This is a genomic window from Tessaracoccus rhinocerotis, from assembly GCF_007197885.1.
Lineage (GTDB): Bacteria > Actinomycetota > Actinomycetes > Propionibacteriales > Propionibacteriaceae > Arachnia > Arachnia rhinocerotis.
Genome location: NZ_VKKG01000004.1, coordinates 1 through 57,008 on the forward strand (window position 1 = coordinate 1; position 57,008 = coordinate 57,008).

The 57,008-nt window shown below is 68.6% G+C and carries 48 protein-coding genes; 15 read left to right on the forward strand and 33 right to left on the reverse strand.

What is annotated here, in order from left to right; all coding sequences use genetic code 11:
• On the reverse strand, window positions 1-1,490 hold a 1,490-nt coding region (locus tag FOJ82_RS10100; protein ID WP_143938374.1), incomplete at its 3' end, for a hypothetical protein.
• Window positions 1,491-2,009: 519 nt separating this feature from the next.
• Window positions 2,010-2,240: a hypothetical protein gene (locus tag FOJ82_RS16490; protein WP_221933112.1), complete on the reverse strand. Its 231-nt coding sequence runs from the start codon at window positions 2,238-2,240 to the stop codon at window positions 2,010-2,012.
• Window positions 2,241-2,457: 217 nt separating this feature from the next.
• Between FOJ82_RS16490 and FOJ82_RS10110 the strand changes: the two genes are divergently transcribed.
• The 3 genes from FOJ82_RS10110 to FOJ82_RS10115 all read left to right on the forward strand — a co-directional run bounded on the left by FOJ82_RS10110 (window position 2,458) and on the right by FOJ82_RS10115 (window position 4,834).
• Entirely contained in the window at window positions 2,458-3,876 is a 1,419-nt protein-coding gene (locus tag FOJ82_RS10110) for a serine hydrolase domain-containing protein (protein WP_143938375.1), read from the forward strand.
• Window positions 3,877-3,972: 96 nt separating this feature from the next.
• On the forward strand, window positions 3,973-4,110 hold the full coding sequence (locus FOJ82_RS16230) for a hypothetical protein (RefSeq protein ID WP_185975726.1): 138 nt from the start codon (window positions 3,973-3,975) through the stop codon (window positions 4,108-4,110).
• A gap of 91 nt (window positions 4,111-4,201) precedes the next feature.
• Complete coding sequence (locus FOJ82_RS10115; protein ID WP_143938376.1) at window positions 4,202-4,834, forward strand: cysteine hydrolase family protein; 633 nt, start codon at window positions 4,202-4,204, stop codon at window positions 4,832-4,834.
• Window positions 4,835-4,884: 50 nt separating this feature from the next.
• Here the strand turns inward: FOJ82_RS10115 and FOJ82_RS10120 are convergent, their stop codons facing one another.
• The 3 genes from FOJ82_RS10120 to FOJ82_RS10130 all read right to left on the reverse strand — a co-directional run bounded on the left by FOJ82_RS10120 (window position 4,885) and on the right by FOJ82_RS10130 (window position 8,356).
• Window positions 4,885-5,814 (reverse strand): carbohydrate ABC transporter permease, encoded by a 930-nt coding sequence (locus tag FOJ82_RS10120; protein WP_143938377.1) that lies wholly within the window; start codon window positions 5,812-5,814, stop codon window positions 4,885-4,887.
• Window positions 5,811-6,923, reverse strand: coding sequence for a carbohydrate ABC transporter permease (locus tag FOJ82_RS10125; protein WP_143938378.1), 1,113 nt, complete (start codon window positions 6,921-6,923; stop codon window positions 5,811-5,813). Before FOJ82_RS10125 ends, FOJ82_RS10120 begins: the two co-directional genes overlap by 4 nt.
• Window positions 6,924-7,039: 116 nt before the next feature.
• Window positions 7,040-8,356 (reverse strand): ABC transporter substrate-binding protein, encoded by a 1,317-nt coding sequence (locus tag FOJ82_RS10130; RefSeq protein WP_143938379.1) that lies wholly within the window; start codon window positions 8,354-8,356, stop codon window positions 7,040-7,042.
• 316 nt (window positions 8,357-8,672) lie between these two features.
• Here FOJ82_RS10130 and FOJ82_RS10135 point away from each other — a divergent pair, with 316 nt between their 5' ends.
• Window positions 8,673-9,680: a LacI family DNA-binding transcriptional regulator gene (locus FOJ82_RS10135; RefSeq protein WP_221933113.1), complete on the forward strand. Its 1,008-nt coding sequence runs from the start codon at window positions 8,673-8,675 to the stop codon at window positions 9,678-9,680.
• Between the two features lie 176 nt (window positions 9,681-9,856).
• Window positions 9,857-11,875 carry a right-handed parallel beta-helix repeat-containing protein gene (locus tag FOJ82_RS10140; RefSeq protein WP_143938381.1) on the forward strand — a complete coding sequence of 673 codons (2,019 nt, stop codon included), beginning with the start codon at window positions 9,857-9,859 and terminating at the stop codon, window positions 11,873-11,875.
• A gap of 45 nt (window positions 11,876-11,920) precedes the next feature.
• Here FOJ82_RS10140 and FOJ82_RS10145 read toward each other — a convergent pair whose 3' ends face one another.
• The 9 genes from FOJ82_RS10145 to FOJ82_RS10185 all read right to left on the reverse strand — a co-directional run bounded on the left by FOJ82_RS10145 (window position 11,921) and on the right by FOJ82_RS10185 (window position 26,065).
• Window positions 11,921-12,700 carry an HAD-IA family hydrolase gene (locus FOJ82_RS10145; protein ID WP_143938382.1) on the reverse strand — a complete coding sequence of 260 codons (780 nt, stop codon included), beginning with the start codon at window positions 12,698-12,700 and terminating at the stop codon, window positions 11,921-11,923.
• A 273-nt stretch (window positions 12,701-12,973) separates the two neighbouring features.
• The gene (locus tag FOJ82_RS10150; protein WP_221933114.1) at window positions 12,974-15,241 is read right to left on the reverse strand and encodes a glycoside hydrolase family 3 N-terminal domain-containing protein; all 2,268 of its coding nucleotides are present in this window, start codon (window positions 15,239-15,241) and stop codon (window positions 12,974-12,976) included.
• A 55-nt stretch (window positions 15,242-15,296) separates the two neighbouring features.
• The gene (locus FOJ82_RS10155; protein ID WP_221933115.1) at window positions 15,297-16,289 is read right to left on the reverse strand and encodes a LacI family DNA-binding transcriptional regulator; all 993 of its coding nucleotides are present in this window, start codon (window positions 16,287-16,289) and stop codon (window positions 15,297-15,299) included.
• Between the two features lie 27 nt (window positions 16,290-16,316).
• Window positions 16,317-17,723: an MFS transporter gene (locus FOJ82_RS10160; RefSeq protein ID WP_143938384.1), complete on the reverse strand. Its 1,407-nt coding sequence runs from the start codon at window positions 17,721-17,723 to the stop codon at window positions 16,317-16,319.
• Between the two features lie 35 nt (window positions 17,724-17,758).
• Entirely contained in the window at window positions 17,759-20,257 is a 2,499-nt protein-coding gene (locus FOJ82_RS10165; RefSeq protein WP_143938385.1) for an alpha-L-rhamnosidase, read from the reverse strand.
• A gap of 231 nt (window positions 20,258-20,488) precedes the next feature.
• Complete coding sequence (locus FOJ82_RS10170; RefSeq protein WP_143938386.1) at window positions 20,489-22,417, reverse strand: ABC transporter ATP-binding protein; 1,929 nt, start codon at window positions 22,415-22,417, stop codon at window positions 20,489-20,491.
• On the reverse strand, window positions 22,410-24,263 hold the full coding sequence (locus tag FOJ82_RS10175) for an ABC transporter transmembrane domain-containing protein (RefSeq protein WP_143938387.1): 1,854 nt from the start codon (window positions 24,261-24,263) through the stop codon (window positions 22,410-22,412). Before FOJ82_RS10175 ends, FOJ82_RS10170 begins: the two co-directional genes overlap by 8 nt.
• A gap of 697 nt (window positions 24,264-24,960) precedes the next feature.
• A complete protein-coding gene (locus FOJ82_RS10180) occupies window positions 24,961-25,569 on the reverse strand; it encodes a CueP family metal-binding protein (protein WP_143938388.1) in 609 nt (202 codons plus the stop codon).
• An 82-nt stretch (window positions 25,570-25,651) separates the two neighbouring features.
• Window positions 25,652-26,065, reverse strand: coding sequence for a hypothetical protein (locus tag FOJ82_RS10185; RefSeq protein WP_143938389.1), 414 nt, complete (start codon window positions 26,063-26,065; stop codon window positions 25,652-25,654).
• Window positions 26,066-26,125: 60 nt separating this feature from the next.
• Between FOJ82_RS10185 and FOJ82_RS10190 the strand changes: the two genes are divergently transcribed.
• On the forward strand, window positions 26,126-28,285 hold the full coding sequence (locus FOJ82_RS10190; RefSeq protein ID WP_246099841.1) for a heavy metal translocating P-type ATPase: 2,160 nt from the start codon (window positions 26,126-26,128) through the stop codon (window positions 28,283-28,285).
• 9 nt (window positions 28,286-28,294) lie between these two features.
• Window positions 28,295-28,918: a VOC family protein gene (locus FOJ82_RS10195; RefSeq protein WP_143938390.1), complete on the forward strand. Its 624-nt coding sequence runs from the start codon at window positions 28,295-28,297 to the stop codon at window positions 28,916-28,918.
• A 58-nt stretch (window positions 28,919-28,976) separates the two neighbouring features.
• Here FOJ82_RS10195 and FOJ82_RS10200 read toward each other — a convergent pair whose 3' ends face one another.
• The 14 genes from FOJ82_RS10200 to FOJ82_RS10265 all read right to left on the reverse strand — a co-directional run bounded on the left by FOJ82_RS10200 (window position 28,977) and on the right by FOJ82_RS10265 (window position 43,928).
• Entirely contained in the window at window positions 28,977-29,612 is a 636-nt protein-coding gene (locus FOJ82_RS10200; protein ID WP_143938391.1) for a class I SAM-dependent methyltransferase, read from the reverse strand.
• Window positions 29,613-30,072: 460 nt separating this feature from the next.
• Window positions 30,073-31,068 carry a dihydroxyacetone kinase subunit DhaK gene (gene dhaK / locus FOJ82_RS10205; protein WP_143938392.1) on the reverse strand — a complete coding sequence of 332 codons (996 nt, stop codon included), beginning with the start codon at window positions 31,066-31,068 and terminating at the stop codon, window positions 30,073-30,075.
• A gap of 43 nt (window positions 31,069-31,111) precedes the next feature.
• Window positions 31,112-31,747 (reverse strand): dihydroxyacetone kinase subunit DhaL, encoded by a 636-nt coding sequence (dhaL, locus tag FOJ82_RS10210; RefSeq protein ID WP_143938393.1) that lies wholly within the window; start codon window positions 31,745-31,747, stop codon window positions 31,112-31,114.
• 3 nt (window positions 31,748-31,750) lie between these two features.
• Window positions 31,751-32,521 (reverse strand): HAD-IA family hydrolase, encoded by a 771-nt coding sequence (locus FOJ82_RS10215; RefSeq protein ID WP_143938394.1) that lies wholly within the window; start codon window positions 32,519-32,521, stop codon window positions 31,751-31,753.
• A 2-nt stretch (window positions 32,522-32,523) separates the two neighbouring features.
• A complete protein-coding gene (locus FOJ82_RS10220; protein WP_143938395.1) occupies window positions 32,524-33,381 on the reverse strand; it encodes a class II fructose-bisphosphate aldolase in 858 nt (285 codons plus the stop codon).
• 110 nt (window positions 33,382-33,491) lie between these two features.
• Window positions 33,492-35,249, reverse strand: coding sequence for a LuxR C-terminal-related transcriptional regulator (locus FOJ82_RS10225; protein WP_143938396.1), 1,758 nt, complete (start codon window positions 35,247-35,249; stop codon window positions 33,492-33,494).
• Window positions 35,250-35,323: 74 nt separating this feature from the next.
• A complete protein-coding gene (locus tag FOJ82_RS10230) occupies window positions 35,324-36,241 on the reverse strand; it encodes a sugar phosphate isomerase family (protein WP_143938397.1) in 918 nt (305 codons plus the stop codon).
• Window positions 36,242-36,337: 96 nt separating this feature from the next.
• A complete protein-coding gene (locus FOJ82_RS10235) occupies window positions 36,338-37,519 on the reverse strand; it encodes an ROK family transcriptional regulator (protein ID WP_185975727.1) in 1,182 nt (393 codons plus the stop codon).
• Between the two features lie 28 nt (window positions 37,520-37,547).
• Window positions 37,548-38,585, reverse strand: a complete 1,038-nt coding sequence (locus tag FOJ82_RS10240; RefSeq protein ID WP_143938399.1) for a Gfo/Idh/MocA family protein — start codon at window positions 38,583-38,585, stop codon at window positions 37,548-37,550.
• A complete protein-coding gene (locus tag FOJ82_RS10245) occupies window positions 38,582-39,454 on the reverse strand; it encodes a sugar phosphate isomerase/epimerase family protein (protein ID WP_143938400.1) in 873 nt (290 codons plus the stop codon). Before FOJ82_RS10245 ends, FOJ82_RS10240 begins: the two co-directional genes overlap by 4 nt.
• Entirely contained in the window at window positions 39,451-40,428 is a 978-nt protein-coding gene (locus FOJ82_RS10250) for an ABC transporter permease (protein ID WP_143938401.1), read from the reverse strand. Before FOJ82_RS10250 ends, FOJ82_RS10245 begins: the two co-directional genes overlap by 4 nt.
• The gene (locus FOJ82_RS10255; RefSeq protein WP_143938402.1) at window positions 40,425-41,942 is read right to left on the reverse strand and encodes a sugar ABC transporter ATP-binding protein; all 1,518 of its coding nucleotides are present in this window, start codon (window positions 41,940-41,942) and stop codon (window positions 40,425-40,427) included. Before FOJ82_RS10255 ends, FOJ82_RS10250 begins: the two co-directional genes overlap by 4 nt.
• Before the next feature lie 89 nt (window positions 41,943-42,031).
• The gene (locus FOJ82_RS10260; RefSeq protein WP_143938403.1) at window positions 42,032-43,081 is read right to left on the reverse strand and encodes a sugar ABC transporter substrate-binding protein; all 1,050 of its coding nucleotides are present in this window, start codon (window positions 43,079-43,081) and stop codon (window positions 42,032-42,034) included.
• A 31-nt stretch (window positions 43,082-43,112) separates the two neighbouring features.
• On the reverse strand, window positions 43,113-43,928 hold the full coding sequence (locus FOJ82_RS10265; protein ID WP_143938404.1) for a sugar phosphate isomerase/epimerase family protein: 816 nt from the start codon (window positions 43,926-43,928) through the stop codon (window positions 43,113-43,115).
• A gap of 152 nt (window positions 43,929-44,080) precedes the next feature.
• Here FOJ82_RS10265 and FOJ82_RS10270 point away from each other — a divergent pair, with 152 nt between their 5' ends.
• Window positions 44,081-44,785: a PIG-L deacetylase family protein gene (locus tag FOJ82_RS10270; RefSeq protein WP_143938405.1), complete on the forward strand. Its 705-nt coding sequence runs from the start codon at window positions 44,081-44,083 to the stop codon at window positions 44,783-44,785.
• A gap of 14 nt (window positions 44,786-44,799) precedes the next feature.
• Here the strand turns inward: FOJ82_RS10270 and mshB are convergent, their stop codons facing one another.
• The 4 genes from mshB to FOJ82_RS10290 form a co-directional block, all read right to left on the reverse strand.
• On the reverse strand, window positions 44,800-45,711 hold the full coding sequence (mshB, locus tag FOJ82_RS10275; RefSeq protein WP_185975728.1) for an N-acetyl-1-D-myo-inositol-2-amino-2-deoxy-alpha-D-glucopyranoside deacetylase: 912 nt from the start codon (window positions 45,709-45,711) through the stop codon (window positions 44,800-44,802).
• A gap of 37 nt (window positions 45,712-45,748) precedes the next feature.
• Entirely contained in the window at window positions 45,749-46,537 is a 789-nt protein-coding gene (locus FOJ82_RS10280; protein ID WP_143938407.1) for a hypothetical protein, read from the reverse strand.
• Window positions 46,538-46,677: 140 nt separating this feature from the next.
• On the reverse strand, window positions 46,678-47,745 hold the full coding sequence (locus FOJ82_RS10285; RefSeq protein WP_185975729.1) for a hemolysin family protein: 1,068 nt from the start codon (window positions 47,743-47,745) through the stop codon (window positions 46,678-46,680).
• Entirely contained in the window at window positions 47,742-49,103 is a 1,362-nt protein-coding gene (locus FOJ82_RS10290; protein ID WP_143938408.1) for a hemolysin family protein, read from the reverse strand. The genes FOJ82_RS10285 and FOJ82_RS10290 overlap by 4 nt, the downstream gene beginning before the upstream one ends.
• 248 nt (window positions 49,104-49,351) lie before the next feature.
• On the opposite strand from FOJ82_RS10290, the gene FOJ82_RS10295 reads away from it, so the two are divergent.
• Window positions 49,352-50,254 carry a response regulator transcription factor gene (locus FOJ82_RS10295; RefSeq protein WP_143938409.1) on the forward strand — a complete coding sequence of 301 codons (903 nt, stop codon included), beginning with the start codon at window positions 49,352-49,354 and terminating at the stop codon, window positions 50,252-50,254.
• Here the strand turns inward: FOJ82_RS10295 and FOJ82_RS10300 are convergent.
• Window positions 50,230-50,652 carry a hypothetical protein gene (locus tag FOJ82_RS10300; RefSeq protein WP_143938410.1) on the reverse strand — a complete coding sequence of 141 codons (423 nt, stop codon included), beginning with the start codon at window positions 50,650-50,652 and terminating at the stop codon, window positions 50,230-50,232. The two genes, FOJ82_RS10295 and FOJ82_RS10300, sit on opposite strands and share 25 nt — an antisense overlap.
• 650 nt (window positions 50,653-51,302) lie before the next feature.
• Here FOJ82_RS10300 and FOJ82_RS10305 point away from each other — a divergent pair.
• From FOJ82_RS10305 to FOJ82_RS10330, 6 genes are all read left to right on the forward strand, one after another.
• A complete protein-coding gene (locus tag FOJ82_RS10305) occupies window positions 51,303-51,839 on the forward strand; it encodes an alternate-type signal peptide domain-containing protein (RefSeq protein WP_185975730.1) in 537 nt (178 codons plus the stop codon).
• Window positions 51,840-51,883: 44 nt separating this feature from the next.
• On the forward strand, window positions 51,884-52,435 hold the full coding sequence (locus FOJ82_RS10310; RefSeq protein ID WP_143938412.1) for a Rossmann-fold NAD(P)-binding domain-containing protein: 552 nt from the start codon (window positions 51,884-51,886) through the stop codon (window positions 52,433-52,435).
• Between the two features lie 87 nt (window positions 52,436-52,522).
• Window positions 52,523-53,116, forward strand: a complete 594-nt coding sequence (locus tag FOJ82_RS10315; protein ID WP_221933116.1) for a signal peptidase I — start codon at window positions 52,523-52,525, stop codon at window positions 53,114-53,116.
• Window positions 53,113-53,871, forward strand: coding sequence for a hypothetical protein (locus FOJ82_RS10320; RefSeq protein ID WP_143938413.1), 759 nt, complete (start codon window positions 53,113-53,115; stop codon window positions 53,869-53,871). The genes FOJ82_RS10315 and FOJ82_RS10320 overlap by 4 nt, the downstream gene beginning before the upstream one ends.
• Before the next feature lie 86 nt (window positions 53,872-53,957).
• Entirely contained in the window at window positions 53,958-56,324 is a 2,367-nt protein-coding gene (locus tag FOJ82_RS10325) for an alpha-amylase family glycosyl hydrolase (protein WP_143938414.1), read from the forward strand.
• A 61-nt stretch (window positions 56,325-56,385) separates the two neighbouring features.
• Window positions 56,386-56,829: a hypothetical protein gene (locus FOJ82_RS10330; protein ID WP_143938415.1), complete on the forward strand. Its 444-nt coding sequence runs from the start codon at window positions 56,386-56,388 to the stop codon at window positions 56,827-56,829.
• Window positions 56,830-57,008: the final 179 nt, after the last annotated feature.

Sequence of the window (57,008 nt, forward strand, 5' to 3'; positions counted from 1 at the left end):
GTGACGGTGCCCTGGTAGATGCCGTCTTGGGCGGTACCCGAGATGCGGGTCATCTCACCAAAGCCAAGCGTTTGGGTGGTGTCGTCAGAAGACAGGATCAGGGTGGGTGCCGCGGCGCCGGTGGCGTCGGTTACTCGGGCAGTGACGACTACTTCTTGGGGGCCGTCCGCGACGTCGATGGCGGTGGGTGTGTAGTCGAACTCTTGCAGCACCGGTGCCGCGGTATCGGTGGGAGGGCTTACGAACGTGCCTACGGTGAAGTCGAGGCTGTCTGGTGCAAGTCTGGGATCGTGGATTTGGCCTGGGCCTGCGAAGTAGGTAGTGCGGCCCGTCGTGTCGGTCACGGATAGGGCCTCTAGTGAGTACTGTCCGGAGGGCCAGCTATCCGGTTCCGATAACGTCCATTTGATTGAGCCGGAATAGTGGTCTCCCGATTTAGTCCAGGAGTAGATGCCTCCGGAGTGCCTTCCGCCGGTGGGTGTGGTCCACGAGATGTACATGCTTGAGATCGGGACATCACTTTGGAAAGTCACTGATACGGAAAGGGTCTCGTCGAGTTCGAGTTGTCCATCGGTGGGAGACAACACCGCCTCAACCAACGACGGAGGTGCCGGGGGTGCGATGCTGTTGGTTACGGTGAAGTCGAGGCTGTCTGGTGCAAGTCTGGGATCGTGGATTTGGCCTGGGCCTGCGAAGTAGGTAGTGCGGCCCGTCGTGTCGGTCACGGATAGGGCCTCTAGTGAGTACTGTCCGGAGGGCCAGCTATCCGGTTCCGATAACGTCCATTTGATTGAGCCGGAATAGTGGTCTCCCGATTTAGTCCAGGAGTAGATGCCTCCGGAGTGCCTTCCGCCGGTGGGTGTGGTCCACGAGATGTACATGCTTGAGATCGGGACATCACTTTGGAAAGTCACTGATGCGGAAAGGGTCTCGTCGAGTTCGAGTTGTCCATCGGTGGGGGACAACACCGCCTCAACCAACGACGGAGGTGCCGGGGGTGCGATGCTGTTGGTTACGGTGAAGTCGAGGCTGTCTGGTGCAAGTCTGGGATCGTGGATTTGGCCTGGGCCTGCGAAGTAGGTAGTGCGGCCCGTCGTGTCGGTCACGGATAGGGCCTCTAGTGAGTACTGTCCGGAGGGCCAGCTATCCGGTTCCGATAACGTCCATTTGATTGAGCCGGAATAGTGGTCTCCCGATTTAGTCCAGGAGTAGATGCCTCCGGAGTGCCTTCCGCCGGTGGGTGTGGTCCACGAGATGTACATGCTTGAGATCGGGACATCACTTTGGAAAGTCACTGATACGGAAAGGGTCTCGTCGAGTTCGAGTTGTCCATCGGTGGGAGACAACACCGCCTCAACCAACGACGGGGCGGGAAGGCCCTCGGCCGCGACGTTAGAGGCGCCGAGAGGGAGCATAATTGCTGCGAATAGCGTGATGGCGACAACGAATCTCTCGCGAATCCGAACCTTCGATACCAGATCGGATACCATCTCAGTTTCCTCCCTCAGGCAACTTCACCATTTGTGGGGGAATCTGTCCCCGCGGGAGAAGACTAGCGTCTTCCACGGCGCCGCGGTCTCATGCTCAGATTTGCGGGTCGGGACTTGGGTGACCTGACTCATGAGCATCTTGCGCGCATGCCATCGGGCGTCGATAGAGTCGGGGAGGTCAGCGGGTACGGGTTGGAGGCGTAGGCGGGTGACCTGTGCCTTGACGCGCCGGGTCTGCGGGCGCACGGTGCAGGATATGAACCATACGGCGTCAATCAAGGTGGCCGATGTCGCCGTCGAGTGGGCCGACGCGACCGTGGTGCCCGAGGGGTGTTCGGACCGTTCGTCTATCCTCGACTGCCGCTTGTCCGCCGACGGGCGTTGGCCATTGCTCAGCGTCGTTGTCCTTAGCTGCGCAACTGAGCCGGGGAAGTGACGTCCATCGGGGCCAAAGGCCAGGGCGCGGGCGCCAACCGCGCTTTGGTGTCGCAGTGTTGAGAGGTCAGCCCTGGTGCCCGATCAGCCAGCGGACCCCGAACCGGTCAACGAGGGTGCCGTCGTGGTCTCGCCATGGGCGCTTCTGCACGGGTCGATGACCTCGCCGCCGTCGGCGAGCGCGTCGAACCAGCGTCGTAGTGTCTCGTGCTCGGCCGTACCGAGCAGCGAGAAGAACATGCCCGCCATGTGCACGGTGTCGTCGCCGGCGCCGGCATCCGCCCCCGCGATCTCGACAGGTCCATCCAGGAGCATGCCGTGCGTGATGGCGTCGGCCGGGCCGTCGGTGCGCCCCGCCTGCTCGTAAGTGACCAGCCTCGCCCTTCCGCCAAAGACGGATGCATAGAACTCGAACGCCTCGGCAGCTTGTCCTGGGAGCAGTAGGTAAGGGATCAGTCCATCCCTGTGAGTTTAGGCCGAGGGCTCGACGAACAGCTGCCTGTGAAGGTCGATCGCGGGCTAGTGTGACCGCATGGCAATGTCACCCAGTTCGCCTTCCGCCGAAGGAGTCGACGCACGAGGGCTGCTGCGTCTGTTGGACGCCCTCGAGACTCCCGGGCACGGCTTGCACTCCCTGATGGTTGCGCGCCACGGAAAAGTGATCGCGGAGGGCTGGTGGTCCCCCTACGAGCGTGGACGGGTGCATCTGGGGTACTCGTTGAGCAAGAGTTTCACCTCGACGGTGCTGGGTCACCTTGTGGGTGAGGGTGTCATCTCGCTGGATGCGCCGGTGTGGTCCTACCTGAGGGACCTCGGCTCGGTCCCGGAGCGGTGGCGCCGAGTGACGGTGCGTCACTGCATCTCGATGACAGTGGGACACAGCGAGGACGCGTGGGTCTGGCGCGGGGACGACGAGCCGCCGCGGTCGGATGACGACGGTGACGACGAGCTCCTCTCCTTGATCCTTGAGCGCGAACCCGACGGCGAACCGGGCGAGGTCTGGGCCTACAACCAGGTGGGAACCTACCTGGTTGCGCAGGCTATTGCCGCGGCCACGGGGGAGCCGGTCTCGGCGCACGTGCGCCGGCTGTTGTTGGACCCGTTCGGTGGCGCCCCGGCCAAGGCCCAACGCACCCACCAGGGACGCGACCTGGGGTTCAGCGGACTGCACGTCACCACGCCGTCGATCCTGGCGCTGGCCCAGACCTGGCTGGATGGCGGCGTCTGGGAGGGCAGGCGGATCGTGCCCGCCGACTATGCTGCGGAAGCACCCCTCCCCACAACGGTTTCCAAGGTTGGTGACGCCGGGGACTGGGAACGAGGGTACGGCTACTCCTTCTGGAACCAGCGCCACGGCTACCGTGGCGACGGCGCCTTCGGCCAGTTCGCCGTCGTACTGCCGGAGCACGACGCGGTGGTGGCCATCACATCCGAGACCGTTGACATGGCATCCGTGCTGGACCTGCTCTGGGAGCACCTCATCCCAGCGATGGATGGCACCACGTCCGACCCCGGTGCCGACGCCGAACTCGCCGACCGGCTGGCCAAGCTCCAGCATGTTCCCCTTGGTGGGTCGGAACGCAGGTCCTCACTCACGCTCCCGCTGACCGCGTCGTCGCAGCTTCCCCCGGCATTCGCTGAGGTGACGCTTGAGCCCTCCGATGACGGCCATGTCATGACGCTGGCGCACCCGGATGGCGGTCTGGTCACGCGGATCGGTGACGGGCGATGGGTCGAGTCGAACTGGCTCGCGCCGGGTGGGTTGGAGGTTGTCGTCGCCGCCAGTGGGGCCTGGCGGGACGGCTGCTTCGACGCCGAACTCCGCCTGGCCGAGACCCCACACACGATTCTGGTGCACCTTGACCCGGGTACTGGTTCGGCACGGCTCGTATGGCGTCACATTCCGCTCACCGGCCCCCACCCGTTGAAGACTGCAGCCCACCCCTTCTGACCCTCCGGGTTGGTTTCGGCTGGTGCCGCTGGGGTCGACGATGCGTCTGCTCGTCGGCGCGATCTCGAAATTCAGATAGTCAGATAGCGTCGGTGCATGCGCAACGTCACTGCCACGGAGTCTTCCCGGCGGTTTTCCGAACTCCTGGACGCCGTCGAGCGCGGGGACGACGGCGAGGTCCGGCCCGTCGTCGAGGCGGTCATCCGTGGGCTGGTGCTGCCAACTGCTGGGTAATCGGGCTGCACGAAATCCCTTGTCGCCCACCGGGCCTTGGTGTTGACTGAGGCCATGCGCCAACGAGGGCGCGCAGAGGGAAGGGGACCCAATGGCCAACGACAAGACCGCACTGCTCCTGATCGAGTACCAGAACGATTTCACCACCAGCGGCGGCGCCCTCCACGGCGCGGTGGAGGCCAACATGGCGGAGACGAACATGCTCGCCAACTCCACGGAGGTGGTGCAGGCCGCCCGCGACGCTGGCGCGACGATCATCCACATCCCGATCAGCTTCAAGGAGGGCTACCGGGAGATCACCAACCACCCCTACGGCATCCTCTCGGGCGTGGTCGACTCCAACGCCTTCGTGGCCGGGAGCTGGGGTGCCGAGATCACTGACGAGATGAAGCCCGCCGAGGAGGACATCATCGTCGAGGGCAAGCGTGGCCTCGACGCCTTCGGCAGCACCAACCTGGACTTCATCCTGCGCAGCAAGGGGATCGACCGGATCGCGATCGGCGGCTTCCTGACCAACTGCTGCGTCGAGTCCACCATGCGCAGCGCCTACGAGCGCGGCTACGACGTCGTGACCCTCACCGACTGCGTCGGCGCCACCAGCAACGAGGAGCACGCCAACGCCATCAAGTACGACTACCCGATGTTCTCCCGCCCCATGACGGGACAGGAGTTCGTGCAGGAGCTGTCCGGCGCGGAGGTGGCTGACGCCAGCCGCGGGTACTGACGCCACCCTGCCTCCCAGCACGCAGCCGCTGTCGCCGACGCCGGGAGCCGTCAGCCCTTGACGGCTCCGGCCATGACGCCCGTGACCAGCTGCTTTCCCGCGAAGACGAACGCCACGAGCAGGGGTGCGGCCACGAGGAACACACCCGTCATCACCAGACCGGTGTCGGTGGTGAAGGCTCCCCGTAGCTGGGGGATGACCAGGGGCATGGTGAGCTTCGAGCGCATGACCACGGACGGCCAGAAGTAGCTGTTCCAGGACCCCACGAAGGTGAACAGACCGAGGGTGGCGGCGGCTGGCCGTGCGGCTGGCATCGCGATCGACCAGAAGGTGCGGAACATGGAGGCGCCGTCGACACGTGCTGCTTCGACCAGTTCGAACGGCAGCGCCTCCTCGAGGTACTGCGTCATCCAGAAGACGCCGAACGCACCGACGAGCGCCGGGATGGTCAGGGCCCGCAGGGTGTCGATCCACCCGAACTCGCTCATCATGATGAACATGGGGATGGTGCCGATCTGGGCGGGGATGGCAAGGGTGGCGATCACTGTGACGTAGAGCGCACGGCGGCCCTTGAACGTCAGTTTCGCGAAGCTGAAGCCCGCCAGCGTGGAGAAGAACACCGTCGCGGCTGTCACCACCACCGCAACGAACAGGGAGTTGAGGAACGCCTCCACGAAGCTGAACTGCGAGGCGCCGAGGACCTCGAACATGTTCTGGATGAGCGTCGGGGTCGGGAGCCAGTGCGGCAGCGTCCCGACCGCCCTCGCGACCTCCTGCGTCGTCGAGGACCCGTACATCGCCGAGGCGTACAGGGGGAAGATGGAGAGCAGGAGCACCACGCTCAGGATCCCGTAGCTGGCCCAGCCCGGAGCCTGGCCCGTGGAGTTGTGCTGCCGGATCGGGCGGCCCTTCGCGGCGCGCCTCCGGGCGTAGTTCGCCGCGCCGCGCCCTGCAGTGTTCTCGATGAACGGAGTGCTCACTGGTTGCCTCCTTGCTTGGATTCGCTGGTCGACGCCGCCACCTTCTGGGGTTTCCGAGCATGGGCGGCGGATCCTTGGGCAGCCCCTGCCCGGAGTTCGGCGAGTGCAGCCTGGTAGCGGGCCCGGGACCCCTTGGACGTCTTGGCGCCGGAGGACGAGATCGAGCGCGTGAAGAAGAAGTTGATGATCGAGACCACGCAGATGATGAGGGCGAAGATCCAGCCCACCGCTGCGGCCTGGCCCAGTCGGTCCTGCCACTCCCCGAAGCCGAGGTTGAACAGGTAGAGCACGATCGTCGTCCACTGGTTGTCGGCGCCGCCCTTACCGCCACCGGTGCCGCTGCCGTCGAACATGCGGGCCTCGTCGAAGATCTGCAGGCCGCCGATGGTCATCGTCAGGACCACGAAGATCATGGTGGGCCGGATGTTCGGGATCGTCACGGAAAAGAACTGCCGGGACCGACTCGCGCCGTCCACGGTGGCCGCCTCGTACAGTTCCCGGGGGACGGCCTGCATGGCGGCGAGGAAGATCAGCGCGTTGTAGCCGGTCCACCGGAAGACCACCATCGAGCCGATCGCGATGTGCGAAAGCAGGCGGTCCTGGAAGAACGGCGAGTCGAGATCGGTCAGCAGGCCCATCTCGTGGAGGTTGGGCACGAGGAGCCCGAACTGTCCGAAGACCTGCCCGAAGATCATCGCCGTGGCCACCGGCATCACCACGAACGGGATCAGGACTCCCATGCGCCAGAAGGTCTTGGCGCGGAGGTTCTGGTCCAGGATCGCAGCGATAAGCAGCGCCAGCACCAGCTGGGGGACACCTCCCCAGAAGAAGATCGAGAACGTGTTCTCCAGGGAGCGCCAGAACAGCGGCTGTTGCAGGACCCAGGTGAAGTTGTCGATGCCGACGAAGTCGCCCATCCCGGCGCGACGGTGCCAGTCGTGGAGCGCGACGACGATGTTGAACAGGAGCGGGAACACCCCGAAGATCGCGAAGAGGATGAAGAACGGCGAGATGTACAGATAGGGGGCGACCTTGACGTCCCACCTGGATACCCTCTGTCCCCACCCCACGCGTCGCGGTACGCGCGCTGAGTCGGTGCTTGCTGCCATGTCGCAGGCCCTCCGGAGTCTTGTTTGTTGCGTGGTTCAGGTCAGGCCAGTGACCCCGACGGGGCCACGGGCGGGCGCCCCCCTGCTCCCGGGGTCGGGGGCAGGGGGGCCAGCCATCACCTGACGGTGTCGAAGCCGAGGGCCTCGAAGTTCTTGACCACCGAGGCCCATGCCTCGTCGGCGGTTGCGGAATCGGACTCCACGAGGCGGATGCCGTCGGTCACCAGCGTCTGGATGCCGGCGAAGTTCTCACCGCGGAACCCACCGGCGGCGGAGTCGCCGGCAGCAGCTGCGAGTTCGCCGTAGATCTTGCCGACCTGCTGGTCACCGAAGAATGCGTTCTCGGTGTCGGAGATCTCGGGGCTCTCCATGGCCTCGAGCTGCGACGGGAACTGCCCGGTGGTGTTGAACCAGGACACGGCGGCCTCGGGGGTGGTGAGGTAGTCGGCCAGCTTCACGGCCCATTCGGTGTTCTCGCCCGTTGCCGGGACGGAGAAGAAGGAGCCGCCCCAGTTGCCGCCACCTTCGGGGAACGTGCCCGCGATGCGCCAGCCGGGGATGCCGTCGGCGTTGTCGGCGATGATTCCGGACATCCACGCGGGCGTGACCACAGTGGCCCACTGCTCGTTCTGGAAGCCTGCGCCCCAGTCGTTGTGTCCGATGGCGATACCTGCCGAGATGTCGTCCTCGGCGGCCTCGGCGAACATCATGAACAGGTCCTTGACCTCGGTGTTGTCCGCAAGGTTGTAGGGCTGGCCGGACTCCGGGTCCTCGAACGCGGCGGGCAGGAGGTTGATGGCGGCCTGGAAGCCGTTGGTGAGGGAGTCGATGAAGTAGTTGTCGTTGGCCGCGACGTACTCGCGCCCGGCGTCGAGGAACGTCTGCCAGGTGGCCGAGTCCCCACCGATGAACTCACCGAACGATTCCGGGTCGGTGGCCAGGCCGGAACCTGAGAGCATCTCCTCGTTGAAGGCGATGGCCAGCGGGCCGATGTCCGTGCCGTAACCGGTGATCTTGCCGTCGACGGATCCCTGCTTCACCTTCCACTCGACCCAGCGGCCGGGAACCTCGGGCAGCTCGACCCAGTCCTCGGGCACTGCCATCATCTCCGTCCACCAGTCGAGCTCGATCAGGTGCACGTCCGAGAGGCCCGCACCGTCGGCGCCGAGGCCGTTGCGCAGCACTTCCTGGGCGGCGGCGCCGTCAGCGAACGAGTTCACGACCACCTCGATGCCGTGCTCCTCCTGGAAGGCGTCCAGAACGTCCTGGGGGAAGTCCATCCAGGCCGCGACAGTGAGCTGATCCGGCTTGTTGGCATCGTTGGCCTCGCCACCACCGCCGTCGTCCGACCCTCCGCCTCCACAGGCGGTGAGCGCGAGTGCTGACACCGCAGTGAGCACGACAGCCTTCGACAACTTCGTCTTGATCCTCATGGTCCGGTTCCTTTCGTGTCCATGGATCCAATGTCTGTCCTGCACGCAGGGGTGCAGGGTCTCGGTCACTGGGGAGTGGAGCGGAGCATGTCCACCCTGGACTGCGCCTCGTTCACGGCCTCGGTGCCGAAATACTTTCCGAAAAACTTGCGGGACGGGTTTAGTTTAGAGGAGGAACCAAAAGGTGTCCAGCCCCTCATGGATTCTCTTCACCAGTGTGATTCGGGCTGCTATCTTGGAGATTCAACGAAAAGTTTTCGTCCCTAGGGGGAGTGTGTCCAGTCCGCAGCGCCAGAAGCGTCCCACCCTGGCTGACGTGTCCACCGCCACAGGCGTTTCGCAGGCGACCGTCTCGAAGGCCCTCAATGGGCGCGGCGACGTCTCGCCCGAGACCCGTGAGCGCATCCTGGGTGCCGCGGCGCAGCTGGGGTACCGCCCGACGACGGGGCCGGCGCGCGACGACTCGCGCCAGTCCGTGGTCGTCGTCTTCGACGTCCCCGCCTCGCCGTACATCCTCGGCGTCTTCCAGGGTGTCCTGGCTGCGAGCACCGAGTCCGGGGTCGACCTGGTGACTCGGTTGGCGCCCGACCGGGCAGCGCGCACCCAGCGCCCGGTGGCGAACGAGTGGATCGCCGACCAGCAGGCCGCCGGCGTCGCCGGGGTGATCGGTCTGACCCTCTCGGCGCCTGGTGAACTGATCAGCGCGGCAGCGGAGGCCAACGTGCCGTTCGTGATCGTCGACCCCGTGGACGCGCAACACCGCCCCGTGGTCAGTATCGGGTCGAGCAACTGGGCCGGTGCGCGCGCTGCCGCCGAGGACCTCATCGGGCTGGGGCACCGACGCATTGCCTGGATCGGTGGCCCGGAGACCTCCGACGCCGCCCGTGACCGCCTCTACGGCTACCAGGCAGCGATGGATGCGGCCGGCCTCTCCGTCGACCCGTCGCTGATCCGATCCGGCCAGTTCACGGTGGAGAGCGGTATGCAGCAGGCGCGTGAAGTCCTCGGCTCGACGCAGCCGCCGACGGCCATCATGGCCGCGAGCGACGAGATCGCCGTCGGGGTGCTGGCAGCTGCCCACGAGTTGCACATCCAGGTCCCGGAGCAGCTCAGCGTCACTGGTTTCGACGACACCCCACAGGCAACTTGGACCACGCCGCCGTTGACAACCGTCCACCAGCACCTCGAGGGACTCGGGCGGATGGCGGTGGAGACGATCCTGTCCATGGCGGCCGGACGCAGCCCCGCTTCGCGGCACATCGAGTTGGCCACCTCGCTGATCCGGCGGGAGAGCACGGGCCCCGCCCCTGCGAGCCAGTCCTGACCACCGCCCCGAGACGGCAACCCTGAACGTCCCCTGTTGCCACACTGGTCGGCACTGCTAGTATCCGCCTCAAGCTTTTCGTTAAGAATCACGAAAAACTTTCGAACGAGCGGACGTGCCAGCACGGGCTGACGGCGCGATTTGTCTCGACTCAACAAGGAGCAAGCAGGGATTCCATGGAGATTCACGTCGCGAAGGATGGGGACGACGCCGCCGCGGGTTCGGCCTCGGCGCCACTGCTGACCATCAACCGAGCTGCAGCGTTGGCGCTGCCCGGGGACGTCGTCGTGGTCCACGAGGGCACGTACCGCGAGTGGGTCAAACCGCCCCATGGCGGACTCGACGCCAACCGGCGGATCGTGTTCCGCGCCGCGGACGGCGAGCGAGTCGTCATCAAGGGTTCCGAGGTGGCCGACGACTGGCGCGAGGTGGCACCGGGGGTCTGGGCGACGTCGGTCCCCAACCACGTCTTCGGTGACTTCAACCCGTACCTGGAGGAACTCGGCGGCGACTGGTTCATCAGGCCCAACCAACCGGGGGAGCGCCTCCACCTCGGAGAGGTGTACCTCGACGGTGTGGCCCTTCGTGAAGTGACGTCGCTGGACGAGGTCCGGGAGCCTGCGGCCGTCGATCCTGTGGTGGACGACTGGACGGGGCTGCCCCACGAGAGTAGCTCCGACGCCCGGGACACGAGCCTGGTCTGGCACTGCGCCGTGGACTCGGCAGTGACCACGCTGCACGTGAACCTGGGCGGCAGGAACCCGGCGGAGCACCTACTGGAGTTCAACGTCCGCCGCTCCGTGTTCTACCCGGTCAACAACCACGTCGACCACATCACCGTCAGTGGATTCGAGATGGCCCATGCCGCCACCCCGTGGGCCCCGCCGACCGCGGACCAGCCGGGAATGCTCGGGCCCAACTGGTCCAGGGGCTGGATCATCGAGGACAACATCCTCCACGACAGCAAGTGCTCGGCGATCTCCCTCGGCAAGGAGATCCGCAGCGGCCACAACTACGCCGTGAAGCGCAAGGACAAGCCGGGCTACCAGTACCAACTGGAGTCAGTCTTCACCGCGACCGACCTCGGCTGGTCCAAGGAGCGAGTCGGTAGCCACGTCGTGCGCAACAACGTCATCTTCGACTGCGGCCAGACCGGCATCGTCGGCCACCTCGGCTGCGCCTTCTCCACCATCAGCGGCAACCACATCCACAACATCGCCACACGGCGGGAGTTCTACGGCCACGAGCTGGGCGGCATCAAGCTGCACGCGCCCATCGACGTCGTGATCTCGGACAACCACATCCACGACTGCGTCTCGGCCATCTGGCTCGACTGGCAGACCCAGGGCACGCGCGTGACCCGCAACGTGTTCCACTCGAATGCCCGCGACCTGTTCATCGAGGTCAGCCACGGCCCCTACGTCGTAGACCACAACGTGTTCGGCTCGAAGGCCGCGCTGGAGAACTTCAGCCAGGGCGGCGCCTACGTCAACAACCTGGTCCTCGGATCGGTCCGGCTCGAACCCGTTCCAGACCGGCCCACCCCGTACCACCTGCCGCACAGCACCAAGATGGCCGGCTACGTCGGCATCTTCGGCGGCGACGACCGGATCATCGGCAACGTGTTCGCCGGCGACTCATCCGCGCAGCCGTATTCCGCGCGGACGGTCTCGACGGCCTCGAGGGTCGGGTTCGGCACGGACGTCTACGACGACGCGCCGTCGACCTTCGACGAGTACCTCGTGGAGGTCGGGAAGGGCTGGGGTGACCAGCAGCGGTTCGTGGAGGTCATGCAGCCCGTCACGGTGGCCCAGAACCTCTATCTCCCCGGAAACACTCCTTGCCGTCGCGAGGACGGGGCGCACACCCTGGCGGAGGGGGAGATTCGCCTACTCACGGATGAGGACGGCTCCGTTGATCTCGAGTTCCGGCTACCCACATCGTTCGTTCTCCCCGCTCACGCCGTCGTGCGTGGCTCCCAGCTGGGTCGAGTGCGAGTGGCGGACACGGCGTTCGACTCTCCCGACGGGAGTGATCTCGTGCTCGACACCGACCTGCTGGGCAACCAGCTCAGCGAGGATCTCGACCACCCCGTCGGGCCCCTGGCCTCACTGGCCCCCGGGACCCAGGTCGTTCGCATCTGGCCGTTGCCGACCACGAACCTGCCCGAGCGGCGGGGGACTCGCGCCGACTGACCGCGTCCGGCGCACACAGCTCGCTGGCCGCGGACAGTCCCGCGGTCAGGTGTGGCCGTGGCCGTGGCGGTGCAGGATGTTTCGCAGATCTCTCAGTTCCACGTGGCGGCCGGCCAGGTCGCCGTACTCGTCGCCGTCGGGGATGGGGTCCTCCGGGTCGCCGAGGTGGGGCAGTACCCGCGCGCAGCCGGTGAAGTCCTGCCCGATCGTGTACGCGCTGGGGGTGGCGACGGTTGCGAGCCCGGCAGAGATGGCGGCCTGGCAGCCGCGGGCGCTGTCCTCGATGACGATGCACTGCTCCGGGTCCAGCTGTAGCTCTCCGATGACCTTCAGGTAGATGTCCGGGGCAGGCTTCTTGTGCGCGACGATGTCGCCGGCGAACACGTGGCACTTCCCGGCGAGCTCCTCTCCGGCGACGCTCTCCAGCACCGCCCGGACGGAGGACTCGGTCGCCGTCGAGGCGATCGCCACCGTCCAGCCGTCGGCGACCGCGTCCGCGATGAGGCGTCGAACACCCGGCCGGGGACGCAGTTCGCCACTCCTTACCCGCTCCTGGAACAGCAGGGACTTGCGCAGGTGCAACTGCTCGAGCAGTCGCTGCCTCGCACGCCGGCCGGGGTGCCCGTGGTCCGTGCAGATCTCGGTGGAGAGGTCACCGGCCATGCGCTCCTTGCCGCCGCCGATCTTCAGCTTCTCGGCATAGACCTCCTCCGACCAGTACACCGGCAGACCGAACTCCCGGAAGGCCTGGTTGAACGCGGGCAGGTGGCCGTGCTGCTCCGTCTCGGCGAGCACGCCGTCGCAGTCGAAGATCAGCGCATCCATGGCGCGGGTCCTCGGTGCGTGGTGGCTTCTGTCGCGTGCCGAGTGACCGCCGTGGCGGGCGCGGCTCTGCGCTCGACCTCGGCGGTGGCGGGTCGCTCCACCGGTGGCAGCATGATGCCAGTCTAGGGATGTCCAAACTCACCAGCGGGGGATGCGGATTCTCGCTCTCGAACTGATCGAGGTCGTCGGTCCGGGCCAACACTGGTTACCGGGAGCAAGGCCGAGGTCGAGGGTGATTCCTCTCACGCGAAGCCATGAAGCCAGCGGCGGTGGTCATGCTGTCACCGTGACCGTGGCGGTCAGTTCCGCGGTCGAATCACCGCCGACCCACACGTCGAGGACCGTCGCGTCTTGGATCCAGTCACGCGTGACTGCACTCCAGTAGCGCAGCTGCTCGGGGCCAAGCTCGAGCGTGACCTGTCGGGACTCCCCAGGGCCGAGGTGCAGGCGCTGGAAGCCCTTAAGCGCACGGACGGGGCGGCTCGAGGTGCCGTGGCGCTGGTGGATGTAGAGCTGGACCACTTCGTCGGATGTCGACTCGCCGGTGTTGGTGACGGTGAACCGGACCTCGCCCGTCTCCCCGACGCCGAGGTTCTCGGGAACCTCGAGGTCGCCGTACTCGAAGGAGGAGTAGCTCAGGCCGTGCCCGAACGGGTAGAGCGGTGTGCTCGGTTCGTCCCAGTAGCGCTTGTCCTGGTCCTGCGGGGCGAACGTGCGGTGGTGGGCGTAATGGATCGGGACGTGCCCGACGTGGCGGGGCCAGGTGAAGGGCAGGCGGCCGGCGGGGGAGACGTCGCCGAAGAGGACGCGGGCCACGGCCTCGCCGCCCCGGGTTCCCGGGTACCAGACCTGGACGATGGCCTCGACGTTGTGTTGCGCCCAGCGCAGGTCGACGGGACGCCCGGTCATCACCACGGCGACGGTGGGGGTGCCGGTGGCGTGGATCGCCTTGAGGAGTTCGATCTGGTCCTCGGGCAGGTCCAGCGTGGACACCGACGCGTTCTCGCCGATCATGTTCTGCGGCTGCCCCAGCACCACGACGGCGACGTCGCACGTCTTGGCGGTCTCGACGGCGCGGGCCCGTTCGGTGGCTGCGTCGAAGTCCGCCGGGGTGGCGGGCAGCGGGGTGGTTTCCTGCTGGTCGAAGATCGACGGGGACAGGCGCTGCGGCACCGCGGTTGCCGGTACGAACTCGACCTCGACGTCGCCTGCGCGGGCGCGGAGTCCCGCCAGGATGGTGACGGTCTCGTCCAGGTCGTGTGCGAAGACCCAGGGCCCAAGGGTGTCGCGCCGGGAATCGGCGAGGTGGCCGAAGACGCCGATCCGCTGGCCACCATCGGCCAGGGGCAGGACACCGGAGTTCTTCAAAAGCACGGTGGCCCGTTCCGCGGCTGTGCGGCTCGCCTCGCGGTGGTCGTCGCGTCCCAGGACGGGGGGCGCCTGCTCCTCGTCGGCCCAGGGGTTCTCGAACAGTCCCATGCGGAACTTGGCCGTCAGGACCCGATGCACCGCCTGGTCCAAGGCGTCCTTGGTGACCAGCCCCTGCTCGAGCGCGGAGGGGAGGTTTGCGTACGCGGGTTCGAACATGCACATCTCCATGTCGAGCCCGGCGCCCAAGGCGCGGGCCCCCGCGTCGGTGAGGTCCTTCGCGAAGTGCTGGGTCTCGAGCGAGCGGACGGCGTTGGCGTCGCTGACCACCCAGCCGTCGAAGCCGTACTGGTCGCGCAGCACGTCGGTCAGCAACCACCTGTTGCCGCTGGCCGGGACCCCGTTGAGGTCCATGTAGGCACTCATGACGTTCCCGGCGCCAGCATCGATGGCCGCCCTGAACGGCGGCAGGTAGACGTTATGGAGCTCGGCATCGGAGATGTCGGCGTCGTCGTAGTCGCGGCCGCCCGCGCTGGCGCCGTAGCCGGCGAAGTGCTTGGGGCCGGCGATCAGGCTCTCCCGGCCGAGGTCGCCCTGGAACCCCCGCACCTGCGCTGCCGCCATGGCGGATCCCAGGCACGGGTCCTCGCCGGCACCTTCGAAGATGCGGCCCCAGCGTCCATCGCGGGTGATGTCCACCATCGGCGCGAAAGTCCAGTGGATGCCGGCGGCGCGGGCCTCCCGCGCCGCCACGGACTGGGCGTCCTCCGCCAGCTGTGGATCCCAGCTGGCAGCGATCCCGATCGGTGCGGGGAAGATGGTTCGGAAACCGTGGATCACGTCGTAGCCGAAGATCAAGGGGATCCCCAATGGTGTCTCGTCCATCGCGATCCGCTGCATCTGATTGGCCACGGCGGCGTCCTTCACGAACAACAGGGAGCCGGCCCGGCCGTCGCGGACCGCCTGCCGCACCATCGCGGGCTGCTCGACGAAGGCGCGGTGCTCCGGGGGCAACGACTCAAGGTCGAAGTCGTCCGGGACCGCTGTGAAGCTGCCGAAGTAGAAGAACTGCGTCAGCTGGCCGGCCTTCTCCTCCGCGGACATGCGGTGCAACAGGTCATTCACCCGGTCCTCGACGGGTAGCGCAGGATCTCGGTAGGCCATCTCATGCATTGGAGGTTCTCCGGTTCGATTGGGGAAAGGGGAGGGGTGGGTTGGTTCGGTGTGACTAGCTGGACTCGCGGGGCACGAGGGTGGCCCGGAACTCGACCTCGGTGAGGTCGTGGGAGTTGCGCCCCTGGAGTTCCCCGAGCGCCAGCGAAGCGAGGTATCGACCCATGCCCTTGTAGTCCATGCGGATGCTGGTGAGGCTGGGGAAGTACAGCTGCGCGATCGGGGAGTCGTCGTGGCCGACGATCGCCAACGAGTCCGGCACTCCGACCCCCAGCCGCAGCGCTGTGCCTGCGACGAGGGCCGCGACGTCGTCGTTGTACGCGACTACGCCGTCGACACCACTGCTCACCCATTCCCGGATGATCTGCTCGGCGTTGTCGAGGTTGAGGTCGGCGCCAGCTACCAGGCCGCTGCCCAGGAGTTGGCGGTGGGTGGCGTCGGCGAGTCGTCGTCGCTCCCCGACCAGGTCGGCCAAGCGGGGATCGGGGGAGCCGGCGAACGCCAACCGCCGCCGGCCCCGCTCCACCAGGTGCTCCACCAAGTACTGCGGTCCCAGTGCGTAGCCGAGCTGCCCCATGGTGGGTGGTCCCTGGTGCACGACGCGCCGGACTCCGCAGGCGCGCATCGAGGCCAGTTGCTCGTCGGTGTAGTCGGTGAGGCTCATGACGACGTCGGGGTCGAGCGTCTCCCACAACGGTCTGGCTCTGCTGCCCGGGTGCTCGGTGAAGGTGACCAGGGAGTACCCGGCCTCCTCGAGCGCCAGGGAGGTCTCGTCCAGATGTGCCCGCATGCTGTGATCCAAGGGCCAGTCCGGCAGGAGGAGAAGGACGATCCGGCTGCTGCCGCTGGCGAGTGCCTGGGCGGCCCGGTTCGGCTGATACCCCAGGCTGCTCGCCGTCTCCAGCACCTTGCGCTTCGTGGCCTCCGAGATGCTCTGGCCGGGGGTGTCGTTGAGGACGTAGCCGACGGTGGCGCGGGAGATGCCGAGAGCGCGGGCGACGTCAGCGGCCGTCACGCGTTTGAGCGGGCTGGGCATTGTCTCCTCCATGTGGCGAACTCCTCAATCGTAGGGCGGTCAGACCTGCGCGGTTCGCTGCGCCTCGGCGGCGGTGGCACGTTCGTCGAGTTCCTTCACAATCTGCGGGTACTTGGCGTCGAGGTCGTAGAAGTGGAGCAGGACGTACATGCCGAGGAGGACGAGTCCCGGCACCCAGATGGAGACGGCGAGGATGCTCGCGATCGCTGAGTCCGGCTGGGCGGCGGCGGTGCCGTCGTAGGCCCCGAGGGCTAGGATCCAACCCACTCCGGCAGCCCCGAGACCCGTACCGACCTTGATGCCGAAGCTGTTCGCCGCGTTCGCCATGCCCACCAGTCTCCGACCCTGCTTCCACTCGCCGTAGGTGATGGTGTTGGTCACCAGCACGCCGCCGATGGCCATCATCGGGATGGTGGCGAAGGTGACCAGGGAACCGAAGATGAGCAGCGCCCACAGGTCGTAGGGGAACACGACGCGGACCAGACTGGCGGCGATGCCGATCAGGAGGCCGATGCGGACCGTTGCGGTGGCGCCGAAGCGCTTGACCATGGGGGCGATGAGGACAAAGCCGACCACCACCGGGACCAGGCCCACGGCGCCCAGGACAGCCATCAGGTTCTCGTCGCCGAGGATCCACTTCACGTAGTAGATGCTGGAGCCGGCGGCGAGTCCGTAGACGATGTTGACCAAGCTCATCACCCCCAGCATGATCACCCAGTACTTGTTGCGGAACAGCAGCCCCAGGCCCTCGAGGAAGGGAACGCGCTGCTGCGCCTCCTCGGGGGCGTCGGCGTTGCGCTCCGGATTGGCGAGGAATGCCACGACCAATCCGATCGCGCCCACTGCGCCGATGGCGACGGCAAAGATGACCCACGCCCGCTGGTCACCGCCGAGTGCGTTGGTGATGGGGATGTAGCCGATGACGATGACCATGCCAAGCAGGTAGCCGAACACGGCCCTGATGACGCCCATCTTCGACCGCTCCTCGGTGCTGCGGGTGGTGTAGAACAGCATGCTGCCGAAGGGGATCGCCACCGCGGTGTAGACGATCGCTGTAGCGAAGGTGTTGGTCGCCAAGGCATAGGCGAACTTCGAACCGTCGCTGCCTACGGCCGGGACCGTGAACATGAGGACGACGGCGAGGAAGGTGGGGCCCGCCATCCACAACAGCCACGGCCGGGCCCGTCCCCACCTCGAGCGCGTACGATCCATGACCCAGCCCATGGCGAGGTCTGTGAACGCGTCGAGGAATCGTGCAGCGAACATGACGGTGCCGGCAGCGGCTGCCGCGATCCCAACCTTGTCCGTGTAGAAGTAGACTAGGATGCCCACCATTCCGGTGAGCGCGTTGAGGCCCAGCTGCGCGGCGCCGTCGCCCAGATAATTGTGGAATCGCATCGTCTTCTGGATGCCTTGTGTGTCGAGTCCCAGTGGCTTCTTTGCCATGGCTTTTCCTTTGCTTTCGGTGTGGTGTTGTGAGTTCAGGAGGCGTGGTCGGGGAGGGCGAGGGTGGCCTCGAGATCGGACCGGAATGAGTCGGTGGCGCCCGGCACGAAGTCGAGCATCGTGTTCAGCGATATCGCGCGGGCCTGTGGATCATTACCGTCGATGGGGATGCCCGGGAGGTGGACGCTGAAGACTCTGGTCAGCGCCTGCCATGTTTTCGAGTCGGCAACGAGTTCGGACAGTGGGGTGTCCATCGTGAACTCGGGGCGGTCGCCGTGACCGGCCGGCAGGTCATAGGTCCAGCTGTGCCTGCCGGGCCCGACGACGAACGTCGGCTCCTGGCTGAACGGCAGCACCACGTCGGCCTGGGCTCCTGTGGGGACGGTCACTTCAACGGTCATCGAGCCCGATTCGATTCGCCACCCGGCCTCGGCGCGCCCGAGCACGGTGTCGTGGGTGGCCTTCGCGTGGGTCAGGCCGCCGCCCGGCTGCGGTGCGATCCTGAGCCGGCGCCAACCGGGTTCTGCCGCCGCGAGCCCGGCCACGGTCTCGTAGAGCCAAGAGACGACGCTTCCCAACGCGTAGTGGTTCAGCGACGTCATGCCGTGGTCGTTCAGCTCGCCGTCGGGGGTGATGGCGTCCCAGCGCTCCCAGATCGTGGTCGCTCCCATCCTGATCGGGTACAGGAACGACGGGCAGCGAGTTTCCATGAGGAGGTCCCAGGCCGTCTCCAACTGACCGGCCAGGGTGAGTGCAGACAGCATGAACGGGGTTCCGGCGAAACCGGTGGAGATGGTGTTGCCGGCCGCGCGGGTCAGGTCGGCGAGCCGTTCCCCGGCCTTCGAGACCTGGTCATCCTCGAGCAGTCCGAACGTGATGGCCAGCGCGTAGGCCGTGGCCGACTCGCCTGTGACCCTGCCCGAGGGCGTCACGTGCTCCCTGCGGAAGGCCTCACGGACGCGGGTGGCGAGCTCCGTGAACTCGGTGGCGTCGTCGTCCTTGCCCAGCAATTGCGCGGTCTCCGCCATCTGCCGGGCGGTGCGGGCGAGGAACGCGGTGGCGACGAGGTGGCGGTCGGTCTTGCCTCCGGCGGGGTTGTCCTGGGGCGCGTCCGGGTCCAGCCAGTCGCCGAACTGGAAGCCGGTGCTCCACAGGCCCGCGTCGTCGAGGAGTGCGGCGACGCTGCGGGTGAAGGTGACCATGGAGTCGTAGGACTGCTCCAGCACTGCTCTGTCCCCGTACTCGTCGTACAGGACGCCGGGGAGGTTCACCGCCACGTCGCTCCACAGTGCGGTGGGTGACGAAGGTGCGCTGCTGACGTCGGGCACCACCCATGGGACGAAGCCGGCTGCCGCCTGCTCGGCCCGGACGTCCATCAGCCAGGTCCCGAGGAAGTCGTGAACGTCGTGGAGGAGCACCGCGGTGGGCGCGAACGCGTTGATGTCGCCCGTCCAGCCCATGCGCTCGTCGCGCTGCGGGCAGTCAGTGGGGACGCCGACGAAGTTGCCCCGCATTGACCACACGGCGTTCTCGTGCAGCTGGTCCAGTTCGGCGCTGGAGGACTCGAACCACCCCGCGCGTCGCATCCCGGAGTGCACCACCACGGCGACGACGTCGTCAGGCGAGAGTCCGCCGTTGAGACCCGAGATCTCGGCGTAGCGGAAGCCGTGGAACGTGAACCGCGGCTCGAACGTGGCCTCCCCCGGGCCGGCGACGACGAACGTGTCGGTCGCCTTCGCGGTGCGGAGGGTTCGAAGGTCCAGCTCTTCCTTCGTGAGGAGTTCTGAGTGCCGCATGACGATCCGCTGGCCGGGATCCTCGGCCCTGACGGTGAGCCGCAGCCACCCGGTCAGCACCTGACCGAAGTCGACGATGAACCTCCCGTCGCCCTTGTCTGTGATCTCCCGGGGAGTGAGTTCCTCGGTGCGCGTTATGGGCGCGGTAGTGGGTTCTGTCAGGGCGTCGGTATCCCAATCGAAGCGGATCGCGGGGGACCAGTCGCCCTCGGTGGGTCCGGCGTTGGCCCAGCCGCTCGGTTCGAGCGTGGCGTCGTAGGTCTCGCCGTCGTAGATGCTGTTGGCGCGCACGCCGCCGGTGCCTGTGCTGAAGGTCTCGTCGGTGCCGATGACCTCGGTGCGGTCGCCGTAGTCGAGCTCGAGTTCGAGCAGCACAGCTGGCTGGTCCGACCAGTGGTGTGACTTGCCCTCCCAGCCGATCCGGCCCACCGCCCATCCCTGCCCGACGATCGCGCCGACGGCGTTGGCCCCTACCTGCACCAGATCCGTCACGTCGTGCGTGCTCAGTACCAGGCGGTGCCGGTACGAGGACCAGCCCGGCGCGAGCACCTCGTTGCCGACCCGCCGCCCGTTCAGGTGGGCTTCCAGCAGCCCGATCGCAGTGCTGCGGAGCGTGGCGCTCCGCAAGCCCTCGGCGACCTGGAACTCACGCCGCACGTACAGGGCGGGATGCTCCGGGGCCCCGCACGGGCTTTCGGAAGTTATGAAGTGAGCTCTCACCTCGGCGGCTGAAGACATCTGGTCGACTCCTTCGTCTCACGGCTACTTGCGCGCGCAAGTAGCTTCGCAGAGTCCATCCAGATGTGCAAGGGCCAGTTGTGCGCGTGGGGGTCTCGACACGGGCGCTGGGCGGCATACTCGACCATCGGGGTGGTTGTTCTCCGTTGCTCGAGAGCGGGGTGGTGTTCTCCGTTGGTCGAGTAGCGCCGCGAGGGACGGGCGGTCCGTGTCGAGACCTCAGCCCGCTCCTCAGTCGCGCCAGGTGCGCCACAGGTGGGCGTACTGGCCGTCGAGTTCGAGGAGCTCGTGGTGGTCACCGAGCTCGACGATGCGGCCACCGTCGACGACGGCGATCCGGTCGGCGTCGTGCGCGGTGTGCAGCCGGTGGGCGATGGCGATCACCGCGCGACCCTCCAGCAGCGCGGCCATCGACCCCTCCAGGTGTCGGGCGGACGAGGGGTCGATCAGCGACGTCGCCTCGTCCAGCACCAGGGTGTGGGGGTCGGCGATGATCAGCCGTGCGAGCGCCACCTGCTGCGCCTGCGCGGGCGTGAGCGTGGCCTTGCCGTGCCCGAGCTCGGCATCCAGCCCCCCGGGAAGCTTGGAGACCCAGCCCCACGCGCCGACGGTGACCAGCGCCTGCTGCACCTCGGCGTCGGAGGCGCTGGTCTCGCGCGCCAGCACGACGTTGTCGCGCACGGTGCCGACGAACACGTGGTGCTCCTGCGTCACCAGGGCCACCTCGGTCCGCAGCCGGTCCAGCGGCAGGTCCATGACGTCGACGCCGCCGACGGTCACGTCACCGACGCGAGGCCGGTTGATGCCGGCCACGAGCCGACCGAGCGTCGACTTGCCCGAACCCGACGGCCCGACGATGGCGAGCCGCTCGCCCGGGCGCAGGTCGACGTCGACGCCGTGCAGCACGTCCACGCCGTCGCGGTAGCCGAAGCGCAGGCCGTTGCCGGTGAGCTTCACGCCCTCCGGCTCGGCCTCGCCCGGGGTCCTGTCGTCCTCGAGCTGGGCCACGCCGATCAGGCGCGCCGTCGCCACGATCCCCAGCTGCAGGTGGTCCAGGACCGCGATCACACGGTCGAGGGGGCCCTGCAGCTGCGAGACGTAGAGGGCGGCCGTCGTGATCTGCCCGATGCTCACCCAGCCCTGCGAGTGCCCCCACACGCCGAGCAGCACGACTCCGACGAGCGGCAGCTGGAACGAGGAGTCCACCATCGCGAACAGCATGTTGCGCAAGGTCATGGTGTAGCGCTCGGCCTGGGCTGAGAGCTCGGTGTCCTCGTCGAGCTGCGCCACCCGCTGCCGCCCGAGGCCGAGGGCCTCGACGGTGCGCGCACCCTCCACCGTCTCCGTGGTGGTGGAGTTGATGACCGAGTACGACGCCGACTCGGTGATGTAGCCCGCGGTGGCGCGAGAGAGGTAGTAGCGGCCACCGAAGAACATGATCACCGCGGTGCCGAGCATCGGCAGCGTCAGCACCCACGAGTTCACCACCATGGCGGCGATGGTCGCCCCGATCAGCACCACAGAGACGATCAGGTTCGGGAACGCCCAGCGCGCCGCGGCGGCCATTTTGCTGACGTCGGAGGTGATCCGTGTGAGCAGGTCGCCCGACCCGGACGACTCGACGTGCCCGAGCGGGAGCCGCAGCACGATCCGGACCACCTCCTCGCGGGCGGCGGCGAGCAGGTCGTAGCCGAGCACCGCCGAGGCGCGCCTGGCGCCGAACGTCAGCAGCGCCTGCAGCACGATCACGCCGGCGATGATGCCAACCGTGGTGGTCAGACCGGAGCGGCCCAGCGCCCCGGCGGTGACGTCGTCGATCAGCCGACCGAGCAGCAGCGGGGCCACCAGGCCGGCACCGGCCGCCGCGACGTTGAGGCCGATGGCCCAACCGAGGGTGGCCCGACGCGTGTTGAGCAGCCCGCCCAGGAACCCGGCGGCCTGCCCCGACGTCGCCACGGGGAACCCGCGCTCGGGCGCCCGCGCGTCGTCGTAGACGGCCTTCGCCGTCGCGCTCCGCACGCTGTGGCGCCGACGGAACGCGCTGACCCGCCTGCGCGGACCGGCGCCGACCGGCACCTCGAACCCCTCGGGCAGGCGCGACGGCAGCGGCCCCTCGCGCCAGGTGTCGGCGGAGGTGGCTTCCAGGAGTTGTTCACTCATCTGAGTCCTCCATGCCACGTGCGATGACGCGGCGGTAGTCAGGATGGTCGTGCAGGTCGTCGTGGTGGCCGCGTGCCACCTCGCGGCCGTCCACCAGCACCGCGATCTCGTCGCAGCGCCGCAGCAACAGCGGCGAGGCAGTCACGACGACGGTGGTCCGGCCCTCGCGGTACCGGACCAGCCGCTCGGCGATCCGCGCCTCGGTGTGGGCGTCCACCGCGGAGGTGGGCTCCACGAGCACCAGGACGTCGGGGTCGTTGAGCAGCGCCCTGGCCAGGACGATCCGCTGCCGCTGGCCGCCGGACAGGCCGCGGCCCTTCTCGTCGATCCGGCCCTGCCAGCCATCGGCCAGTGAGGCGTAGATGTCCTCGGCGGAGGCCACCTCGAGCGCGCGCTCGGCCTGCTCGCGGGTGTGTGTTCCCCACGGGTCGACGGCGCCCTGCAGCGTGCCGGAGAACAGGATGGCGCCGGTGTGGGACACCACGACGCGGCGGCGCAGGTCGGCGACGTCGAGCTGGGAGTAGTCCACGCCGTCGGCGCTGACACCCCACGGGCGGGCGGCGATCTCCGCGTCCTCCCGGGCGCGACGCTCCCGCTCGGCCAGCCGTTCGCGCCGGGCACGCCGCCTGGCGCGGCCCTTCAGCTCGTCCTCGCCGCTGTTCTCCGGGGCGCCCTCGGGCAGGTAGCGGCCCAGGCGGTCGGCCAGCGCGGCCGACGCGTCGGGGTCCTCCGAGACCACGCCCAGCATCCGGCCGGGCCTGACCGTCACGCCGGAGGCCTCGTCGTGCAGCACCGGAGCCGGGCCGAGCTGCCGCGGAGCCGGGGCCCACGGCGACTCGGCGCCGAGCAGCGTGATGGTCTTGCCCGCCGCCACCAGACCCTGCACCCACTTCTGCGCGAAGTCGAAGAACGTCTGCATCGGCGAGGTCAGGAACACGGCGTAGCCGAAGAAGCTGATCAGCTCGCCCACGCCGAGCGTGCCGTCCAGGAGTTGGAGCGAACCGAGGTGGACCAGCGCAACGAGCAGCAGTCCGGACAGCAGGATGCTGATGGCCTCGACCACCGCCTGCCAGGTGCCGAGCCGCACGCCGAGGGCGCGCACCTTCTGCGACTGGCGCTCGTAGTTGCCGGCGAACGTGCGCTCGCCGCCGACGCCGCGCAGGATCCGCAGCCCCGTGGCGATGTCGCTGGCCAGCGACGTCAGCGTGGAGCTCTCGGTGCGCTCGGCCGACTGCGCCCGGGTCAGCGGACGCAGTACGGGGGTCGAGGCCGTCATCAGCAGCGGCACGGCGATCAGCACGACGGCCCCGAGGCTCGGCGACGTCGTCAGCATGAGCACCGACGCCAGCAGGAAGCTGATGGCCGCGGCGATGACGTGGCCGAACGCGTCGATCGTGGCGCCGAACTGGTCGCTGTCCGACGACGAGACGCTCAGTACCTCGCCGGTCGGGACGCGACGGTTCAGCACGTGGCCGAGGTGGACCGCCTGCCGGGACACGCGACGCTGGATGCCGTAGATGCCGAGCAGCCACATCCGCACGGCGAACGTGTGGAAGCCGATGCCGCCGACCACGCCGACGACGATGACGCCGAGCAGCCCCGCCACCCAGCCGAGGGAGGCCTCGACGCCGCCCGAGACCCCCGCGTCGATGGCGCGGCCGAGGAGCCACGGCGTGAACGCGGCCGGGATCAGCCAAGTGGCTGCGGCAAGGGTCATTGCCGGGACCACCCAGCCGTAGGAGCGGATCAACCAGAACAGGAACCGGCTCGGTGTCCGGACGTCCGGGCGTGAGTCGGCAGGGATTGCGGGCGGGAAGTCGTGGCGCGCGCGATGCGGTGCAAGCATGAAAGGAGGTCCTGACGGACGGCGTCGATCTCGACGCGAACTACGATGGAGGAGTGGGACGCCCGTGGCGTCAGGTGTGGGCTGGGCCCGGCGCGGCTTCGGTCAGCCGGCGAACGTTCGCGGCCGACCGAGGACGACAGTGTTGCTCAACATCTGCGTGCACCTCCTCGGAATCGACAACGTCGTCACGCTAGTCCCGCGGCGCTTTCGTTGTCAAGGTTTTCTTGGGCTGGGGGTCTCGACACGGGCGCTGGGCGCCCTACTCGACCGGCGGTTCCACCCCCGTTGGTCGAGTAGCGCCGTGAGGAACGAGCGGCGCGTGTCGAGACCGCACCGGAGGCGCGCGACTTCCCGCCCGTCCTATCCGTTCGTGCCCGCGCTACAGGACGGGCACGACCGAATACAACAGGCGCGAACCGGCTGGCGCTGGTGGGGCCCGGGGCGGAGGGTCTCGACACGGGCGCAGGGCGCCCTACTCGACCGGCGGTTCCACCCCGTTGGTCGAGTAGCGCCGTGAGGAACGAGCGGCGCGTGTCGAGACCACCCCCTGCTCAGGAGGTCTCGACACGGGCGCTGGGCGCCCTACTCGACCAACGGGTGGGGCGGGTCTCGACACGGGCGCTGGGCGCCCTACTCGACCAACGGGTGGGGCGGGTCTCGACACGGGCGCGGGGCCCTACTCGACCGACGGGACTCCTCAGGCGAGTTGCAGCGTGGTCAGGCAGGTGGGGTCCTCGGGGTCGTCGGTGGAGACGACGGTGCTGGCGGAGAGTCCGTCGGAGGTGACGGTCAGCGTCGCGTCCAGGTCCCGGGGCAGCCACAGTCCGAGGAAGCCGTTGTCGTAGGTGGTCAGGGCCTCGTCGAGGACGGTCTCGCCGGTCTCGTTGTCGGTGACGAGGACCTGCACTGCCGTGTTCTGCAGCTCACCGGTGCAGGTGGTGAGGCTGTGGAAGTAGCAGTCGTGGGTCTGTGACACGTACGGGGCGAACGAGAGGTAGAACCGGTCCTCGGGCATCGGGACGGTCACTTCCTGCGAGGCGTCGGCGAACACCAGTTCGTCTGGCCGGATGGAGACCATCAACTCCTCGGAGCGGTCCGCCCGGGCGGTGGTGTCCAGTTGTTCGATGATCTGTGGGACTTCGAGTCCGGCGAGGTCGTGGGCCGCGAGGAACGCGTCGGCCTCGGCGCCGAGTGACGTGCTCGGCGTCGTGTCCTCGGCGGTGGTTGCATCGGTGGTGGCGCAGCCGGTCAGGGCGATGGTGGCAGCCAGTGCTGCTGCGGCGAGTGCCGCGAAACGGTTGTTCATTGGGTCTTCCTGGTTCTGTTCGAGTGCTGTCGGTGAGGGTCGGGTCCGCGGGCTCCGGCGTGGGAGGCCGCGGGGCCGAGCGTCACGTGCGGCTGATGCACAGGACCAGGAGTGAGGGGCGCGTTCGCTCGGCGATCGCGCCCAGCGCGAGGCGTGGGCCGGAGCGGATGCGCTCGACCAGCCGATGGCGGAAACCGCGCGGCAGGCTGAGCAGGACGACGAACGCCAGCAATGCCATGACGCAGGCCATGGCCATCGCGTGGTCCGGGCGGATGGAGTCGGCGACGACGGGGTCCGCGGCGTGTTGCGCCCCGGCGACGTGCCCGTCGTGCTGCGCGACGGCGTGGGTTGTCGTCGCACCGTGGGAAGCGGAGGCCGCGTTCGAGGTGCACATGGTGAGCAGCCCCATCACGATGGCAATCGCCAGCAGCCCGCCCAGCAGGAGTGGGCGCAGACCTGCCCTGCGCCCACCCCTGCCAACGGAGACTACTGCCACACGACGAACCTAGCCGAAAACACTCTTGTTACATACCCCCAGGGGGTATAAGGTGGCGCCATGGACATGCACGGACACGATGCAACCCAGACCTCGACCAAGCACGCGCGGCACGAATCCCCCGCCGAGCACGGCCACCACCAGGACCACTCGCCGCACGGCGACCATGCCGGCCATGAGAGTCCCGCCGGCCACGAGAACCATGCCGGACACGGCGGACACGGCGGACACGGGGGTCACGGCGACCACGTCGGCCAGTTCCGGCGACTGTTCTGGATCATGCTGGTGCTGGCCGTTCCGGTGGTGGCCTTCAACGACATGTTCGCCTCCCTGCTGGGCTACGACCTTCCCGACGCGGGCTGGGTCCGGTGGGTCTCGCCGGCGCTCGGCACCGTGCTGTACCTCTGGGGCGGCAGGCCGTTCCTGACGGGCGCGGTCTCCGAGATCCGCGACCGCAAGCCGGGGATGATGCTGCTGATCGGGCTGGCGATCACCGTCGCGTTCCTCGCTTCCTGGGGCTCCACGCTGGGCATCCTCGACCACCAGCTCAACTTCTGGTGGGAGCTCGCCCTGCTGGTGGTGATCATGCTGCTGGGCCACTGGATCGAGATGCGCTCACTCGCGCAGACCACCTCCGCCCTGGACTCACTCGCGGCGCTGCTGCCCGACGAGGCCGAGCGCGTCGAGGGTGACGACGTGGTGAAGGTCTCGCCCGCCGAGCTCGGGGTCGGCGACGTCGTGCTGGTGCGCCCCGGCTCCGCCGTACCCGCCGACGGCCGGATCGTCGACGGCAGCGCCAGCATGGACGAGTCCATGGTCACCGGCGAGTCCCGGACGGTGCGCCGCGAGGTCGGCGAGACGGTCGTGGCCGGCACGGTCGCCACGGACTCGGGCCTGCGCGTCGAGGTCACCGCCACCGGCGACGACACCGCGCTGGCGGGGATCCAGAAGCTCGTCTCCGAGGCCCAGAACTCGTCCTCGCGCGCCCAGCGGATCGCCGACACGGCCGCCGGGTGGCTGTTCTGGTTCGCACTCGGTGCCGCGGCCATCACGGCCGTCGTCTGGTCCGTCCTGGGCCTGCCGGACGAGGCGGTGGTGCGGACCATCACCGTGCTGGTCATCGCCTGCCCCCACGCCCTGGGGCTCGCGATCCCGCTGGTGGTCTCCATCGCCACCGAGCGGGCCGCCCGCCGTGGCGTCCTGGTCAAGGACCGCCTGGCGCTCGAGTCCATGCGCAGCGTGGACACCGTCCTGTTCGACAAGACCGGCACCCTCACCAGGGGCGAGCCCACCGTCGCCGACGTCGAACCCGCCGGGAGCCGCACCGCCGACGAGGTGCTGGCCCTCGCGGCGGCGGCCGAGAGCGACTCCGAGCACCCCCTGGCGAGGGCGATCGTGGCCGCCGCCGACCGCCGCGGGCTCGACGTCGCGGCAGCCACCGGGTTCTCGTCGTCGCCCGCAGTAGGTGTGAGGGCGCGCGTGGGCGGCGTCGTCGTCGAGGTCGGCGGACCGCACCTGCTGGATCGCGAGGGTCTCGACGAACTGCCCGTGGCCGACCAGTGGCGCAGCGAGGGCGCCATCATCCTGCACGTCCTGGCCGACGGCGAGGTGGTCGGTGCGCTTCGCCTGGCCGACGAGGTGCGGGCCGAGTCCCGGGCCGCCGTCGACGCCCTGCACGCGGCCGGTGCGCAGGTCGTCATGATCACCGGCGACGCGCAGGCGGTGGCCGACTCCGTGGCCGCCGAGCTCGGCATCGACCGCGTCTTCGCCGGCGTCCGCCCCGAGGACAAGGCCGCCAAGGTCTCCGAACTCCAGTCCGAGGGTCGCAAGGTGGCCATGGTGGGCGACGGCGTCAACGACGCCCCGGCCCTGGCGCAGGCCGACGTGGGCATCGCGATCGGCGCGGGAACCGACGTCGCCATCGGCTCGGCCGGCGTGATCCTCGCCAGCTCGGATCCGCGATCGGTGCTCTCGGTGGTGGAACTGTCCCGGGCCAGCTACCGCAAGATGAAGCAGAACCTGTGGTGGGCGGCCGGGTACAACCTGTTGGCTGTGCCGCTGGCGGCCGGCGTGTTGGCCCCGGTCGGCTTCGTCCTGCCCATGAGCGTGGGGGCGATGCTGATGTCGGCCTCGACGGTGGTGGTGGCGCTCAACGCCCAGCTGCTGCGCAGGCTGGACCTCCGGCCCGCCGGCCAACGAGGAGTCAGGGCCAAGGTCTAGAGTTCTGGCATGTCGCAGCTCGACCACATCGCCATCGCCGGACCGGACCTCGACGCGCTCGTGGCGCAGTTCCACGACCTGACCGGGGTCCAACCCGTCAAGGGTGGCCACCACGAGGGACAGGGCACCGCCAACTACCTCGTCGGGCTGGGTGAGGGCAGCTACATCGAGCTCATCGGCCCCGACCCCGATCGACCCGACCCGGACCAGCCCCGACCCCTGCGCGTCGACGAGGTCACCGAGACCACCGTCACCGGCTGGGCGGCGCGCCCCGACGACCTCGACGCCTTGGTCGCCTCCGCCCGCGAGGTCGGCCACGACCCGGGCGCCGTCATCGACATGGACCGACGCACCCCCGGCGGGGAGCTCGTCGCCTGGCGCCTCACCCCTCCCACGGGTGCCTTCGACGGAGTGGTCCCGTTCCTGATCGACTGGCTGGACACAGCCCATCCCTCAGACGGCCTGCCCCAGGTGCGCCTGCGCAGCCTCACCATCACCCATCCCGACGTCGACGGCGTCCGCGCGGCCCTCGCCTCGGTGGAGGCGCTCGACCCCGTCAGCGCGGTGAAGCCCGGCGCAGCCGGGATCGCCGTCGAGCTGGACACCCCCAAGGGACGGGTGCGCATCGGCTGACGGCGCGGGAAGGGCGCTCCGAGGCACGACGCGCCCGTGGAACGGGGAGACCGGGCGGTCAGCTCCGGGTGGCGACGGCCAGGAACATCGGGAACGCCTGCGAGTGACCGCCGTGGACTTCCAGTTCCTTGTCCACCTGGCCCGCGTCCTGGATGCGCACCTCCTCGAAGCCAGCCGCCTCCAACTGCTCGCGGAAGCTGTCGCGGGCGAAGCCGTGGTGGCCCTCGAAGTCGTCGCCCACGTGTGCGTGGAACGCGCCGTCGGGGTCCTGGTCCAGGTCGACCACCGCGAGCCAACCGCCGGGGTGGAGCAGTTCCTGGACGCGGGACAGCAGCCGTTGCATGTCCGGGACGTGGTGGAACGCCAGCATGCTCCACACGCCGTCGAAGGGTGCGAGGTCGGTGTCCTGCGTGGTGAGGTCGAGCTGCAATGCCGACATCTTCTCCGCCAGGCCCGCGTCCATGATGTTGCGGGAGGCCACCTCGACCATCCCCTTCGAGGCATCACTGACCACGATCTCGCCCACCGCGTCAGCCAGGTTGAGGCTCAACTGCCCCGTGCCCGCGCCGAGGTCGAGTACTCGTTCGACGCCCTTCAACGGCAGGGTGGCGCGGAGGAGGTCTGCGACCGTTCTTGCGCGTGCCAGCTTCGGCTCGTCGTCCCAGGTCTTCGCCGCGTCGTCGAATCTGCTCATGCGCAACAGTCTGCCGGACAGGACAGGCCGCGCGTCGGGTTGGGTCTCGACACGGGCGCGGGGCGCCCTACTCGACCGACGGTTCCTCGTTGGTCGAGTAGCGCCCGCGAGGTACGAGTGGGTGCGTGTCGAGACCACCCTGCGGTGTGGGAGTGGTCTCGACACGGGCGCGGGGCGCCCTACTCGACCGGCGGTTCCTCGTTGGTCGAGTAGCGCCCGCGAGGTACGAGTGGGTGCGTGTCGAGACCACCCTGCGGTGTCGGGAGTGGTCTCGACACGGGCGCCGGGCGCCCTACTCGACCGGCGGTTCCTCGTTGGTCGAGTAGCGCCCGCGAGGTACGAGTGGGTGCGTGTCGAGACCACCCTGCGGTGTGGGAGTGGTCTCGACACGGGCGCCGGGCGCCCTACTCGACCGACGGGTAGGGCGGGCGCCGGCGCCCTACCCGACCAACGAGGGAGGTCAGAAGATCCGGTTGACCACCTCGGCGGGCGCAAGCAGCAGGCGCTCGATCTCGTCGTCGAGCTTCACCAGCGTGATGGAGGCACCGGCCATCTCAAGCGACGTGCAGTACTCGCCCACGTAGCTGCGGGCGATCTCGATGCCTTGGGCCTGCAGCTTCTCTGCGGCGATGCCATAGACCAGGTACAACTCGCTGATCGGCGTCCCGCCGAGGCCGTTGACCATCAGCGCGACCCGGTCGCCGGAGGCGAACGGCAGGTCCGGCACGATCGCGCCCAGCATCTCGTCGACGATCTCGTCGGCGGAGACCAGCTTGGCGCGGCGACGTCCCGGCTCGCCGTGGATGCCGACGCCGATCTCCATCTCGTCCTCACCGAGATCGAACAGCGGCGCACCCTTGGCGGGCGGGGTGCAGGCGGTGAGTGCAACGCCCATCGTGCGCGTCACGGAGTTCACCTTCTCGCCGATCGCCTTCACCTCGGGCAGGCTAGCGCCCTCCTCGGCCAGCGCACCGCAGGCCTTCATCACGAAGAAGTTGCCGGCGACGCCGCGGCGCCCGACGGTCCACGTCGAGTCCTGGACGGCGACGTCGTCGTCGATGAACAGCGTGTCGACCAGGACGTCGTCGGCCTCGGCCATCTCCTGGGCCATCTCGAAGGCCATCCGGTCACCGGTGTAGTTGTTGACCAGCAGCAGCACGCCCTTGTCGGATGCCACCAGCTTGGCGGTCTCGTAGACGTAGTCGGCCGGCGGGGCGGAGAACACGTCGCCGGGGCAGGCGGCGTCGAGCATGCCGGGGCCCACCACCATCACGTGCGCGGGCTCGTGCCCGGAGCCGGAGCCCTGCACGAGGCTGACCTTGTCGTTGTTCGGCGCGTCGGCGCGCATGATCAGGTTGTACTCCGGCACGTACTTGATGGTCTCCGGGTTGGCCAGCGCGATGCCCTTGAGCATCTCGGGCACGAACTGCTTCGGGTCGTTGACGAACTTCTTCATGGCTTGTCCCCCTGGGATCTGTTGGTTGTGAGGTTGGGTTTCGTCAGTCTTCGGGCCAGGTCTCGGCCAGCTTCTCGGCGAGCACCGCGATCGCCGTCGCCCCGGCGTCCACCGAGCCGATGCTGCGTTCACCGGTGTAGCTGGCGCGGCCGCGCATCGCCTGCATGTCGATGGTGGCGTCGGCGCTGCTGCGGGCGGTCTCGGCGAAGGCGCGCATCGCCTGCTTCGGCGACGCGCCGTCGGCCAGGGCCTGCTCGAGGGCGTCGGTTGCCGGGACCAGGGAGTCGAGCAGCGTCTTGTCGCCGAGCTCGGCCTTGCCGCGGGCCTTGATCCCCTCGGCGGCGGCGCGCAGGCCGCGCACCACGTCGTCGCCTGTGAACTCGGCGTCGCCCTTCAGAGCGCCACCCATCCGCAGGAACGCCGTGCCCCAGATCGGTCCCGAGGTGCCGCCGATGCGCGCCGAGAACGCCATCGCGATCTTCGTGACGAACACCCCCGGGTCGGTGCGGTCGAACTCGTCCCACTTCTCCTGCACGATCTCGAATCCCCGCGCCAGTGAGTACCCGAAGTCGCCGTCGCCCACCACGGCGTCCAGCTCGCCGAAGTAGCGTTCGTTGTCTAGGATCTCCTGGGTGAGTGTCGAGATGACGCGCTCGACGTCGGCAAGTGTCCCCGGCATCAGTTACTCCTTCTGGTCCGCGATGAGCCGACGCAGGTCCGCGAGCTCGACGTACCGGCCCCCGAAGTCACCTGCCTCCGGCGTGGGTGGGATGGGCTCGTCAGGGTCGCCCAGGTGCGCCAGCACGCGGGCCGCTCCCGTGAAGTCCTCGTCGGCGGTGAAGGCGCTGGTGGTCACGACGGTGGTGAGGCCGGCCGCGACCGCCGCCCGGCAGCCGATCGCACTGTCCTCGACGACGACGCACTCGGCAGGGTCGAGCGCCAGGTCGTCCAGCACCAGCAGGTAGATGTCCGGCGCGGGCTTCTTGTGCGCGACGATGTCGCCGGCGAACACGTGGCACCGCGCCGCCTGCTCCTCACCGACGGCGTGCTCGAGCACCGCGCGCACGGACGCCTCGGCCGACGTCGACGCCACGGCCACCGTCCAGCCCTCCGCCAGCGCCGCGGTGATGACGCGCCGGATCCCCGGCCTGGGCGGCAGCTCGCCGGCGCGGGCGCGCTCCTGGAACAGCGCGGACTTGCGCTTGTGCAGCTGCGCGATCAGCTCGGCCCGCGCCTCCTCGCCGGGGTGGCCGTGCGCGGCGCAGAACTCGGGCGTCAGGTCGCTGGCCATGCGCTCCTTGCCGCCGCCGATCTGCAGCTTGACCCCGTACTCCTCGCGCGACCACTCGAGCGGGAGCCCGAACTCGGCGAACGTCTGGTTGAAAGCGGGCAGGTGGCCGTGGAGCTCGGTGTCGGCGAGCACGCCGTCGCAGTCGAAGATGATGTTGGGCACGCTCACGCCCTCCCGGCGCTGCCGAAGGTGTTGGCCATGTCCATCGCCAACTCCCGCATCGCCCTCGCCTGCACGTCGAACAGCTTCACCGGCTCCCACTTGTCGCTGGCCTCGCACTCCTTCAGGTACTCCAGCCCCGACTTCATGAACGCGTGCTTCAGCGCGGTGGAGATGTTCACCTTCGCGGTGCCGCGGGCGATCATCTCCTTGAACTGCTCGTCGGACAGGCCACTGCCGCCGTGCAGCGCGATCGGCACTGGGTGCGCCTCGACGATGGCGCTCACCCGCTCGAAGTCCAGCACCGGAGCCTCCTTGTACGCGCCGTGGGCGTTGCCCAGGGCGGGGGCGAAGACGTCCACGCCGGTGGCCTCCAGGTAGCGCAGCTGCACGTCGAGGGTCTGCCGCTCGCTGGGGGCGTCGGTGCCGAGGCCGTCCTCGACGCCGGTGATGGCCTCGATCTCGCCCTCGACGGCGGCCCCGTGCTTCCTGGCCTGCGCCACCACCTCGATGGTCTGGCGCTGGTTCTCCTCCACGGGCAGCTCGTGCGCGTCGAACAGCACCGACGTCCACCCCGTCTCCAGGCACTCGGTGATGACGTCCCGGTCCGGGCAGTGGTCCAGGTGGAGCGCCACCGGGATCTCGATGTCGCGGGTCAGCGACTCCCAGATGGCGAACAGCGTCCGCGCGCCCATCTGCTTGACCGTCTTGACCGAGGTCTGCACGATCAGCGGCGAGCGCACCTCGACGGCGCCCTCGAGCACGGCGGCCATGCTGAGTTCGTTGAACACGTTGATTGCCGGCACGCCGTAGCGCTCCGCGAAGGCGGGTGCGAGGATCTCCGGCAGTGGAGTGGTGGGCATCGTTGCTCCTGGTTCAGACCTGCTTGGTCCTCACCGTAGGCAGCGGGGCCGCCGCCCGGTATGGGGAATATCCCCCACCGATGGTGGGGGAGGTACCCAGCCCGACGGCCTCAGGTGCGCGTGATCAGCTCGGTGCGGCTGTGCACGCCGTGCTTCCGCAGCACCGACCCGACGTGTTTCTCGACCGTCTTCACCGAGATCCCGAGCCGGGTGGCCATCTGCTTGTCGGCCAGACCCGTCAGCAGCAGTTCGAGCACCTGCCGCTCCCGCGCGGTCAGGCGGACGTCGTCGGAGGGCGTCCCGTCCAGGCGGCGGAGGATGCCGCTGAAGACCAGCACGTCGCCCTGCGCCGCGGCGACGACGGCGCGGCCGAGCGCCGTGCCGTCGGCGTCGCGGGGGACGATGCCCTTCACGCCGGCCGTGGCCCAGTCCCGCATGGCGTGGTCGTTGTCCTCGTCGAGGAGTACCACGAGGGGGAGCTCCGGGTCGACGTCGTGTAGCACCCGCGCCAGCGCATCGGTGCCGCCCCGCGACGTGCGGCTGCCGATGAGTACGACGGCGGGGCGCAGCAACCGGACGGCATCGGGGGCTGCCTCCGCCTCGCCGATCTCGGCCACCACCTGCACGCCGGGCTCGCTGTGGTGGAGCAGGCGGACGATTCCCGCTCGCATGGCTGGCTGGTCGTGGACCACCACCACCCGCAGCCGCTCGGCGTCGCTGAGGTCGTCGGCCGCACCCCGGTACGGCAGGTCCGCCCGCACCCGGGTGCCCCAGCCGGGCGTCGAGTCGATCTGGACGTGCCCGCCCACCTGCGTGGCCCGCGCCACCAGGCCCGACAGCCCCACGCCGGCGGAGCGCTGCCCGGAGATGTCGAAGCCGCGGCCGTCGTCCTCGACGATCAGCGCCACGCCCTCGCTCTGGTAGACCAACCCGAGCCGCACGTTGGCCGCGTCCGCGTGCTGCGCGACGTTCGTGAGGCTCTCCTTGGCGATGCGGACGACCTGCGTTGCCACCTCGGGCCGCAGCGGCCGCGCGTCGCCGAAGGTGCGCAGCGACGTCGTCACCCCCGCGATCGCCTGGGTCCACTCCAGCTCCAGTGCGAGGGCCTCCTCCAGCGTCCGCCCGTCCGAGGTCTCCTGCGGACCCCACACGGCGCGGCGACCCTCGTGCAGGATCGCCTCCGCCGCCTGGCGCACCGAATGCAGCATCCCGGCGACCGGCCTGCCCCCGCGCGAGTGCTCCTCCAGCCGCTCCAGCTGGAGCAGCAGCGTCGCCAGCCCGCGCCCGAGGGCGTCGTGGACGTCCAGCATCGAGCGCTCCCGCTCCGCCCAGACGGCCGCCTCCTTGGCGCGCTCGGCCGTCTCCGCGTGCAGCCGGGCGTTGGTCATGGCGATCGCCGCATGCGTGGCGAACCGCTGCAGCAGGAGCGCGTCGGCGTCGTCGAACTCGTGCTCGTCGTCGGCGGCGAACACCACCAGCGAGCCGATCAGGTCGGAGCGGGAGCGGATCGGCACCCCGATCACCGCCCGGCGGTAGAGCTCGCTGGCGGGGGAGACGTGGCCGCCCGGGACGTCCGCGTAGTGGCGGAACCTGACCGGACGCCCGGCCCGTGCGACGGCGCCCGTGACGCCCTCGTCGAGGGGGAACACACGGCCAGCCTGGCAGCCGGCGTCCATGTCGATCTGCTTGCGGTAGGTGCTGGTGCGCGGGTCCACCAGGCACAGCGAGCCGCTGGAGCAGTCCAGCAGCTGCACCGAACTGCGCAGGATCAACTCCAGCAGGGGCTCCAGACGGAACTCCCCCGCGAGGTCGTTGGCCACGCGGCCAAGGGTGTCCAGTGACGCGAGGTCACGGTGCTCAGGCTGCATCGTTGCTCCTGTTGCTGTGGACCTCGATCGTATCCCCGCCCGGCGCCTCCCGAGCGGGGATGAGGACTTCGCGATCAGGACATGGTGAGGCGGACGTCGTCGGCGACGCCGCCCAGGATTGTGTAGTCGCAGCGGGTCTCCTGCAGGAAGGAGCCGGGCACGAACTCGTTGACGGGGCCGTGGGCCACGAGCCGGGCGATGAACCGCTGCCACGAGACGCCGCCGCCGAGGTCGCCGTCGAGCCAGAACGAGCGGTGCTTGGCCTCGAGGATGTCCTTGATGCCGACGGTGGCGGCCTTCGGCGGCACCCAGGACCAGTCGGCTCCGAAGGTGTGGAGCGCGTTCTGCATGATGGTCATCGGGTGCAGCTCGACGATGCGGCTGGGGGCGGCGCGGTAGGCGCCCAGGTCGCCCTCGAACTCGAACCCGAGGTGGGGCTCCCAGAAGGCGATGTGCCCGCTCCAGCCGATGCCGCCGTAACAGACGTCGGCCCCGCCCTCGTCCTCGATCATGCGCGAGTAGTCAGCGATGTTGTCCGAGTCCGGGAAGTGGATGTTCTCGGCCCTGGGCCTGAGGTGCTCGTCGACGCGTCCGAAGAAGTTCTCCCACATCGCCGACTTGAAGGAGCCCTCCCAGGACTCCGGTGCCGTGCGGCCCTCCTCGTCGGCGTACTCGTCCATGTTGAAGGTGACGACGTGGTCCAGGCTGAGACCCTCGGCGTTGATGGTGCGCGCCGCGATCTCGTACTGCGGGACAGGTCCCACCGGCAGGATCGCCACGAACTTGCGCCCCTCGTCGCGGGCAGCGCGGATGCGGTCGACGATGTCGTCGGCGAACGCCTGGTAGAGCGCTGCGCGGTCGTCCTCCACGCGGATCCGGAAGTCCGGGTTGGCGTGCTGGGTGATCTGTTCCCGCGTGATCTCGCGGGCCGCCTTCGCGGCGGCGGCGTCCCGGAAGGGGAGGAAGGCGGAAAGGGAGTACTCGAACGTCATGTTGTCCTCGCTCAGGCATGGCCCAGCGGCTTTGCTGGTAGCCAGAACGATACCGACAGTATGCAGATTTTGGAGGGAAATCTCCAAAGTCTGGAATTAAACCCCGAGGGCGGCGTTCACCTGGGCGGGGGAGAAGACATGGTCGATGATCGTCCAGGCCGCTCCCAGCGTGGAGGCGTTCTCTGCCGTCTCGGACTCCCTGATCGTCACGTCCCGCACCGCCAGGGGCAGCGAGCGGGCGTAGACGGCCGAGCGCAGGTTCTTGGTGAGCGGCTCGATGGTGGCCAGCAGACCGCCCAGCACGATGGCCTCGGGATTGAGGAAGTCGGCCAGCACGGCGACGGCACTGCCGATCGCGGTGCCCGCCGCGCGGGTGATCTCGAGAGCGTCGGGGTCGGCCCGGGAGGCGAGGGCCACCACCTCCTCGGTGGAGGAGATGTCGTGGCCGCGCTCCCGGAGGTGTTCGATGATGGCGGCACCACCGAAGGCGGCCTCGAGGCAGTCGTCCCGCCCGCAGATGCAGCGCCGGGAGAACTCCGAGCGGATCGGCATGTGCCCGATCTCGCCGGCGCCGCCGGAGTGGCCCCGGTGGACGTTGCGGTTCACGACGATGCCGCACCCGATGGCGGCCCCGAGCTTCAGGTAGATCAGGCTGTCCACGCCGGAGAGCACGGTCCGGTGCTCGCCGCGGGCCATCAGCGTGCCGTCGTTGTCGATGATCACCGGGACGCCGTACCACTCCTCGAAGCGCGGGGTCATCGACGCGCTGTTCCAGGAGTGCAGCAGCGTCGGGCCGACGATCTGGCCCGTCGAGGCGTCCACCGGCGCGGGGACGGACAGCCCGATCCCGCGCAGCGGGGGCCGGTCCCCGGGCAGCGCCGCGAGCGCCTTCTCCATCTGTTCGTGCAGCCACGCGAGTTCGTCCTCGATGTCGGGGGCGGCCGCGACGGCGTGCTCCTCGACGGTCAGGATCTGGCCCGTCATGTCGACGACGCACACGCGGGTGTGCCGCGAGCCGATGTGGGCCGCGATCACGATGCCCCAGTCGGGGTTGAGGCTGAGGGCGCGCGGCTTGCGGCCGGCCCTGGCGGTGCCGCGCTCGCCGAGGTAGCCGCGCTCCAGCAGGCTCTCCACGCGGGACGCCACGGTGGTGGGCGACAGGCCGGTCCGCCGAGCCAGTTCTGAGCGCGAGATCTCCGGGCTCTCGCGGACCAGTTGGAAGATCTCCCCGGGCGTCCACGCCAACGAACGCGCGGAGCCGGCCGCGCCGCCGTCCATGTCGCTCAGGGGAGTCTCGCTTCCTCGTCTAGCCGCTGCTGGGGGAGCCGGTGGCTTCCACATCCGACACCCTGCTGTCCACGACGACTCTCTGTCCCGTTTCCAACGACTCACGTGCGGCCAGCGCCACCTCGAGAGCCCGTACAGCAGAGCCAATAGTACTGAGCACGGGCTCCTCGCCCGCACCGACCCGGCCGAGGAAGTACTCGGCCTGCCGGGTGTACGGGTCGTCGCCGGTGATCTCCCTGGAGTAGCCGCCCTCTGCGGCCGCCAGTCGGTACGCGTTCACGCCCGGGTACGACGTCGCACCCTCCTGCTGGGTGGGCGACGCGGCCGAGAGCTCGTAGTCCGCCAGGCCGGCCTCGCCCACCAGGCTGATGCCTGCGGTGAACGGCGCCCCCGGTGCGAGGTCTGCGTGGCTGAGCACCTGGCCGAGGCCGCCGTCGGCGTACTCGATGGTGGTCTCGAACGGCCCGTACGTGCTGACCCGGTGCGACGTCACGGCGACGGGGCGGCCCAGGAAAAGGTTCATCTGGTCGAAGTCGTGGATCGCAAGGTCCACGATGGCGCCGCCGGACTTGCTCTCGTCGTGCCACCACTTGGCCCAGTCCGGCCGCTGCAGCATCCGGCGCGCCCGGGCGGACACGATCCGGCCCAGCCTGCCCGCCTCCACGTCCTCCCGCAGCAGCACGTGGCCGCCGAAGAACCGCACCACCTGCGCCACCATCAGGCTGCCCGACGCCGAAGCCGCGGCGTCGCGGATGGCCAGGGCGTCGTCGATGCTGAGGGCGATCGGCTTCTCGAGCAGCACGTGCTTGCCGGCCTCGAGGGCGGCGACGGTGATCTCGCGGTGGGTGGTGGTGGGCGTGCAGACCGAGACGATCTCCACCTCCGGGTCGGCCAGCACCGCCTCGAGGTCGGTCACCACCCGGGCGTTGGGTGCGGCCTCCATCGGGCCCCTCGGGCGGGGCGTGCAGACGTACTTCACGTTCTGGCCGAGCGCCGTCCACGAGGCGGCGTGGGTCTGGCCCATGTAGCCCTGCCCAATGATCGCGATACCTGTCATGGCTGTTCCTCCTGGTGTGTGGTCGGCGTCGACCAGTCGAAGATCCGGTCCATCGAGGCCGAGGTGTTGTGGATGAGCTGGTCGGTGTGGAAGCGGTACGGGGGCATCATCTCGGCCGAGACGTAGCCGGCGTAGCCGGTGTCCAGCAGCGCCCGGTTGACCGCAGGGAAGTCGACGTCGCCAGCCAGCAGGTCCACAAAGCTGTCGAACCCGCCGGGGGAGCGGCGGTAGTCCTTCACGTGGACCGCGACGATCCGCTCGCCCAGGATCCGGATCCACTGCTCCGGGTAGCCGGTCAGCAGCGCGTTGCCGATGTCGAAGTAGACGCCCACCGAGGGGTGGCCCACCGAGTCGACGAAGGCGCGCATCTCGAGCGGGGACAGCAGGAACTTGTTCCAGACGTTCTCGACGCCGATGCGCACTTCCGCCTGCTCTGCGTGGATCGCCAGCTCAGAGATCGCCTCGAGCGCGCGGTCCCACGCGGCGTCGTACGCCACCACCTCCGAGGGCGAGACGAAGTCGACGCCCACGTAGCCGGGTACCACCAGCACGGTGCCCGCGCCGAGCGCGTGCGCGACGTCGATCTGCCTGCGGATGATCTCTCGGGCCCGCCCGCGCACGGCGGCGTCGTCGCTGACGAGGTTGTTCTCCCAGACCAGCCAGGACGCCAGCGACGGCAGCTCCACCCCCGCGTCGGCCGCTCGTTGCCGGACCCGGGCCAGCTCCGCGTCGCTGGAGTCCAGCGCCACGTCGCCCGCCTCGGCGAGGCAGAACTCCAGCCCGCTGAAGCCCGCCGCGGCGGCCAGGTCGATGGCCTGCGAAGCCGTCGTCCCCTCCGCGAAGGACCAGTAGTTGATGCCCTTTTTCATGTTCGCCTCATCTTTCCGACGTTGCTCAGGATCACGGCCACGACGATGATGCCGCCGGTGACGGCCGTCTGGACGTAGGAGTTCACCGAGAGCACCGTCATGGCGTTGGAGATCACGCCCATCAGGATGACGCCGATGAAGGCGCCTCCGACGGTGCCGCGGCCGCCCTCGAACGTCACGCCGCCGATCACCGCTGCGGTGAGGGCGGACAGTTCGTAGCCCGTGCCGACGGTGGCCACGATCGAGTCGAGCCTGGAGACCAGCACGATGGACGCGACGCCGGCCAGGGCGCCTCCGATCATGTAGACCACCGTCTTGTACCGGTTCACCCGGATGCCGGAGAGATAGGCGTTGTCCTCGTTGCCGCCGATGGCCACGACGCGGCGACCGAAGCGGGTGTGGTTCAGCAGCACGTACATCAGGGCGACCACGACGAACAGGAAGATCAGCGTGGCGGGGAACACCCCGGCGATCCGGGTGCGGCCGATGAAGTCGAACGCGCCGTCGAAGCCCATGAACTGGCCGCCGGAGATCACCAGGGCGATGCCGAAGTAGACCCCGGACATGCCCAGCGTGATGATCAGCGGCATGGTCTTGGTGAGGCTGATGATCACCCCGTTGACGAGGCCGCACAGCGTGGCCGCGAGGATGCCGACCAGCACGGCCAGCCACACCGGCTGGCCGGCCGAGATCAGCGTCGAGACCACCACCCCGGAAAGGGCCATGATCATGCCGATGGACAGGTCGATGCCGCCCGAGATGAGCGCCAGCGCCATCGCCATGGTCAGGATGCCCAGCACCGAGACCTGCTGGAAGATGGATACGACGTTGTTGAGCTTGAGGAAGTTGGGGTTCACGGCCGTCACCGTGATGGCGATCAGCGCGAGCACCCCGAGCAGCAGGGCGTTCTGGCCGCGCAGCAGGCCGCGCGCAACGGTGCCCGCCCGCGACGGTGTGGTGGTGGTTGTGGTCATCTTCCCTCCAGGGCATGGGAGATGATCGACTCCTCGGAGACGTCATCCTTCTCCAGTACGGCGGCTACTGCCCCGCCGCGGACAACCAGCACTCGGTCGCTCATGCTGACCAGCTCGGGCATGTCCGAGCTGACCATGATGATCGACTTCCCCTGCTGGCACAGGTCTGTCATTGCGCTGTAGAACTCGGTCTTGGCGTTCACGTCGATGCCGCGCGTGGGCTCGTCGAAGATGAACACGTCGGAATCCACCAGCAGCCACTTGGCCAGGACCACCTTCTGCTGGTTGCCTCCGCTGAGGTACCGGACCTGTTGCCGCAGGTGCGCCATCTTGGTGCGCAGCTGCTCCAGCAGCGGCCGGGCGCGCGCGGCGGTGGCTGGCACGCTCATCAGCCAGCCCGGCGTGACCTCGTCGAGTCCCACGACGGTGGTGTTCTCCAGCACGCTCTGCCCCAACGCCAGACCGAGTCGCTGCCGGTCCTCGGTGATGTGGGCGATGCCCGAGTCGATGGCGTCCCTCGGGTTGCGGATGCGCAGTTCCCTGCCGTCGGCGACGATGCGCCCCGTGGCGTAGCCGTCAGCACCCGCGATGGCGCGCACGATCTCCGTGCGGCCGGAGCCGACCATGCCGGCGATGCCGAGGATCTCGCCGCGGCGCAGGTCGAAGCTGACCGGAGGCGACATCGGCGTAAGCCGCAGCTCCTCGACGCTGAGCCGCACCTCCCCGACCTCGTGCGGCACCTTCGTGTAGAACATCTCGATGGGCCGGCCGACCATGTCGTTGGTGACCTTGCCCAGGTCGACGTCGCGGTGCTGGTTGTCGGTGGTGCTGACCAGTTGGCCGTCGCGCAGGACGACGATCCGGTCAGCGATCCGCTGCACCTCGCCCAGGAAGTGCGAGATGTAGATGACGCTGATGCCTGCCTCGGCGATCCGCCTGACGACGTTCAGCACCCGGTTGGCGTCCTCGACGTTGAACATCGACGTCGGCTCGTCCATGATCAGCACCCGCGGGCGCAGCACGAGCGCCTTGAGGATCTTGACGAACTGCTGCTCGGAGACCGACAGCTGCTCGACGCGGCGGCGCGGGTTCAGCTCGATCCCGAGGAACTCGGACTCCTCGCGCAGTTTGGCGCGCATCGCCCTTCGGTCGATGAACAGGCCACCCATGGTGGGCTCGCGCCCGACGAACATGTTCTCAAGGACGCTCATGGTGGGGACGAGCAGGTTCTCCTGGTGGATGATGTTGATGCCCAGCTCCTGGGCCTGGACGGGCGTCAGGTCGTGGTGTTCGACCCCGTCCATCTCGATGGTGCCCGCATCCGGCTGGTAGCCGCCGGAGAGGATCTTCATCAGCGTCGACTTGCCGGCACCGTTCTCCCCGCAGACGCTGAGCACCTCGCCGGGGAGGACGTCGAACGTCACCTCCCGCAGCGCCGCGACGCCCGCGAAGCTCTTGCTGATGCCGCGCACGGACAGCCGCGGCGGCGGTGTTGTGTTGTCACTGGCTGTCATGGCCACCCTTCCTGCCGTCGTGCTCCCTGCGTGCGAGGGGGCATCCGCTCGTCACCGCGCGGACGCCCCCCGGCCTGCACCTGAGGTGACTACTGGATGCCGCCGATGTACTCCACGGCCGAGTCGCTGGGCTCCCAGCTGACGGCCTCGGCGATGTTGCTCGCATCCACCGGGATGATGGGCAGCGGCGTGAACTTCTCCGGCGTGTTGCCGAGGACCACGAACTGGTAGAGGTTCTTGAACGTGGTCAGGCCCTGTAGCGAGACCGGGGCGGACATCGTCGCCGTGATGTCGCCGTCCTCGATCATCTTCAGACCGTCGGGGCCGCCACCGGTGGCCACGATGGGGACGTCGCCGATGCCAGCCTCGTCGAGCGCGTTCTTGACGCCCTTGCCCATCTGCTCGTTGTTGGCGAACACGACGTCGAACTCGGTGCCCGCATTGATCGCGTCGGCGGTGACGTTCATGGCGAGCTCGGTCTCCCAGTCGCCGTGGACGGTGTCGACGATGGTGATCTCGTTGCCGAGTTCGGCCATCGCGCGGTCGATGCCCTCCTGGTAGGTCTCGTAGACGCCGCCGCCCTTGGCGCCGGCGACGAACAGCACGTTCGCGCCGGGGTAGGTCTCGGCGATGTAGTTCATCGCCTCCTCGCCGATCAGGTCGTACTCGGCCGCGATGACGGAGACGTACTCGCTCTCCTCGAGGTCGGGAAGGGTGTTCTCGAACGTGACTGGGATGCCGGCGTCGGCGGCCATCTGGCCCAGCGTCGCCGCCTGTTCGGGCGAGATCGGGAACACGGAGATGCCGTCCACGTCCTTGGCGATCAGCTCCTCCATGAGGGAGACCGACTTCTCCAGGCTGTTCTCGGCGTCGAGGGTGATCACCTCGACGGGCTCGTCTACGTGGCCGGTCGCGAACTCGAAGGCGTCGGCGCTGTACTTGTTCCAGACGTCCTTCATGTTGTAGGCGATGTTGCCGAAGACGTACGACTCGCCGTTCTTGGGGCCTTCGGCGGAGACCTCCTCGGCGGTGTTGGCGGGTTCGCCGTCGGTGGGCTCCTCGCCCTCGGTGGTGCATCCGGTGAGGGCGAGCGCGAGGGCGGCGCCCACCGCCAGGGCCTTTGTGAGCTTGCGAAACATGTGTGGTCCTAACTTCGAGTCTGGCGGGTTGTCAGTGGCTGGCGAGCAGTTTGCGGGTGTTGTCGGCCGCGGTGGCGAGGGCCTCGTGGACGGCCTCGACGGAGCCGGGGCCCTCGGGTGTGAACTCGATCTCGATGCTCAGCGGGGCGTTGTTGCCGGCCTCGGCAAGGGCGGTGAACGTCTTGTCGAAGTCGATCTGGCCGGTTCCGACGGCCGGGAAGTTCCACTCCGTGCGCTCGCCGGCCTTGTCCTTGAGGTGGATGGAGTCGACCTTGGCGACGCTGGCCGCCAGGTCCTCGTGGGGGACGACGTCGCCGTAGAAGATCGCGTTGGCGGTGTCGTAGGTGATGCCCAGGTTGTCGTGGCCCACCTTCTCCAGGAGGGCGGCCACCTCCTGGCCCGAACCGTAGTTGTTGCCGTGGGTCTCGATGTTGAGCCTGACGCCCCGGTTCTGCGCCTCGCCCGCCAGGTCCCGGAGGATGCCGACGAGCTCGGAGTCGTCCTCGATCACGGTGGCGTCGTCGTGGGTCTCGCCCGTGCTGGTGACGACGTACTGGACGCCGAGGCGCTGGGCCAGGTCGAGGTTCTCCAGGAAGTCCCCGCGTCCCTCCTGGGTGAGGATGTTGGTGTGCCCGCACATGCCGATCGCCTCGATCTGGTTCTCGGCCAGCAGGGACTTGAGGGCCGTCACCTCCTCGTCGGTCATCTCGTGGCGGGCGTGTTCGGTCCAGCCGCGGACGGCGGCCAGCTCGATGTAGCCGATCCCCGCCGCGCGGGCGCCGGCAACAGCTTCCTCCACAGTGAAGCCGTGGTACGTGTTGCTGTTCAGACAAACCGCGTTCTTCATCCTTGAAGCTCCTTCGCTCGGCCTGCGACGATGCAGGTCTGACACGAAGACTACAGACAGATTTGCGGTTTGTGGAGGTCTATCTCCAAATTTTGGATATAACTAGTCGTGGGCTCATCGCCGAGCCTCCTCATCAGGAAGGGCCAGGAGCCATGAAGGTACTCGCGGTTGGAGCACACCCGGACGATCTCGACATGCTCTGCGGGGGGACACTCGCGCGCTACGTCCGCGAGGGAGCAGCCGTCACGATGGCAACGGTCGCCAACGGGAACCGCGGCTCGTTCGAGCACACCCGCGAGGAGATCGCGGCCATCCGCTACGACGAGGCGGCGGCCGCCGCGCGGGTCCTCGGCGCCGAGTACCGGTCCCTGGGGGTGGGGGACACCGAGATCAACTCGGCCGACCAGGCGCAGCTGTTGCTCGTGACCGAACTCGTCCGCTCCGTGGCTCCCGACGTCGTGATCACCCACTACGGCGACGACTACATGCCCGACCACAACGAGACCTCCAGGCTCGTCGAGGCCGCCACCTTCTTCGCCACCGTCCCGCTGTACGAGACCGAGTCCGCGCCGACGCAGACCGTCGCGCCGCTGTTCTACATGGACACCCTCGGCGGGGTCGGTTTCGTGCCCACCGAATACGTGGACATCACCGACGTGCACGAGCAGAAGCTCTCGGCCGTGGCGTGCCACACCAGCCAGGTCGGCTGGTTGCAGGACCACGACGGCGTCGACACCCTCGGCAACACCCGCATCGGGGATCTCTACCGGGGCAACCAGTGCGGTGTCACCGCCGCCGAGGGCTTCCGCCAGAGCGTGCACTACCTGCGGCTGACCACCAGGCGGCTGCTGCCGTAGGGCCGGGCGCGGGGTCAGTCGTCCAGGTCGAGGCCCGCGAACAGGTCCTCGGCGGGCCCCTCGCTCCGCGGGAACGGCACGCCGGCGGCGTAGAGGTACGCCTCGCCGGAGCCCTCGAGGCCACGCATGATCTCGAAGAACTGCCAGAACTCGTTGCCGGGGTCCACTTGGCTGCGGTGCGCCAAGAGCGCCTCGCTGGCCTGAGCGGCGTACTGGCCGTATGGGACCACGGCGACGATCTGCGACGGGTCGGCGCTGCGGTCGCGGCGGCTCTCCTGCTCCTCGGCGTCGTCGAACAGGCTGATGCCCTGCTCCTTGGCCACCTCCACGGCCCGGTGCCAGACCAGTGTGTTGTGGGTGCTCCAGAGCAGGCGCGGCACCTGCCAGGCCTCGCCCAGGTCCGGCCGGTGCGAGGGGACGCCGGCCAGCAGCGTCGCGTACATGGTGACGCGGTGGGCCTGGATGTGGTCGGGGTGGCCGTAGCCGCCGAAGGTGTCGTAGCTGCTGACCACGTGGGGTCGGCGGTCGCGGATGACCTCGACGAGGTGGTTGGCGGCCTCCAGGATGTCCGCGCTCCAGAACGCGCCGTCGGGCAGCTGCTCGTGCGGCGGCGGGCAGGCGTTGCCGAACTCGTCGCGGTCCATGCCCGAGTCGTGGTAACGCCCGGGGCCTCCGAGCCAGACGTGGTCGTCCACGCCCATGATGCCGAGGGCGGCGGCGAGCTCCTCGATGCGGTGCTTGCCGAGTTCGGACGGGCTGAAGTGCGCCCAGTCATCGACCAGGATCTCGCCCATCTCCCCGAGGGTGCACGTGACCAGCGTCACCTGGGCGCCCTCTGCCACGTACCGGCTGAGGGACCCGGCCGACTGGCTGGACTCGTCGTCTGGATGCGCATGGACGAAAAGGATGCGGCCGTTGTTAGTCACGTCTCCCAACCCTAGTCCGTCTCGTTCCACATGAGCCTCAACTCGTGAGGTCCTCGTACAGGCGACGCAGTTCCTCCCCCATCCGCTCGGCGCTGCGCGCGGCGTCGCGACGCTGGACCCCCAGCTCGGTGAGGCGGAGGCTGAGGTTGCGCACGCCGTCGGTCAGTACGCAGCTGGTCCAGCCGGGGGTGGAGGCCAGGTCCGTCTCGGAAGGCAGGCCCGTCTCCGCGTCCAGGGTGACGACCGTTGACTGGAGCGTGCACACCACGTCGGTGGAGGAGTACGAGACCACCACGGGCAGGCCCGCGGAGCCAGCCGGGGCGCTCCCGGTGGAGGGCAGCGACGGGGGCAGGATCCCGTTCAGGATCGTGTACTCCACCCCGCTGCCGCCCACGGAGTAGAACATGCCCGCGCCGTCGCCCCCGTAGGCGAAGCGGAATCCCTCGACCTGTCGGGCGAAGTTGGCGTCGAGCCGTCCCACGGCCTCGGTGTCGTTCAGGTCGCGCGGGAGGAGGTCGTCACGCAGCAGGCCGAGCACCTCGCGCGGGAAGACGTCGGGGGTGATGGGCAGGGAGTCTCCGGACCCGTTGCTGGCGTTCAGGGCGATGACGGTGCCCACGACGCCGACGGCGATCCCGAGTGTTGCGGCGATTGCCAGGTCGAGGCGGCCGCGCTTCGGCGCCTCCTCGGGCGGGTCGAGGACGTCGCCCAGCTCCACCAGCTCCGGCTCGCGTTCGTCGTCGCCCCACACCGACCGGTGGGGCGTGCGGTGCACGTCCGTTCCACCGGGGTGACTGCCCGGCCGTTGGAACGGCTCGTCCGACATGGGGCGATTCTACGCCCCGGGCCGGCGTCCGAACAGGGCTGAGGGCGACGTCGCGCCGACCCCAGCGCAACAGTGTCGCGCAAGGCGTCGACCACGGCGCCCAGCGCAACACTGTCGCGCTGGGGCCGCGGTCGCTTCGGTCAGACCGTCCGATGCGGGTGTGCGCTCTTCACCGACGGCGCGCGCTCGGCCCCGGCGGCGGGCGTGGTCTGCCGGATTGGCAGCATCCGCAGCATGATGTCGGTCACGGACAGCAACCCGGTCTCGACGCCGTCCTCGCACACCAGCGCGAGCTGGGTGCCGCCCTCGCGCATCTCACGCAGCGCCTGGGCCAGCGGCGTGGCGGCATCCAGGACGAGCGCCTGGCGTGCGAGCGAGCCGGCGGTCTGGCCCTGGGCCGCGTCCTGGAGGGTGTCACGCACGTGCACCACGCCGCTCGTGCGCCCGTCCTCGCGCACGATGATGCGACGGTGGGCGCTGTCGATGCTGGCCTGCTGGATCTCGGCGACGGTCGCGTCGGGGCGCACCCACGTGATGTCGTCGTGGACGGCGACGTCGGCCACCGTGAGCTCCCGCAGGTCGAGAGCGCTGGCGAGGGTGGCCCGGTAGCCGGCGTCCAGTGCCCCGACGTTGGCGGAGTGCTCCACGAGGTGGCGCAGGCTGTCTGGGTCCTGCCCGCTGGACAGCTCGTCCACCACGGGCGAGCCGGCCTTGTGGACGAGCCAGTTCGCGGCGCCGTTGAGCGCCTTCAGGGCCGGTCGGGTGACCGCCATGAACGCGCGCATCGGCAGGGACAGGAGCATCGCGGACTTCTCCGGATGCGCGATCGCCCACGACTTCGGCGCCATCTCGCCCACCACGAGGTGCAGGAAGGTGACGAGGAACAGCGCCAGCACGAAGGCGACGACGTCGGCCACGGCCACCGGCATGCCCGTCAGATCCAGCACGGGCATGAGCGCGTGGTGGACCGCGGGCTTGGTGATGGCACCGAGCGCCAGCGTGCACACGGTGATGCCCAACTGGGAGCCAGCGAGCAGCAGGGTCAGCTCTGAGGAGTTCTTCAGGGCCGCGCGGCCGGCCGCCGACTCCTTGGCGGCCTGCTCCAGGCGGTGCCGCTTGGCCGACATCAGCGCGAACTCGGCGGCCACGAAGAAGGCGGACAGGAAGATGATGACGACGGTCCAGATGGTCACCCACATGCCGCTCATGACTCCACCCCCTCGTCGCCGGACTCGGGCATCGTCAGTTCGATCAGTGAGGGCACGTGGTTGTCGATTTCCAACACCTTCGCAGTCAGGAACCGTGGCTCTGGGTCGGACTCGGTCAGGTCCTCGGGCGAGGGCGGCAGTTCCACGCGGGTGGTGTCGCCCTCCTTGGGGAGGCCGCCGAAGTGCTGGATCACGAGCCCGGCGACGGTCTCGTAGTCGCCGCGCGGCAGGCCTTGGTGGATGGTGCGCTCGACCTCGTCGACGTGCACCTCGCCGCTGACCTGCCACACCCCCTCGCCGAGGTCGTCGAGTTCCTCCGGTGCCGAGGGGTCGTGCTCGTCGGTGATGTCACCGACGACCTCCTCGGCCAGGTCCTCGATGGTGATGATGCCGGCGAAGCCGCCGTACTCGTCGACGACGCAGGCCAACTGCTCGCCCGCCTCGTCCATCAGGGTCAGCGCGTCGGGCAGGGCCATCGACTCAGCCACGACGAGCGGCTCGGCGGCCAGTTCCTCGATGGGGCGGTCGCGGTCATTGCCCGCGGAGAGCACGTGGGTGAGGTGGATGATGCCGATGATCTTGTCGTCCTCGTCCACGACGGGGTAGCGGGTGTGGCCGGTGGCCATCAGTTCCCGCACCTCGGAGGTGGGCGTCCCGGCGCGCACCACGTCGATCCGCGGCCGCGGGATCATGGCGTGCTCGGCGTCGCGGTTGGGGAAGTCCAGGATGCGGTCCAGCAGGATGGACAGCTCGGGGGACAGGTCGCCGGTCTCGCGGGAGGCGTCGATGAGGCGCTCCAGGTCACGCGCCGTGGCGGAGTGCTCGACGTCGTGGACGGGCTGGATGCGCAGCAGCTTCAGCAGCCCCTCGGCGGCGCGGTCGAACACCCAGATCAGGGGTCCGAAGATCGCCAGGTAGATCTGGGTGCTGCGGGCCAGCCAACCGGCCACCTTGGTGGAGTTGGCGATGGAGTAGTTCTTGGGGAACAGCTCACCGAACAGCATCTGGATGAACGTGGAGTAGGCGATTGCCAGCACGCCGCCGATGCCGACGGCGATCGCGGTGGTGGCGCCCGGCGCCAGTTCCGCCAGGGCCTGGCCGATCAGCGGCTCGGCGACGTAGCCCACCAGCAGCCCGGTCACGGTGATGCCCAGCTGGGCGCCGGAGAGCATGAAGGAGGTGCGCCGCGTGATGTCCAGGCTGCGTGCGGCGGCTGCATCGCCCGCAGCGGCGCGGGCCTGCAACTTGGAGCGGTCTACCGCCATGTAGGCGAACTCCTGGGCCACGAAGTATCCGGTGGCGACGGTGATCAGCAGGACCACCACCAGGCCCACGAGCAGTGACACGACCGGTGTCATCGGGGTGCCCCCATCCTCGGGGGCCTGAGACTATGGGATTTCATCTCTCGGCCCCCCGGGTAGACGGGGGCTCGGGTTGGGACGGGTGGTCCATGATGCCTCTCGACGTGTGACGTTTCCGCCGATTCTAACGTCTCCCAGACACAGCGCCCGTGCGTTAGCACAGGGCGGGGCTTCACGCCACGGGGCCACGCGGGGTAAACTACACGCAAGTTTGCGGGGTTCGTCGGGGGGAGCTGGAGGTCGGAGTGGATGAGCGCGGTGCCGCCGTCGTCGTCGAGGACGACGCGGACATTCGGACACTCCTCGCTGGGCTGCTGACGCAGTCCGGCTTCGAAGTCCACCAAACTTCCAACGGGACCGACGGCGTGCGCGCCGTCATGGAACACGATCCGGTCATCGTCACCGTGGATCTCGGACTGCCCGACATCGATGGTTTCGAGGTGGCCCGCCGCATCCGTCGGGTCACGGACGCCTACATCCTGATGCTGACCGCCCGCACCGAGGAGATCGACACCCTGATGGGGCTCGACGCCGGCGCCGACGACTACATCACCAAGCCCTTCCGCCCGCGCGAGCTGCGGGCGCGGATCGAGGCCATGCTGCGCCGCCCGCGCGTGCAGCAGTCGGCCGGCCCCGCCGTCAATGGGGAGCTGTGGTCCACGAGCAACGCCCCGCTCTCGTCGCAGGCGGGCCACGGGATGTCGGCCGGGGCCATCAGCGCACCCGGCACCGCGCCGTCGGCCGCGCCCACCCCGTACTCGGCGGCGACGGCGTCGGAGGCCGCCACGCGGCACGAGGAGATCTCCTACCGCCTCGACGGGCTGGAGCTGTTCCCCAACCTGTACCGGGTGACGGTCGAGGGCGTGGACGTGCAGTTGACGCCCACCGAGTTCATCCTGCTGCGCACGCTGCTGACCTCGCGTCGGATGGTGCGTTCCAAGGCCCAGCTGTTCCGGACGCTGCGCGACGAGGAGCCGGATGCCGGCACGTTCGTCTCGGATGCCGACGAGCGCACCATCGAGGTGCACATGGGCAACCTCCGGCGGAAGCTGGGCGACGACCCGCGTCGCCCCCGCTGGGTGGAGACCCTGCGCGGCGTCGGATACCGCTCCGCTGGGCTGCCTCAGGCGGGCGACCAGGGGCTCTGACCCCGGCTGGTTCGTTCGGTCACGCCCTCGACGAACGCCCGTAACCGGGCGTTGGTCTCCTCGGCGAGCACCTTCAGCTCCAGGATGGCCGAGGACAACTTGTCGTTGCACAGCCACGCCACGTCGGCCAGGGGGTTCTCCTCGACGGTCTCCTGCAGTTCGCTGACCAGCTCGGCCAGGGCGGCGGCCCCCGCCATCGCCGACGACGTGCGCAGGCTGAGCGCGGCGTCGTGCCAGTCCTCGAGGTCATGGGCGGCGAGGGCGTGCTCCACGCGCGCGATCCGGCTCTGGAGCAGGTCCGCGTACCGGTCCACGAACGTGCACAGAAGAACTGGGTCGCCGAGATCGTCTCCCAGGCGACCCAGTACTCGCGCATCGAGGACGGGCACAGTGCTCATAGGCCAATGATCGACGTCCAGACGCGAGTCTCGCCCCCGTAATCCCGAAGGTTCCCCTCAAGTCAGACTCAAGATCAACCAAGGCTCAACCGAAACTCAAGTTCCACTCATATGATGTCTGCCGCGAACATTGTTGCAACCTTTTGGCAGATCTGCCGCAGTCCTTGAGGGGGTGGCGGTTGAGTGATGCGTGTCGGAGGAACCCAGCGGGGTTCTCGGGGGAAAGCCCCGGGTTCCCTCCGGCGTCCAGGAGCACGAGCAGACTGGTTTGACGCCCAGCATTCGGGGGAAAGCAGCACCAGGGGTTGCCTGCGGATCGCAGGAGCAATCAGGGGGCGGCGGCGTCACCGGTCTGTTCGTGTTTTGTGTGCGGTCCCGCCCGCGACGGATCGTCGTGTCCCAGTGCATCGCCAGCGCCAACCTGACCCCGCCGCAAATCGATACCAAACCGTGACGTACGATCGTCCACGAGATGCGAAGCCTCTCGCGCGAGTACTGCCGACCAGCAGTAGCGTGCCGACAGTTGCAGTCCTCCCCCGCCCCCAGATCCGCAAGCCAGGCAAAATTTCTGCAATCTTGCGTATCCGTTTACAGGGTCCTGAGGTCCGGGTGGTTGAATGCGGAACAACACGAACACCACAAGGAGATTCATGAACAAGATGATCAAGGGCGCCGTGGTCGCAGGCCTGGGCGTCGCACTGCTGCTGGGCGGCGGCGGCACCCTGGCCTACTGGAACCAGGCCGTCGAATCCGAGGCCGGCGTCGTCGCTGCAGGTGACCTGAACCTCGTCTCGCAGGGCGAGACCTGGACCTCCGACGCCACCGGCACCATCGCGGACATCGCGGAGTATCGCGTCGTGCCCGGTGAGACGCTCACCTTCTCGCAGGAGCTCGAAGTCACCCTCGTCGGGGACCAGATGCAGGCCGAGCTCACGGTGGACGGTGCCGTCAACCAGGGCTTCGTCGACGGCACCGTGGACATCACGGGACCCGAGATCACCGATGCGGCCGGTAACGCCATCGCGCCCGTCCTCAAACCGGCCGCGGACTCCGACACCGTCACGGTCACGGCGAGCGTCACCTTCGTCTTCAGCGCGGAGACAACGGACAGGCAGAGCACCAACGCCAGCTACGACTTCAGCCAGGTCAGGTTCGTGCTGTCCCAGCTGTCCCCGAGCCAGGCCTGAGCCGCGTCGCAGCCTGAGCGTCCCCGAACCCGGAAGGAGAACCCGTGAAGCCACGAACCGTGCTGCGAGTGGCCGCCGCCATGGTTGCTGCCTTGGCTGTGGGTGCCTTCTCGGTGCGGGTGACGTGGGCACTGTGGAACGTGGCGGTCTCCAGTGGCGCCCAGAGCGTCCGGGCTGCGGACTTCCAGATCAATGTGAACGGCAGCCCGACGATCATCGACGGCTCCGAGGTGACCGTGTCACTCGGTGCCGCCGGGCCACTCGTCCCGGGTGCCACCGTCCACCAGGCGGTCAATGTGACCGTCCCCACCACCGCCAGCGCCGACTTCACCGTGGCGGCCACGCTGGGGGCGCCGCAGGTGGTGGACGCCTCCGTCGCCTCGCTGCCGGAGTACCTCGAGGCCCTCGTGGGCGTCGCGCCCGCCTCGGGTCTGTGTGAGGACGTCGCCGTGTGGTCCGACTCGGCCACCGCCGAGATCGCCAAGGGTGGGGCGGCCGGATTCTGTCTGCGCGTCACCATGCTGGCGGGGGCGCCCAGAGATCTCCAGGGCGCAACGGGCTCCATCAAGATGCCGGTCACCGTCAGGCAGGTGTGATCCGTGTCCCAGGTGAAGGGGGATCCGCGTCGGGCACCCACGTTCGTGAGAGGGGCCGCTGCCGCGGGCCCGCGCAGGGCTCCTGCCGTGGTACTGCGCCTGCTGGGGCAGGGCGTCTCGCTCCTGCTGTTGTGCGCCGCGGTGCTGGCGGCCCTGGTCATGATCGTGGTCCCGTTCGCAACTGGTTCGCAGACCTACGTGGTCCTCACCGGCTCCATGGCTCCCGGCTACCCGCCGGGCACCCTGGTGGTGGTCAGGCCGCACGACTTCGGAGCGCTGCGGGTGGGCGACGTCGTCACTTACCAGCTCACCTCGGGCCAGCCGGAAGTGGTCACCCATCGCATCGTCGCCCTCACCTCCGACCAGCAGGGCGAGCGGCTCCTGATCACCCGGGGCGACGCCAACGACCTCGACGATCCAGAGCCGGTGCGGGAGGTCCAGGTCCGCGGCAAGCTGTTCTACGCAGTGCCGTATGCAGGCTTCCTCGCCAATGCGCTCCAGACCAACCGGGGTGCCGCGGTCAACATCCTGGCGGTGGCCCTCATCGGCTACGGGTCCATCACCGTCGTCCGGGGGGTGCTGGGGCGCAGACGCGAACCGCACGATGCCACCGGCTCCCCGGAGGCTGCCGGGACAAGGGTGGCCGCCAAGGTGGAGGCCGACGCGAGGGGGACCGAATGAGCGCCGCGACAGCCACTGCCCGCCCCGGTTCCGGCACCTGGCGGGCCGCGCTGGTCCTCCTGCTCGCCGTCGTGGTGCTCGGGATTCCGCTGGGCAGCGCGCAGGGCCTGTGGAGACAGCAGGCCCCCCTGTCCATCGGGGTCACCATCGGTGAGTGGGGAGACCCCTGTATGGCCGAGAATGCCGACCCGGAGTCCGAAGGGCTGCCGACCCCGGGCCAGTTCCGGGTGGCGCATCCAAACCACGTGGAGGACGGCTACCTGAGCCTGATCTACCAGCTCTTCTGGGGCACGCCCACCGACGAGATCGAGTTCTGCATGAATGGTGTCTCCCTGGGAATTGCAGAACTCGACGGTATGCAGCAAGCAGAGTTCCGCGTCGACGGCCTTCCCAACGGCACCTACGAGTTCACCTACGTCCTGCGCAACGAGGCTGGTGAGGCAGGTCCCGAGGAAACCCTGGTGGTGGAAGTCACCCAGGCCCTGCCGGGCGTGCCCGAACTGCACCACTGGAACACGAGCAGCACCGACATCGTGTTCGCCCAGATGGATGGAAACACCAATGCCAGCAGCTGGCGCCTCCTGAAGGACGGCCAGGAGTTCGCCCGCGGAGAACTCGAGGTCAGGACCCCGGAGGGGCAGCAGGTGAGCGTGGACGTGGGCGCGCTACCGCCGGGGCGGCACGAGTTCGTCATGGAGTTCACCAACCGTTTCGGAACCGTCGTCAGCGAACCACTGGTGGTCAACGTCGCGTAGGGTTCCGGCCCCGGCCGGGCGAGGTGGACCGCTCGTGCGACAAGGCCGAAGTCTGACCATCGCACCGGTCATGGGAACATTCAGACATGAACGTGGAATCGATCCTGCCCGTCGAGCAGGACCTCTGGGGCGGCGTCGACTGGCAGCTGGGCGCCCACCCCCGCCCGGACGGCACCACTTTCGCCGTCCACGCCCCACTCGCGACGCGGGTCCAGCTCGAGTTCTACACCGCGGCCACGGGCACCGACGCGGCGGCCAGCTTCCTGCTCGCCAAGGGCACGGACGGCACGTGGCGCGCGAAGTTCACCGGTGTGGGCCTCGGCGACCTCTACGCCTTCCGCGTCTGGGGCGCCAACTGGAACCCGCACCCGGAGTGGACGCCGGGCTCGGAGGCGGGCTTCGTCGCGGACATGGACGAGCACGGTAACCGCTTCAACCCCAACAAGGTGCTCTTCGACCCGTACGCCTACGAGATCACCCACAACATGTACTCCGACGTGATCGCGGACGAGGGCATGGACAACGGCATCTTCGGCACCGGCGGCGATGACTACCGCGGCCGGCCCCGTCGGCAGTGGGACACCGGCCGGTACGCGCCCAAGGGCGTGGTCATGGCAGACACCACCCCCTTGGTGGCCAAGCCGCGGATCATGGGCAAGGAATCGGCGATTTACGAGGTCCAGGTGGAACAGCTCACCGGCCACCCGTCGGTGGTGCGGCTGAGCGAGATCCTGGCCGACGAGCCCGGCTTCGGCGAGGTCGTCGACATCCCCAACGAACTGCGCGGCACCTATCGGGCCGCCGGCATGATGGCGCCCTACCTGAAGGCGCTCGGCTTCACCACCATCGAACTGCTGCCGGTGCACGAGACCAACGTGTCCGAGTCCGGCCGCGCGGGCCTCACCAACCAGTGGGGCTACATGACGCTGTCCTACTTCGCGCCCAGCCGCCGGTTCGCCTCCGACCAGTCCATCGGCGGCCCCACCCGCGAGTTCAAGGAGATGGTCAACGCCTTCCACGAGTGCGGCCTCGAGGTCTACCTCGACGTCGTCTACAACCACAGCGCCGAGGGCGGCAACTGGAACGGCGACGTCAACACCGTCGGCTTCACCACGCTCGGCGGGTTCGCGGCGTCGGACTACTACGTCATGACCAGCGACAAGATGCTCGTCGACGGCGCCACCGGCACCTCCAACCAGCTCAACTTCTCCTCCGGGGTGGCGCACCGGCTGGTGCTGGACTCGCTGGCGTACTGGTCGCGGGTGATGGGTGTCGACGGGTTCCGCTTCGACCTCGCCCCCGTGCTCGGCCGCAAGCCCGCCGAGGCGCACCCCGACGACTGGAAGGACCAGAAGCGGTTCTTCGACGACCACCCCCTCCTCGTCGAGATCGCAGACTGGGCCAAGCGGGAGCACGTCGAGGTGATCGCGGAGGCCTGGGACCTGTGGGGCTACGAGGTGGGCAACTTCCCCCGCGGCTGGGGCGAGTGGAACGGCCGCTACCGCGACGCCGTGCGCCGCTTCACCAAGGGCGACGGCAACACCCAGCAGTTCCTCGACATGCTCAACGGCGACCACCACCACTTCCACGACAACGAGGGCGCGCAGAAGACGATCAACTTCGTCGACGCCCACGACGGCTTCACCATGGCGGACCTGGTCAGCTACCAGGAGAAGGACAACGACCAGCCCTGGCCGTTCGGGCCCTCCGACGGCGGTTCGGACGACAACCTGTCGTGGGACTCGGGCGGTTCGCGGTCCCTGCGTCGCCAGCGGGTGCGCAACCTGTGGACCCTGCTGTTCTTCTCGCGCGGCGTCCCGATGGTCGTCGCGGGGGACGAGTTCGGGCGCACCCAGAACGGCAACAACAACCCCTGGGCGCTCGACAGCGTCGCGATGACCAACAACTACGCGATGATCAACAAGTCAACGCCGCACCGCGTCATGCTCGCGCCGAACGTGGCGGGGCAGTACCATGACAACTTCGGCCGCTTCCACAACGAGCCGGACGTCAACGGCCTGTTCCGGTTCGCGACCTTCGTGGCCAACCTCCGCCAGCGCCACGACGCCCTACGGCAGGAGAGCTACGGGGACCTGATCCCGGACAACGCGGACGTGTCCTACCTGTTCCACACCCCGACGCTCGAGGGCCACCCTTCCGACGGCGACCGCGCGCTCTCGGTGTTCATCAACTCCCCCGACGATGACTTCTGGCTGATGATCAACATGGCCGACGTCCCCGTCGAGTTCACGGTCCCGGAGGCGCAGGACGGTCGGGTGTGGCGCCTCCTGATCGACACCGCCACCTGGGCCGAGGCCGCCCACAACTTCTGGCCCGAGGGGGAGGGCATGGTGGTGCGCAGCGGCGTGATGGTGGAGCCGTGGTCGATCGTCGTGTGGCACGACAACCCCCTCCCCGACGACCTGCAAGTGGCGGCCTCCGGCGCCCAATGACGTCGAGACTGTTGGACTTCGCGCAGGTATAGGCTTCTACCGGCTACGGATGGAGACGCAGATGAGCACAGGGACTTCCGCGAACGGCACCCATGACGAGGGCGTCAGCCGCAGCGACATCGAGGCACTGGGGGCAACGCGCTCCGACCTCGGGGCCGACTACGAGCCTGCCCTGCTGGACAACTTCGCCGACAAGGTGGAGGCCGCCATCGACGCCCGCGTCTCGGCGGAGCTGGCCCGCCGCGGCTCGCAGCAGCAGGTCGGGGAGTACCGCTTCCAGAACAGTCACGGCCAGGGCGTCGTACCGATCCACCACGGCCCGCCGCCGGTGCGGGGCGGGGGCCAGCAGCTGGCTCTCGGCATCGTGTCGATGGCCGCGTTCATCCCCATCTCCATCGTGCTCGGGATCCACGGCCAGTTCCTGCCGCTGGTGATGACCCTGTTCTCGATCGTCGCCGTCAACTTCGCGCACTCCAACCTGTACAAGGACAAGGGCCGGAACTGACGCCCGGCGCCATCGGCGGGGCCGACCAGCGGCCCCACCGACGACTCCCGGTCCGTCCGTCCCCCGATCGGTCGGACCGTCCCTACCGGAGGTGACTTCGGCGCCCAACCCTCCCGGGCGGCGGCGCGCCCACCGGCCCGCCCGTCAGTCCCCCGAGCTGACGGGCCGGCCGCCGGATC

What these genes read in the sequence shown, in the direction of transcription:
- FOJ82_RS10110 (WP_143938375.1), top strand. Translation starts at nt 2,458, where the DNA reads ATGGCAATGTCACCCAGTTCGCCTTCCGCCGAAGGAGTCGACGCACGA.
- FOJ82_RS10180 (WP_143938388.1), bottom strand. Translation starts at nt 25,569, where the DNA reads ATGAACAACCGTTTCGCGGCACTCGCCGCAGCAGCACTGGCTGCCACC.
- FOJ82_RS10125 (WP_143938378.1), bottom strand. Translation starts at nt 6,923, where the DNA reads ATGGCAGCAAGCACCGACTCAGCGCGCGTACCGCGACGCGTGGGGTGG.
- FOJ82_RS10115 (WP_143938376.1), top strand. Translation starts at nt 4,202, where the DNA reads ATGGCCAACGACAAGACCGCACTGCTCCTGATCGAGTACCAGAACGAT.
- FOJ82_RS10305 (WP_185975730.1), top strand. Translation starts at nt 51,303, where the DNA reads ATGAACAAGATGATCAAGGGCGCCGTGGTCGCAGGCCTGGGCGTCGCA.
- FOJ82_RS10325 (WP_143938414.1), top strand. Translation starts at nt 53,958, where the DNA reads ATGAACGTGGAATCGATCCTGCCCGTCGAGCAGGACCTCTGGGGCGGC.
- FOJ82_RS10280 (WP_143938407.1), bottom strand. Translation starts at nt 46,537, where the DNA reads ATGTCGGACGAGCCGTTCCAACGGCCGGGCAGTCACCCCGGTGGAACG.
- FOJ82_RS10150 (WP_221933114.1), bottom strand. Translation starts at nt 15,241, where the DNA reads ATGCATGAGATGGCCTACCGAGATCCTGCGCTACCCGTCGAGGACCGG.
- FOJ82_RS10130 (WP_143938379.1), bottom strand. Translation starts at nt 8,356, where the DNA reads ATGAGGATCAAGACGAAGTTGTCGAAGGCTGTCGTGCTCACTGCGGTG.
- FOJ82_RS10155 (WP_221933115.1), bottom strand. Translation starts at nt 16,289, where the DNA reads ATGGAGGAGACAATGCCCAGCCCGCTCAAACGCGTGACGGCCGCTGAC.
- FOJ82_RS10195 (WP_143938390.1), top strand. Translation starts at nt 28,295, where the DNA reads ATGTCGCAGCTCGACCACATCGCCATCGCCGGACCGGACCTCGACGCG.
- FOJ82_RS10265 (WP_143938404.1), bottom strand. Translation starts at nt 43,928, where the DNA reads ATGAAGAACGCGGTTTGTCTGAACAGCAACACGTACCACGGCTTCACT.
- FOJ82_RS10240 (WP_143938399.1), bottom strand. Translation starts at nt 38,585, where the DNA reads ATGACAGGTATCGCGATCATTGGGCAGGGCTACATGGGCCAGACCCAC.
- dhaL (WP_143938393.1), bottom strand. Translation starts at nt 31,747, where the DNA reads ATGCCGGGGACACTTGCCGACGTCGAGCGCGTCATCTCGACACTCACC.
- FOJ82_RS10270 (WP_143938405.1), top strand. Translation starts at nt 44,081, where the DNA reads ATGAAGGTACTCGCGGTTGGAGCACACCCGGACGATCTCGACATGCTC.
- FOJ82_RS10230 (WP_143938397.1), bottom strand. Translation starts at nt 36,241, where the DNA reads ATGACGTTCGAGTACTCCCTTTCCGCCTTCCTCCCCTTCCGGGACGCC.
- FOJ82_RS10145 (WP_143938382.1), bottom strand. Translation starts at nt 12,700, where the DNA reads ATGGATGCGCTGATCTTCGACTGCGACGGCGTGCTCGCCGAGACGGAG.
- FOJ82_RS10160 (WP_143938384.1), bottom strand. Translation starts at nt 17,723, where the DNA reads ATGGCAAAGAAGCCACTGGGACTCGACACACAAGGCATCCAGAAGACG.
- FOJ82_RS10190 (WP_246099841.1), top strand. Translation starts at nt 26,126, where the DNA reads ATGGACATGCACGGACACGATGCAACCCAGACCTCGACCAAGCACGCG.
- FOJ82_RS10320 (WP_143938413.1), top strand. Translation starts at nt 53,113, where the DNA reads ATGAGCGCCGCGACAGCCACTGCCCGCCCCGGTTCCGGCACCTGGCGG.
- FOJ82_RS10260 (WP_143938403.1), bottom strand. Translation starts at nt 43,081, where the DNA reads ATGTTTCGCAAGCTCACAAAGGCCCTGGCGGTGGGCGCCGCCCTCGCG.
- FOJ82_RS10140 (WP_143938381.1), top strand. Translation starts at nt 9,857, where the DNA reads ATGGAGATTCACGTCGCGAAGGATGGGGACGACGCCGCCGCGGGTTCG.
- FOJ82_RS10200 (WP_143938391.1), bottom strand. Translation starts at nt 29,612, where the DNA reads ATGAGCAGATTCGACGACGCGGCGAAGACCTGGGACGACGAGCCGAAG.
- FOJ82_RS10300 (WP_143938410.1), bottom strand. Translation starts at nt 50,652, where the DNA reads ATGAGCACTGTGCCCGTCCTCGATGCGCGAGTACTGGGTCGCCTGGGA.
- FOJ82_RS10220 (WP_143938395.1), bottom strand. Translation starts at nt 33,381, where the DNA reads ATGCCCACCACTCCACTGCCGGAGATCCTCGCACCCGCCTTCGCGGAG.
- FOJ82_RS10290 (WP_143938408.1), bottom strand. Translation starts at nt 49,103, where the DNA reads ATGACACCGGTCGTGTCACTGCTCGTGGGCCTGGTGGTGGTCCTGCTG.
- FOJ82_RS10255 (WP_143938402.1), bottom strand. Translation starts at nt 41,942, where the DNA reads ATGACAGCCAGTGACAACACAACACCGCCGCCGCGGCTGTCCGTGCGC.
- FOJ82_RS10245 (WP_143938400.1), bottom strand. Translation starts at nt 39,454, where the DNA reads ATGAAAAAGGGCATCAACTACTGGTCCTTCGCGGAGGGGACGACGGCT.
- FOJ82_RS10235 (WP_185975727.1), bottom strand. Translation starts at nt 37,519, where the DNA reads ATGGACGGCGGCGCGGCCGGCTCCGCGCGTTCGTTGGCGTGGACGCCC.
- FOJ82_RS10170 (WP_143938386.1), bottom strand. Translation starts at nt 22,417, where the DNA reads ATGAGTGAACAACTCCTGGAAGCCACCTCCGCCGACACCTGGCGCGAG.
- FOJ82_RS16230 (WP_185975726.1), top strand. Translation starts at nt 3,973, where the DNA reads ATGCGCAACGTCACTGCCACGGAGTCTTCCCGGCGGTTTTCCGAACTC.
- dhaK (WP_143938392.1), bottom strand. Translation starts at nt 31,068, where the DNA reads ATGAAGAAGTTCGTCAACGACCCGAAGCAGTTCGTGCCCGAGATGCTC.
- FOJ82_RS16490 (WP_221933112.1), bottom strand. Translation starts at nt 2,240, where the DNA reads ATGCTCCTGGATGGACCTGTCGAGATCGCGGGGGCGGATGCCGGCGCC.
- FOJ82_RS10250 (WP_143938401.1), bottom strand. Translation starts at nt 40,428, where the DNA reads ATGACCACAACCACCACCACACCGTCGCGGGCGGGCACCGTTGCGCGC.
- FOJ82_RS10175 (WP_143938387.1), bottom strand. Translation starts at nt 24,263, where the DNA reads ATGCTTGCACCGCATCGCGCGCGCCACGACTTCCCGCCCGCAATCCCT.
- FOJ82_RS10225 (WP_143938396.1), bottom strand. Translation starts at nt 35,249, where the DNA reads ATGCAGCCTGAGCACCGTGACCTCGCGTCACTGGACACCCTTGGCCGC.
- FOJ82_RS10165 (WP_143938385.1), bottom strand. Translation starts at nt 20,257, where the DNA reads ATGTCTTCAGCCGCCGAGGTGAGAGCTCACTTCATAACTTCCGAAAGC.
- FOJ82_RS10285 (WP_185975729.1), bottom strand. Translation starts at nt 47,745, where the DNA reads ATGAGCGGCATGTGGGTGACCATCTGGACCGTCGTCATCATCTTCCTG.
- FOJ82_RS10330 (WP_143938415.1), top strand. Translation starts at nt 56,386, where the DNA reads ATGAGCACAGGGACTTCCGCGAACGGCACCCATGACGAGGGCGTCAGC.